This is a genomic window from Algoriphagus aquaeductus, from assembly GCF_003253485.1.
In the GTDB taxonomy this organism is placed as follows: Bacteria; Bacteroidota; Bacteroidia; order Cytophagales; family Cyclobacteriaceae; genus Algoriphagus; species Algoriphagus aquaeductus.
The window spans coordinates 57,114-111,585 of the sequence record NZ_QKTX01000016.1; the positions used below are offsets into that span (position 1 = coordinate 57,114).

Below are 54,472 nucleotides of genomic sequence, written 5' to 3' on the forward strand. Positions count from 1 at the left end.
ATACCATCGAAAACGGTATCCCTACCGAACGTGCAGGAAACTCCAACCTGGGCATCGGCCCTTATTTGGTCGTGCTAAATGGAGAAAGCGGCGTGCAGACTCCCGCCCATGCCGAAGTGGAAGTTCTCGATACTCGCACCCACACCTGGAGCAAATTGCCCAATCTCAATCAAGGCAGGCACGGCACAGGAGCAGCGTTTTTGGATGGGAAAATCTGGGTTCAGGCAGGTTCAGCTAACCGCGGCGGCGGACCTGAAATCAGTACCATGGAGGTGTTGGAGTGGAGAAAATAATACCGCAATCAGCTTAAATCCGCTTCTTGCGAGAGAGAATTCGTATATTTTCAAAAGATAAAAGCGATAGACATGGCAACCCTAACTGTCAATAACAAAATATTAGAAAAGTATTTAAGCGTTTTGGAAGGATTTGACAAGTCTTCAAAGAAAACGATTATTGAAAAACTAAGTAAATCTCTTGAAGATAAAGCTATTAAAACAGATTTGGAATCCTTATTTGGTGCTTGGGAAGACGAAAAAAGCTCAGACGAAATCATCAAAGAAATTAGAGATTCAAGAGTAGAAAAATCAGAAAAACTAAGTTTTGAATGAAATACCTTTTAGACACGAATATTTGTGTTCACTTTTTAAGAGGAAACTTTGAATTAATAAACAAATTCAGGCAAATCGGCATTGAAAATTGCGCTATTTCTGAGATAACATTTGCAGAATTAGTATTTGGAGCTGAAAACAGTTCAAACCCTGAAAAAAATCTTGAGCTGATTGAGGCATTTACAAACCAATTGATCATTCTACCGATTTTCAATGCAATTCACCTTTATGCAAAAGAAAAAGCGCGTTTAAGATCAAAAGGCCTAATGATCAGTGATTTTGATTTGCTAATTGGCTGCACGGCAATAGAAAAAGGCATGATCATGGTAACTGAAAACCAAAAAGAATTTGAAAGAATCACGAATATCAAAATCGAAAATTGGGTAGTAAGATAACCCTGAATTAACCAATTAGACTGCCAAAAAATTAATTTGGTCTTCTCAAATCAAAACCCTTAAAAATTCTTTTCCCTTAGTGACCAAACAGCCAAATTCCAATCCCTCTTCCGAAGAAAAACTCCCCCGAAACCTTGGCCTTTGGGGCATTTGGATGCTGGTAGTCAATGGCTTGATTGGCGCGGGGATTTTTGGTTTGCCAAGTGGGGCAGCAGCTTTAGCAGAAGAATACAGCGTGTTGGTTTACGCCTTCTGTGCCTTGCTGATTCTTCCTGTGATTTTATGTTTTGCGGAGTTGGGCAGCTACTTCCGGGGCACGGGCGGACCGATTCGGTATGGCACCTTGGCTTTTGGGCCATTTGTCGGATTTCAAGGAGGATGGTTGTATTACTTAGCCCGATTGATTTCCTTTTCTGCCAACACGGTTTTGCTCACGGATTCCATCGCCTATTTCATTGCGGGAGCGGGTGAAGGAACAGGCCGCTTGATCTCTTTGGCCCTGATCTGCATAGGCCTGAGTGTGATCAACGTCTTGGGTTCGGTCGAGTCCATCCGATCCATGACGCTTTTTACAGTCATCAAATTTGCCGTTTTGATTCTCCTGCCAGTTGGAGGATTTATTCTACTTGGTCCTTCGGTAATTCCGAGCTTTGACTCTCCCCTACCACCGGTTTCAGATTTGGGAGCGGCAGCATTGCTGTTGATTTATGCCTTTGTGGGATTTGAAGGCGCAGTGGTGCCGGCAGGCGAAGCCAAGCGACCGGAGCGGGATATGCCTTTGGGTCTGCTGCTTGGATTGGCGGTGGTAGCGGTGCTGTACATGCTGATTCAGGTCGTGTCTCAGGCTGCAGTACCAACGATCGCGGAGTCTAAAACCCCACTGTTGGACGTATCCTCCACACTTTTTGGAAGCCCCGGTGCGGTGATTTTGATGATTGGGGTGGCTGCTTCGGTGATTGCCAACTTGATCAGTTCCATGTTTTCCGCCACTCGGGTGACCTACGCCCTTTCCTTGGAAAAGTCATTACCGCGCTGGTTTGGGGAAGTTCATCCGAAGTTTCTCACTCCCGCCAATTCGGTCATTTTCTTTGGTTTGGCTGCATTTTTCCTTTCCGCTTTTGGATCGTTTACCGCCTTAGCGGCGATGACTGTCCTTTCCCGATTGTTCCTGTTTATCATGAGTTGCGCGGCGATCCCAAAGCTGAGACCACAGTTTCGTGGGGAAGGTAGATTTATTTTGAAAGGAGGCTACCTGATTCCCGTTTTGGGGATTATGGCCTGTCTTTGGCTAATGATGCAGGTAAGCGAGCGCTCGATTTGGATGACTGCGATTTTTGTGGGAATTGGAACGGGCTTGTATTGGGTGGGGAAAAAGCAGAATTGAGGTCGGATTTGGGATTTCGGATTTCGGATTTTCGTCAAAACCTACTTGGCTATTCAACTTTAGGTGTTCAGTGTTCATTCGAACTTCGCTATTCGACATTCGGTGTTCGACATTCATAATTAAAAAAACTGATTATACGCTATTCTGCCAGTTGACGAATATTCCACTGATTTTGGGCTGGAAGACCGATGACCGAAGACCGAAGATTCCCCAAAATATGGCGTTAACTTGGTCTTCTGACCTTTAGAAATGCTACTGGCAAGATTCCGTATATTCATTTTAAAAAATTCCCATCTTCTTTCATTTAATGAAATATCAATCGCTGAATGATGAAGATTCCTTTCCCTCACCATCTCGTAAATCGTCATTCGTAATTCGTACTTTCACGGCATGTCCGCTCCCAACCTCGCCATTCGAACCGTCATTTTTAGCATGCTTGGAAATGCGGCTTTAGCGGTAATCAAGTTTTTGGCTGGGATCTTTGGCAATTCCTATGCATTGATTGCAGACGGAATCGAGTCCACGGTGGACATTTTTTCTTCCTTGCTGGTCTTGATTGGTCTCCGCTATGCGGCGCGGCCTGCCGATGAAAACCATCCCTATGGACACGGAAAAGCCGAGCCTTTGATCACCTTTGCCGTGGTGGTTTTTCTGGTCCTCTCTGCTTTTACCATCGCCTGGCAGTCCATCCAAAACATCCAAACACCCCATGCCTTACCCGAATCCTGGACACTGTGGGTATTGGCGGGGATTATTCTTTGGAAAGAAATCAGCTTCCAAGTGGTCCTTCGACGAAGCAAGAAACTGGGGAGTTCCTCCCTTAAAGCTGAAGCTTGGCATCACCGTGCAGACGCCATCACTTCCGTAGCAGCATTTATCGGGATATCTATCGCACTTTTTGGTGGTAAAGGATTTGAGGTAGCGGATGATTATGCGGCTTTACTAGCCTGTGGGTTTATATTGTACAACTGTTATGGGATATTTAGACCGGCACTGAGTGAGGTGATGGACGAAAACAACCATGATACCTTGGTCGAGGAAATCCGAAAAGTCGCGCTTACGGTGCCCGGTGTGAGTGATACCGAAAAGTGCTTTATCCGAAAGGCCGGGATGAAATACCACGTGGACCTCCACGCCCATGTGGATGGCAAACTGACCGTGAAAGAAGGGCATGACATCGCCCACGAACTCAAGGACACCCTGCGTCGGGAAATTCCTCAGCTAGGTCATGTGCTGATTCATATTGAGCCGAATTAAGGTTACCGATCCTTTTTTCACCATTTAGAAATTGAGGGAATTAAGAAGGGGTGAATCCAACTTTACGCTTTTCTGGATTCCTTAATTAAACACAAAATTCAGTTGTTGCTGAAAATGCAACAATTACATTCAGCAAAACTACTCTCTCCATTCAGCTTCCAAAACTCCTATAAAATCACCTTCTAAACAGTCTCGGCAGTCCTTTTCGACTTACGGTAAAGGTAGGAATTAAGGATATTCCGGCGGGCAAAGCGATAAGCATTATCGGCACTGAGAAACTTGGTGTAGGTATTTTTGGAAACCCCAAAATACTCATAGGTATTCCCATCGAGAAAGGTAATTTCCATCACCTGATTTTTGTAATGGAAATCCGCAATTCCTGATTCGGTAGCGGTTTTAGTGTATTCTTCCAAATTGGCGGCGAGGGTCTCTGGAGCGATGCTGACCAAAAAGTGGTAACCATCGATGATTTTGGTACTTTTTTCTTCAGCCTCCTTGGCGAGTTCATCCCCTTCTCTAAACTTGTCCGGATGCCATTCCTTCACCAGATTTCGGTAAGTGGTTTTCAATTGCTTTAGGTCTATTGGCCCTTCGATGTTAAAAAGTTTCTTGTACTCATTAATCCGCTTCATTGCTTCTTCTTTTGAACTATCGCCAAATGTAGGGATATAAACTGATTCGAGTAGGTACGCGCCATTTTTCACTGGCCGACCGCGTTCAGGCACAGCCAAGCTGCTGTAAAATCCGAAACGCTCAGAACCTCAAATTGATCTGCTTTGGCTGGATCGATGGCATTCGCAGAAAGCTGGACGAGCGTCGGACCATGCAGCTGATTTCCCCGAGAAGAGTCCAGCACTGGGCCAAAAGCTATAAAGATCGTGCGGCGAAGTTGATCGAAGAAGGAAAGATGCATGCTTCAGGCTTGCGATCGATTGAGCACTCTAAGCAGGCCGGCTTGTGGGATTTTATGGCCGATGTGGATCGTTTGGAAGTTCCTCAGGATTTGCAGGACGGGCTGGACAAGGTGCCCGGAGCGAGTGATTTTTTTCATCGCATCAATGACTCGAGCAAGCGCTTTGTCCTCCGCTGGCTCAAACTCGCCAAAACCGAAAAGACTCGAACGGCCCGAATCCAGCAGCTTGCAGAGTTGTCTGGAAAGGGAGAAAAGTTGAAGGGGAGTTGAGGAAGAATTGATAGTTTTTACCATTTAGAATTAAGGAAATTAAGGTTGCTCACCCGCGTGAGTGCCTTCCTTTCGGCAGACAGGCATTAACCGGGGCGAAAACACAATAAACCTTAATTCCCTAAACTTCCTTAATGGTTTAAAAATGATTTATCCCAGAAGTTGCACCACAGGCTAGTACAAAACTCTCCATTGGGCTTGAATCAAAAGCACCCTATCTTTTACCCAGCCTGACATCATACTTATCCGGAGTACCCGTCATGCGGATATTCACAAACCGCACTTTCTTATCCCCCGCTCTGCTGATGATGGCATCTTCCTGATCGGGATCGACTTCGTTACGGTTTCTTCCACCAAACAAAGCCCGAAATCCCACTTGCGTCACCATCGACAGCGGCACACTGATCAGGTAATCCATCGTCATATCCAAACCCTGTTTGCCGGACAATTCGATAAATCCCAACGAAGAACTGATGTCCATTTTGGGAATAAAGAGCGATCCGTCCTTAAGTTCGAACGTATTGCTTAGCGTATCAAACCTTACCCGATTCAGGTTCTTGTCTGAAAAATACGCCGACATCGCCTGCATGGGAGCAAAGTTGATCAAACTGCCATCATACACCCTGAGGTCCAGCTTGGCCTCCGACTGATCCAAAATCGGCGTCAGATCCGGATAAACCTTGAATTTACTGCTGATGGTACCCGATATTCTCCCCTTCAGGTTCTCATTGATCAGGTAATCCTGACCAAAATTCTCCACTTTGAAAAGCAACTTATCGATATCCAGTTTTTCCGCCTTCAGGTCAGAATAAAAGTAGATGTTGTTGGGATCCGAACCGTTGAAATAGCCTTTCATCCCCAAACTCCCGTCCGCCACATGCATGGAAAGTGAATCCAGATACAGCATGTGTCCGGGGTCCGTGCGTGCATGCAAGGAGAGTTTTTCCAACCAATACGTATGATATTTCAATTTCCCGATCTCAGCCGCAAAGCTCATTTCCGAAAATGGAAGCTCAAAAATATTGAAGGACTCCTGATGATTGGTGTCTTGCTCAATACTCTTGAAGCCCAGCAAGGCATCCAAGTCCAAGGCCTTTGCCCGAAGGCGAAATTCATTTTTTCGCTCGCTACTATCCTTTTCCCTGCGATACAAAAGGTCCACTCTGAAGTCTGATTCCCCCATTTTCCCGCCAAAATCCCGCACACTCAGCCATCCGTTTTCCCAATTCACCCGGCCACTAAACGACTCCAGCTTCAGCGGATGTAGGCTCAATTTTCCCTTGAACTGCTCCAGATTGAGATCCATGGATTGGAAGCCATTCTGATAGTTCAGATCTATCTTGGCTTTCAGACTAAGATTTTTCAGGGTCTCCTCCCGGTAGGACTCCGGCAGGTAATTTACCCCATCATAGGTCAGCAGATCGTTGATCCGAAGCTGATTGGAGATCAGGTCGAGCGTAAAACTCGATTTCCCTGCCAATTCTTCCTGAAACCATTTTTGGTAGTTTTCCACCTTTCCGGTAAACAGAAAATCCGTCTGATCCACCTCTCCCTTGAAGTCTCGGATGCTCAGGTCATTTTCCTCGATGAGCACATCCGCATGGAAATCATGAAACACATGGGGGAATTTCTCCAGCTTCATATACAAGTCATCGATGAAAAAATTGCCTTTGGGTAGATAGTCAAACTTAAACAAATCCTTGGCGACGGCATCAAAGGAAAAATTAACGGAAAGATCCCGAACTACTTCCATAGCGGAACTATCCCCCATCACATCCCTGAGATCAAAAAGGGTAGAATTCACATTCAGCTTGGCCATTACTGGCTTATCCAACTGATGAAAAACTGCCGGAAAATCGGTCAAACTTCCCGACAAACTCAAATCCGAAGCCCCAATCCCCAAGTCAAATTGTTCGAGCTTTAAAGCCCCTTCCTGAAGGATGGCCCGTGCATTCATTTTTTTGATGGGCTGTGCCAAACCGGGCATGGAAAAGCTCAGATTGGAAAGAATCAACTCGCTCTGGATACTTTGCTTGAGCTGAATCAGATCGGCCTGCTCCATGGAGACATCCTGCAGCTCGTCAAAATCCATGGAAAGCTTAATCTCTCCCGAAATTCCCTCAAAGCCCTCCAAATCAAAAAACTCCCCCACAAAATCCAGGTCCAAATCTGCCAGCATGTTGATTTTGATGTAGGGATCTTCAAAGTTTTTGACGACCAAATTGGCCTGAAAATCCCCTTTTCCGGGCTTGGCCTTGAAATTTTGTAAATGAAACTCCGAGCTGCGGAGACTGCGCTCTGCTCCATTGGTGAAAAATCCCGTAAACTGAAGTTCATCCAGTTTTTGGGCATTGGAGGTCTTTTGGAAAAAGGCATCCTCACAGCCAAATTCCACGTTGATCGCAGGCATCTCGCCTTCCCCCACTTTTCCCAAGATTGAACCGCGAAAAAAAACATCCCCCTGATTTTGGTACTGCTTAAGCCCTTCGGCCACTTCCTTGGGCAAAAAAGCACCCAACAGATTGAAATCGGGTTTTCTCCCATCGATTTTCAAGTCCAAATCCATCCCACTATCCAGCAGCGCAACTTTTCCAACCAATTCAAAATCTGCCTCCTCGAGTTCCAAACTGGACTTGTTCACCAAAAGCTCTCGGATTTCACTGTCATAGGCCAGATCCAGCTTCAAGCCGGTTTTTTTCCGACTGAGAAAGGTCGGCTGCCCCTTGACAAGTACATCCAAATCCATTCGGGTATCCAAGCCGACCCGATAAACCGAATCCCTTAAACTGATCGAGGCCGTAAGATCTTGGACCTGCAGGTCGGTCTCCAAGCTGTCGGCAAGGTCTAGGTACGAGGCAAAAAAATTATCCAATTGAAAGGAAGCCAAATTAAAGTCCATGGCCTCAGTAGCAAGCGTATCTGACTCAGTTACGCTTTCCAAAGCTTTCATCACATTGAGGCTTTGGTCTAAATCTTTGACTACATGAAGATAGCCACCGGAGACTTTGATTTTTTTGACCGTGTAGTCACTTTGGAGGAGGTTCCACAGGTTGAAACCGAGGTAAAAATCATCCACCTGTGCGATCGGCGTACCCTCGGATTTGTCTTCATAGAGACGAACTCCACGCAAGTCGATAGAGAGGTAGGGGAAATTTTCAAACAACGCGGGCTCGGAGGAATCGATCTGGATTTCCCCATAAATTTTTTGGTTGAAGGCCTGCAAGGCGCGAGTCACCAAAACTCCCTGATTTTGATTGATGTAGAAAAAAAGGCCTGCAAACAGAAGCAATTGCAGCAATAGCAAACTGAGAAATAACCACGATTTCCTAAAACGCACGGGTGATATTTTTAGGGTTTTGAAAAGAGAACCTAAGTTGGATGAGTAAAGTTATAACGGGAAAACTTTGGAGTTTGGACTAAAGAAGGAAAAAAGAATACGAAGGTTTTGAAAAAATGGAATTAGATGGGGGGTATTTCGAACGATGGATTTGGTAGAAAACAATCTTCGCCCGCGCAATGCCTGCCTGTTGCAGACAGGTCCCCACTCATGTTGATCGACGACCAAAATTTGGGATTAAACCCAATCCATTCTGGTTAGTTGAAATACTAACCGGAGCGAATAGAGAGACGAAGTAGCTAAATCGGAATCAAAGGAAAAATTGACTCTAAACAATTTGATTTAGGTAGCTTTTTTGCTACTTTGGATTCATGAAGGTAAAAGAGTTGTTAAAGTTGCTTCATAAAGATGGCTGGGAACCCAAAACTCAGAAAGGAAGTCACTTGCAACTCATTCACCCAACCAAAAATGGCAAAATAACTGTTCCTGTCCATGGAGGGGATATCCCAATAGGAACCCTAAATGCAATCCTGAAACAGGCAGGCCTAAAGTAATTTACAAAAGTCAACTAATCATTCGATTCATGAAAACGATCAAAATCCCCCTGACCATTGAAAAAGGCGAAAGAGAAATACTATGGGGACGAGTAGAATACAACCAAAATCTGTTAACTGATTTTGCCGGTAATGTCTCCGAACTCGAGCAAAAAATAAAAAATCTCTTATGGGAATTTGAAGAAGTACACCCTGAATCCGTAGAATTTGAACATCAATTTGACATCTCTGCTTTGTTCCAAAGGTTTAACTTTTTGAAAATCTCCACGATTGCCGAGCACGCCGGAATGAACCCGGGGCTGCTAAGACAATACGTCTCTGGTGCCAAAAATCCTTCCCTTGAACAAGCAAAAAAAATCGAGATCACCCTTCATAGATTGGCCGCAGAACTTCAAAAAGTGGCAATTGTCGTGTAAAGATTTACGATCCCACTTAATCGCTAAGAACAAGCCATTCACCGATAGCCTTTCGAAAATTCGAACAGGATATAACTTCGCCCGCGTGAGTGCCTGCCTGTTGCAGACAGGTTCCCACTTACGTTGATCGACGACCAAAATTTGGGATTAAATCCAATCCATTCCGGTTAGGAGACACTAACCGGGTCGAATAGAAAATAGAAATCATCTCAAGCTTCATCCAAGTCCAAAACACTGCCTCGCAATCTCCAACTCTTCATTGGTAGGAATCACCAAAATCTGAACAGATGAATTCTCGGCTTGAATCGCACGAAGGCCGTTATTGGGCAATTTATTCTTGTCTGAATCGAGTCGGATCCCGAGAAAATCCATGTTTTCACACACAAGACTTCGGGTGAGTTGGTCATTTTCTCCCACTCCTCCGGTGAAGACGATCGCATCCAGTCCATTCATCGCCGCAGCGAAGGAACCAATGTACTTTTTGATCCGATAGGCATAGAGCTGGTAAGCCAAGATGGCTTCGGACTGACCCTGATGGTATAGCTTGCTGATATCCCGCATATCGCTGAATCCGGTCAGACCTAGCATTCCGCTTTTCTTATTCAGCAGGTTATTTACCTCATCGAGGGAATAGCCAAGCTCACGCACCAGATAAAATATCACCGACTGATCAATATCCCCGGCTCGGGTTCCCATGATCAGCCCGTTCATCGGGCCCAATCCCATGCTGGTATCCACGCATTTTCCTCCCTCTACTGCCGCCATGCTGCAGCCATTACCCAAGTGGATGGTAATGAGTTTGGCATCGGTTTTCTTCAAATACTCCCCGGCCCGCTCGCCCACATACTTGTGACTTGTGCCGTGGAATCCATAAGCCCGGATGCCCTTCTCAGTATACAATTCAATTGGAATCGCCATGCGATAGGCTTGGGCAGGCATAGTTTGATGGAAAGCAGTATCAAAAACAGCAATCTGCTGAGCTTGGGGAAAGATACTTTCTGCCACTTCTATTCCCAGGTAATTGGCGGGATTGTGCAGGGGCGCCAAAGGAAAAAGGGCCTTGATTTTAGCCTTGATCTCGGGAGTGATGACTTGAGTGGAAGCGAACTTTTCACCTCCATGTACCACCCGATGCCCGACCACTTCCACCTCGGATGGATCGGAAATCACTCCTACTTCCGCATCTGTAAGCAATTTGGCTACTTCCTTCAAACCTACCGAATGATGAGGAACCGGGATTTCGAGCACTTTTTTCACTTCCCCCTGAGGCAAAAAGGACTTATGCTCCACTTTGGAACCTTCCAGTCCAATCCGATCCACCAGGCCCGAACAAAGGACTTTTGCCTCTGGCATGGTGATGAGTTGGTACTTGATCGAGCTGCTGCCGGAGTTGATAACGAAGACGTTCATGGTGTGTAGTTAGGAGGTTAGGAAGTGGGGAGTTGGGAGATTTGGGCGACGGAAAATTTTGGAGAATTATCAATTTTCAAGCTCAATTACCAATTGAACTTCCCTTGAAAATTGGTAATTGAAAATTGCTTATTGCTCTTGCGCTTGTATAGCCGTAATCACCACGGTATTGAACACGTCCACGACGGTGCAGCCACGGCTAAGATCATTGACGGGCTTATTCAGGCCTTGGAGCATCGGGCCGATGGCAATGGCCCCGGTTTCCCGCTGCACGGCTTTGTAGGTATTGTTTCCGGTATTAAGGTCCGGGAAGATCAACACGCTCGCCTGTCCTGCGACTTCGGACTTAGGCATTTTCTTTTTCCCCACTTCCGGATCGACAGCGGCATCATATTGTATGGGACCTTCGACCTTGAGGTCGGGACGGCGCTGCTTGACGAGTTCGGTCGCTTTTCGCACTTTTTCCACATCTTCCCCTTCTCCCGAGCTTCCCGATGAATAGGATAACATGGCAATTTTGGGATCTATTCCCAGCATTTTCGCAGATTCGGCGGAAGAAATAGCGATATCCGCCAGCTGTTCCGAAGTTGGGTTTGGCACTACGGCACAGTCTCCAAAAACAGAAACCCGGTTAGGCAGACACATGAAAAATACCGAAGAGACCGTCGAGTTGCCCGGTTTGGTTTTCACAAACTGCAACGCCGGACGAATGGTATGTTGTGTAGTGTGCACCGCACCTGAAACCATCCCGTCTGCATGACCTTTGTACACCATCATGGTCCCAAAGTAAGACACATCATGCATCAGATCCCGGGCCATCTGTAGGGTAACCCCTTTGCTTTTTCGCAGTTCAAACAAGGTCAAGGCATAATCTTCCAATCTCGGTGAAGTGGCCGGATTTTCTACGAAAACTTTATCCAGGTCCAATGACAGATTGAGCCGCTTGACGTGGGTTTCCATCATTTCCTTGCTTCCCAAAAGCGTCAAATCCACCACATTTTGGCGGACCAGCATATCGGCTGCCATCAGGATGCGATCCTCTTCACCTTCAGGTAAAACAATGTGTTTTCTGGCTCCTTTGGCCCGTTTGACCAATTGGTATTGGAACATACGGGGTGTCAAGGTTTCCGTGTGGAAAGCAGTCAATCGGTCTGTCAGGGCTGTTTCATCAACCCAGGCTTCAAAAAGCCGAATGGCCAAAGCTATTTTTTCCTTATCGCCAGCTGCAATTCGTGCCCGAATCTGATTGACTTTAGTCACGACCATAAAGGTCCCCTCGTCCACCTGCAAAATCGGCACGATCGTCTCCAATCCCTCAATCAACTTGACAATCGGCGGCTCTGGATGCATCCCTCCGGAAACAATAATTCCCGCCACTTTTCCAAAATTCCGGGACACATTGGCCTGCAAGGCACCGATGATGATGTCGCCGCGATCTCCTGGAGTCACCACCAGGGTATTTTGCCCGAGTCGGGTGAGAAAATTATGCAGCTGCATGGCGCCTACGATGGAATGATCCACGCGATTGGTAAGGAGATTTTCGCCAAAAAGCAGATTGGCTCCCAAAGACTCCATGATTTCAGCCATGGTTGGATTGCTGAGCTCCTCGTGAACCGGCATCGCAGAAATCAGAATATCTTTCGGAAACAGCGCCCCCAACCGTCTGGACACGTCATCCATTTTGTCTTTGGCCACTTTATTCGCTACCAAGGTCAGGACCTGAACGCCCTCATTGGTAAATCCGTGCACCGAGGAGAGGGCCATATCCAAAATCTCCGATGGAGTGCGCTTTTCGCAATTGAGAATCAAGGCGACCGGAATGCCTAGGTTTTTGGCAATGGAAATATTCCCGTCAAATTCCACATTATTGACCTCCGTGAAATCCGTCCCCTCGACCACCACAAAATCAAAATTTTCCTGAAGCCGCTTAAACTGCTCGATAATGGTATCGATCAGGAAAGATTCATTGCCTTTGTTGATCTCCTTAAAGGCCTTTTTCCGGGTAAAGGCATACATTTCTTCATACCCTTGATTGAGATTGAAATGCTCTTTCAGAAGTTCAAGTCTTCGGTCTTTTTCCTTTTTGCTTCCGGAAATAATCGGCTTGAAATAGGCCAGTTTATCCGTTTTGGAAGCCAGAAGGTTCATTAATCCGAGGGCATAAATAGACTTTCCGGAAAAGGGCTCGGTGGTAGTGAGGTAGATCGCGTTATTCATAGTTTGGCTAAAAATCCGATGTTTGACGGTTCAAAATAGGGAAATAATCCAAGCAATTTTCCTGATAAAACTCAGGTAATTCCCTCAATTTGGTCAGGTGGAATGTGGACTATTCCATATCAACCTTTACCGGTTTTTTGATTGTCCAGCTTCTAGTGAAGAAGGAAATAACTGAAAAATAGCTACAGATGCACAGATGATTTTTTGGTATTTCTGAGAAGCCTTTTCATTTTTCTGGCAAAGACGCAAAGACGCCAAGGGAAAAGCACTTGGCGCCTTTCTGGCTTTGCGTGAAACCTTTTTAAAAAATTCTTTTCAATGCCTAGCTTTCTTTGAAAGGCATTGTCTGAGTCAGGCCCTTTTGGCTATTTTTAGCCTTCTATGTCCCACCATTCTCCTCACCTTTCCCGTCAACTCGGTCTTGTAGGATTGGCCGCCACAGGGATCTGCTCCATGATCGGTGCGTCCATCTACGTGGTGCCTTTTATGATTCAGCGAAATGTGCCCGGCATTGGCCCCTACGTGCTCCCAGCCTTTCTTTTTGCAGCAATCCCGGCAATTTTTGCAGCGTTTGCCTATACCATTTTGGCTTCGGCCATGCCCCGAGCGGGTGGTTCTTATCTTTATGCCAGTCGGGCAATTCACCCTTTTTGGGGATTTGTGGCCAGCTTTTCCCAATGGTTTGGGCTCTCGATCGTGATCGGGGTAATCGCCTATGTGGTGGTTCCGTTTTTTCGGGATGTGGCTTGGGCCTTGGGTTGGGTGACCGTATCAAACCTCCTGGAATATGCCCCCATCCGAGTTGGACTTTCTTTAGTCTTCCTTTGGGGCTTTGCTTTTGTGAATATTCTGGGGATCAAGTCCTATGAAAAAACCCTGATTCCACTCATGATCCTGATGTTTGTACTCGGAGGCGTGGTGATCGTCGCGGGTTTGATCAATGACCAAAATGACTTCGCACAGGCTTTACTTGCCAAGGAAAATCGAAGCATTTCCGATACTGTTGCTACTTGGAATTGGAAGACCTTTCTTTCGGCTGCAGCGCTATTGTTCTCCAGCTTCATTGGGTTTGATGCCATAGCGCAGGCGGGTGGAGAAGCCAAAAATCCCAAGAAAAACCTCCCCCGTGCGATTTTCTTGGCCATTTTCGGAGTGGGACTTTTCTATTTCAGTTTTACCTATGCGGTGTATCACACCGTTCCCTGGCAGTTTGTGGCTGAAGAAGCGCTACAAAAAGACCTTTCCGCTGCGGGAGTTTTGAGCTATGTCTTGCCTCCGTGGATTGGTGTATTGATTTTGTTTGGAGCAGCTATGGCCCTGCTCAACGACCTTCCGGCGATGATTCTTTCGGTTTCACGCCTGCTATTTTCTTGGAGTGAAGACGGAATTTTCCCCAAAAATCTATCCGCCATCCATCCCAAATTTCAAACGCCATATCTCGCAATCATCACCTCTACCGTTGTCTCGACAGTCGGGGTTTTAGGAAGTCATTTTGCCGGTGATTTCTTTTTGGGGATCGACATTATGGTGACTTCCATGCTGGTCAATTTCCTGCTGATGTGTGTAGCTTTGGTACTTTTCAAGGGGAAAAATCCAGACTTGCATGGACAGATTTCCATTTTCCATTCACCCGGCTTCCAGCAGTTGATTGGCTGGGGAGGAATTATCTTTCTGAGCCTTTTCCTGATTGTACACACGTCGAAAGATTTGCAGGCACAAGTCACCGCTTGGTACTTTCATTCTACCTTGATTTGGATTTTGGTGATGGGAGTGGCTTCGGCTTATTTTATTTTCCGATGGAAAAAACTCCAATCCCAAGACCCACAGCTTTCTCAAAAATTCAAAACCCTACCCGAAAACTAAGATGTCCCTCTCTAAATACCACGAACTCGCCCCCGGGCTGACTATTTGCCGTGCCTTGACCGGACTTTGGCAGATTGCTGATCTCGAGCGCGACGGAACCAAGGTCAATCCACAAGAAGCAGCCAAAGCCATGAAAGCGTATGTTGACGCAGGATTTACCACCTTCGACATGGCAGATCACTATGGCTCGGCAGAGGAAATCACGGGAGTTTACCGTCAGACTTTCGGTGGTGAAAACGCTCAATTTTTCACCAAGTGGGTCCCCTCTCCGGACAAAATCACCCAAGATCAAGTCCGAAAGGCCGTTGAAACAGCCCTCTCCCGCATGCAAAGCGAGCAAATTGACCTGATGCAGTTTCATGCTTGGCAGTATGCACATCCGAGTTGGGTGGATTGCCTGTTTTGGCTGCAAGAGCTAAAAGAAGAAGGCCTGATCAAGCACTTGGGGCTGACCAATTTTGACACAGCGCATTTGAGTATCGTAGTCAATTCGGGCATCGAAGTGGTGAGTAATCAGGTTTGCTATTCGCTTCTTGATCAGCGGGCTGCAGGTCAGATGACCGAACTTTGCCTGAAGCATGGGGTAAAATTGCTGGCTTTTGGTACGGTGGCGGGAGGATTCCTTTCAGAAAAATGGCTGGGCAAACCCGAGCCTATTCTTAACGAATCCCTGACCTGGTCGCAGATGAAATACAAGCGATTCATTGATTCGGCCGGTGGTTGGACTTCCTTTCAAAATTTACTTCAGACCTTGGATGTGATTGCCAAAAAGCACCAAGTTGGTATCGCCAATATCGCCAGCCACTACATCATGACCCGACCAGCAGTGGGAGGAGTGATCATCGGAGCCCGATTGGGAAAAAGCGAGCACATCACCGATAACGAGCAACTTTTCTCCCTTCAGCTGGATTCAACTGATGAACAGCTCATCAAAGAAGCCCTCCAAAAACTCCAAACTATTCCCGGAGACTGTGGAGATGAATATCGAAAACCGCCATTCCTGACTGCCTCAGGGGACCTAAGTCATCACGTGGAATCCTTTCCGGCCCCCTATCCGACGGTTCAGGGTTCCGATGGCCGTACCAAAGCACTGAGCGGAACCATCTGGGAGGATATTGCGGGATTTAGCCGAGCGGTACGAAAGGGAAACCGGATTTTGGTGTCGGGAACCACGGCTACCCATGGCTCTAAAGCGATGGGGGGAAGCGATCCCGGGGCGCAGGCGCATTTTATTCTCGACAAGATCGAGGGCGCCATTCAATCCCTCGGCGGTCGATTGGAAGATGTGGTCCGGACCCGGATTTTCATCCGAAATGTAGACCAATGGGAACCGATTTCCCGGGCACACGGAAAGCGGTTTGCAGGAATACAGCCGGCCAATACGATGGTGCGCGCAGATCTGATCGGAGATGAGTATTTGGTAGAAATCGAGGCAGAAGCTGTCGTAGAAAAATAAGGCAGCGAAACAGAGACCGATATTTTCGGGTAAATTCCGATTTCCTCCTCAATCCTATCCCTAATGGAAAAAATTCTGATTCAGTCTTATAAAAGTCCCGTGGGCGAGTTGATCTTGGGAGTATTTCAAAATCAACTCTGCCTCTGCGACTGGAAGTACCGGAAGATGAGGGAAGCCATCGATCAGAGGATCAAAAAGGGACTTCAGGCTGAAATGGAAGAAGGGAATCATCCGATTTTGGATCAGGCCAAAAAGCAGTTGGAGGAATATTTTGACGGGAAACGCCGGGATTTTGATCTTCCTATATTGCCCGTCGGAACGGAATTTCAGCAGCGGGTTTGGAAGGCTTTGCAGGGAATTCCCTTTGGAAAAACGAATAGCTATCTGGAGCTTTCTCAGCAGCTTGGTGATCCCAATGCCATCCGGGCGGTGGCTTCCGCCAACGGGGCCAATGCGATCTCGATTATTATCCCTTGTCACCGGATTATCGGATTGGACGGAGCCTTGGTGGGTTATGCGGGAGGAATCGAGGCCAAGAAAAAACTACTCCAACTTGAAGGAGTCAAGCTTTTCCAAAATCAGGGTCAGACAAGCCTTTTTTGATTTTTTTGCTTACCTTTTTTGAAGCTAAACCCTAAAATCCATGAAAGCATCACTCTTTACTTTATTCCTACTTTTAGCATTCCTGTTCTCCAGCCAAGCCCAATCCAAAATTGATGTGAGTGGCACCTGGATCGTGGATGTTCAGACTGATATGGGAAGTGGCACGCCTACGTTTGTCCTCAAGCAGGACGGTGAAAAAATCACGGGCACCTACTCGGGAACCTTAGGGGAAGCACCCGTCACCGGCATCTTGAAAGGAAATGTGCTTCACTTGGAGTTTTCTATTGAGGGAAACCGAATTACCTACGACGGTACTGCAAGTGCATCAGAAATCAGTGGCAAAGTCAACCTCGCCGATATGGCCATGGGAACCTTCAAAGGAACACGAAAGTAGACTTAATGAAAAGCCATATCAGCCAAAAGCCACTAAAAAAGGGGGAGGAAATTTTGGCGGCTGAAATCCGAGCTGGCATCTACATGCTGATAAAGGAATATCATCCCGACCTCAATCCAGAGCATCATATCAGTCTGGACGAACTCAATCTCTACCGCCGACTCTATCTGACCCGACTGGTCGAGCAGGAAAAAGGTGAGCTTGCCAAAATCGATGAGGATGTGATGATAGCCATTCGGGACAATTCAATTTTGTCTGAAAAAATCCAAGACGAAACCGAGCCGGAACTCACTTTTGGAGAAAAAATGGCTGATCACATCGCAACATTCGGTGGCAGTTGGACTTTTATTTTAGCATTCTTTGTTTTTTTAGTCTGTTGGATTTTGGTAAATATTTATGTGCTCTCGACAAAACCCTTTGATCCTTACCCCTTTATTTTACTCAACCTGATCCTCTCTTGCCTGGCTGCGATCCAAGCTCCGATCATCATGATGAGCCAAAACCGTCAAGAGGCAAAAGACCGGCTTCGCTCAGAGCACGATTACAAAATCGACCTCAAAGCCGAGCTCGAAATCAAAATTCTCAGCGAGAAAATAGACCATCTCCTCGTCCATCAAAATCGAAAACTCCTTGAAATCCAAGAGGTACAGATCGATTATCTCGAAGACCTCCTCAAGCAAATCAAGAATTCCACCTCCAAGTCCAGCTAGCCCATGCACCCCATTTTGAAAAACACCATCGCTGTCATCGCAGGTCTCCTGATTGGAGGTACTGTCAATTCTTTATTAATCATGAACAGTGCGAAAATCATTCCTCCACCGGAGGGCGCTGACCTCACAACTACAGAAGGACTTACTGCCGCCATGGCCCTGATGGAACCCAAGCATTTCTTGATCCCTTTTCTGGCCCATGCATTGGGCACCTTGGTCGGAGCGTTGATTACCGCCAAGATAGCAGTTTCCTATGCCAAAGAACTGGCGCTGTTTATAGGAATGATGTTTTTCATAGGTGGCACCTTTATGGTGATGTCACTCCCTTCCCCGCTTTGGTTCAACGTCACCGATTTATTACTTGCCTATTTTCCTATGGCTTGGTTAGGCTGGAAAATTTCAGGTAAAAAAGAAAGGTTAACTAAGCAGTTTTAATAGCCTTTTCTGAAAAAATAAACTTACGAACTCATGAACACTCGGTTTTTTATCCACTTGGCCACTTTATCAGCACTACTGGGGTATGCAACCTCCTGTGCGGTCAATCCCGTCACCGGCAAAAAGCAGTTGGTCTTGATGTCTGAGGCCCAGGAAATTGCCATGGGGAAGCAGTCCGACCCTGAGATTGTCGCCTACTTTGGGCTATATGAGGATCTGGAACTGCAAAAGTTCATTACGCTAAAAGGCACTGAAATGGCCGCGATCTCCCATCGACCCAAACTCGCCTATGAGTTTAAAATTGTTGATTCCCCAGTCATCAATGCCTTTGCTGTCCCGGGTGGATACGTCTATTTCACACGGGGAATAATGGCTCACTTCAACAATGAAGCGGAATTTGCAGGAGTCTTGGGCCATGAAATCGGTCACATCACTGCCCGGCATTCGGTCATTCAGCAGCGGAATCAGATCCTTGGCCAAGTGGGGCTGATCGCCGGAGTGATTTTGGTACCCGAGATCTCCCAGTTTGTCGAGCCTCTTTCCCAAGGCATGCAATTGGCACTTTTGAGTTTTGGTCGGGATGCAGAGCGCCAATCGGATGAATTGGGCGTGGAGTATTCTTCCAAAATAGGCTATGACGCCACCGAAATGGCAGGCTTCTTTAAAACCTTGGAAAGGCAAGGAGCAAAATCCGGAGCCGGCGAAATCCCGGAATTTTTGTCCACTCACCCTTCTCCGGCAGAGCGAAATGTGACAGTGGCACGCTTGGCTGAGGAATGGAAACAAAAGTTAGCGCTGACAGATCCGGAAATAAACCGGAACAGCTACCTGAAAAAAATTGACGGTATCGTCTTGGGCGAAGATCCACGGCAGGGTTTTTTGGAGAACAGCATCTTTTACCATCCCGTCCTCAAATTTCAATTCCCCACACCTCAAAGCTGGAGCTTCCAAAATACTCCCCAACAGGTTCAAATGGCTCCGAAAACAGGCGATGCCTTGATGTCTTTGACCTTGGCAAAAGGAAATACGCCGGAAGAAGCCGCTCAGGCTTTTGTGCAGCAATACAAACTGGAGTTGGTTGAATCAAAAAAAGAAACCATCAACGGATTGCCGGCATTTCTTGTCATTGCAGACCAAAAAAGTGAGAAAGGTACCATCCGGGTTTTGTCCACCATGATTCAGTTCAATGGAAACCTTTACCACATCATGGGCATCTCGGAGCTTTCCAAATTCCCGACATATCAGCCGACTTTTATGGCCACAGTTAGAAACTTCCAGGAACTGAAAGATGCCGAAAAGCTCAATCGAAAACCAGAACTTCTCAGATTGAGGACACTAAACCAAACCATGACCCTCCAGGCAGCCCTGCAAAGCTTCAATATGCCCAAAGAGCGATTTGAAGAATTGGCTATTCTCAACGGAATGCAACTAAACGATCAAATCAATGCAGGTACCATCATCAAAGTGATCGGTAACTAATGTCCTCAGCCGCTTTAACCCACCACTCGACCTTCTTAAAATAATTCAAATGAGGATATACCTGATTTTCTTGGGACTTGTATTTCTCTTTTCCTGTCAAGGAGAACCTTCTTCCCCTGAGCTATCCAAAAGTGAGAAATATGACGATCTCGTCACCTTATTCCAAGATTGGAGGAGTTTTGAAAATCCCCCGATAACGGATGGTGCTCCTGACTATACCGCAGCATCTTTTCTAAAAAGACAGGAAGAATTTTTAGCACTCAGACAACGGCTCAATGCCATCGAATACAAAAACTGGCCAATCGAGCAACAGGTAGATTGGCACATTGTCTGGGCGGAAATGAACGGGTATGAGTTTAATGTCCAGGTGCTAAAACCATGGGAAAGGGATCCCGCCTATTACAAATCCATCTGGATGGATCGAAGTGACGTGCCCGCGCACGAAGGTCCTACCCATCATCGCACGACAGAAGTATGGACCTATTCTTTTCCGCTTACGGCAGAAGCCAAAGCGGAATTTCTGGCTGATCTACGGATCATTCCACCCCTCCATGAGCAAGCCAAGAAAAACCTAACAGGCAATGCCAAAGACCTCTGGATAGCAGGAATACGGGATATTGAATTTCAATTGCAGGACTTGGATGCGATTTTGGAATTTCCGGGAGTAAAAGAAGATGCGGATTTGACTGTTGCCATAGAAAAAGCAAAAACCGCTACTGCTGAGTTAGCCCAATGGCTCAAAGATCAGGCTCCGCTCAAAACCGGCCCCTCAGGAATCGGAAAAGAAAACTACACCTGGTACCTGCAAAATGTCCATTTGGTTCCTTTGACCTGGGAGGATGAGGTAATGTTGTTGGAAAGAGAATTGGCTCGTGCTTGGTCCAATCTGAAATTAGAAGAGCATCGAAACAGAAAGCTGCCTCCACTCCAAGCAGCTGATTCTCCGGAGGCTTACTTGGCACAGGCTGAGGCAGGAGCAAAGAGTCTGATGAAATTCCTCGAGGAAGAAGAAATCGTCAGCGTGAAGGATTATTTTGACCCGGCTCTTCGGGAGCATTTGGGGGGATTTGTACCAGAGGATCGGCGGAATTTCTTTTGGATCACCGCTCATTTAGATCCTAGACCCCTGTATTCCCATTTCTACCATTGGTTTGAACTGGCCATCATGGACAATGATCCCCATCCTTCAATCATTCGCAGAGGTCCCCTATTGTACAATATTTTCGATTCCAGAAATGAAGGTACTGCGACCGCCGTGGAAGAAATGTGGATGCATGCGGGACTCTACGATGACAGTCCACGCAGCCGGGAGATCGTCTATATCATGATTGCACAGCGTGCAGCACGAGGGCTGGGCTCGCTCTATGCCCATGCCAATGAGATGAGCATGGAAGAGGCCGGAGGCATTCATTCGGAATACACTCCGAGAGGCTGGATGAAGACGGAAAAAGAATTGCTTCTATTCGAGCAGCATCTTTATTTAAGACAACCGGGCTATGGCACCAGTTATATCACCGGAAAATTCCTTTTGGAAAATGCGATGGCCGAATATGCGCGAATTCAGGAAGGACAAGGGAAAGAATTCAAAATCAAAGCGTTTTTCGATCAACTCAATGCGATCGGAGGCATTCCTATTTCCTTGGGCACCTGGCAAATGACCGGAGTCGATCAGCCAGTGCAAACTATGGTCAAGAAGTATTCAGATTCACCCAAACCCTTTTAAACTAAAAGAGAATCAAAACCAAACCCCATTCCTATGAAATTACTACTTACGCTCTTCTTCGTCCTAAGAATCAGTGTTGCCTTTGCACAAGCTGAAAAAGAGGTGGAAAAAGCAATCCTTGACCTTCGTACCGCAATGCTTGCAGAGGATGCCAATGCCCTCCGTGGTCTCACCTCCAAACACCTGTCTTATGGACACTCCAGTGGGGTTATCGAAAATCAGGAGGAGTTTTTAGAAGTGTTTGCCTCTAAAAAATCAGATTATCAACAGTGGGATATCCGCGATCAGGAAATCAGCTTTCCGAATAAAAATCTCGCCATCGTCAGGCATAAGGTAAATGCAGAAATCTCAGGTGCGAATGGCCAAATCAACAAACTGGATATTGGACTGCTCATGGTCTGGACCAAAGAAAAAGGAGCATGGAAGCTCCTGGCCCGCCAGGCTTTTCGAATGCCTCAACCCTAAACTGCTGATTTTCCGAGACAAAAAAAAAGACCGGATCACTCCGGTCTTTTTGCTTGGATATAGGTTAATTCCAGCCCCCGCCAAGTGCACGATAGAGCTGCACATTGGCTTGTAGTCTGGATGCTTTTAAGTCTGCCAATTCAATGGCTGACTCCAGTGCCCGGCTTTGGGCATTGATTACTTCGAGGTAATTGGCATAACCGACCGAAAATAGGGTATTCGAATTTTCTACCGATCGCTGCTGTACAGAAACCTCGTATTGTTTGAGTTTAAGTTGATTTTCCAGAGTCTGAATCTGATTGACCAAATCCAAGACTTCCAGATACGCATTTAGCGTCCGTTTTTCATACTCTAGCAGTGCAATTCGTTGATCAGCTTTGGCCACCTCAAACTCTGCCTGAATTTGTCTCCGATTGAAAATCGGTGCAGTCAAACCTGCTCCGATTTGATAGGCAGTAGAGGCTGGATTGAAAAACAGTTTACTGAAATCGAATGCATTAAAACCCGCCATTCCAAAGAGATTGATGGAGGGATAAAATGCCGCCTTGGCAGCGTTGACATCAAATCTAGAGGCCTGCAGTTGGTATTCAGCCTCCTTGACATCCGGACGATACTGCAACATCTGAGCAGGAATTCCGATCTCCCGGATTCTGGGCCTTTCTACTGCACTATCCAGTTCTATTCGATTGGTGGGAATTTCCAGGTTTCCCACCAATCTTGACAGTCCATATTCGGTAGAGCGTTGCTCCCGGATTTTGGCTTCCAGCTGCGCTTTGGAGTTGAGCACCAAAGCCTCAAATTGATCCACCGCAAGTTGATTTGCTCTTCCCCCTTCCTTCAGTTCGGAGATGAGACGGAGTCCGATTTCCTGAAGTCGGATGTTTTCATGCAATACATTGATCTCGGCGTCAATGGCAAGGAGTTCGTAATAATTAGAGGCAACTTCAGATACCAACCAGGTCCGAACAGCCTTTGCCATTTCCTCAGAAGCCATGAATCGCGACACAGCGGCTCTCTTCCGATTGGTCAATTTACCCCACACGTCCAATTCCCATTCGAAACTGGCCCCGATGATAAAGTCTTTATAGGGATCCGGAATTCTTTTGTCTTCCGGGACAGTAGAGGAAAGATTTGAGTCAAAATTTCCGACTCCATCCATCGTATACTCACCGAATTTTCGCTGGGAGGCTCCCGCCATACCCGAGACTGCCGGAAGCAACCCTGCTTTGGCAGCCTTCATGATGGCTCGGGAGGCTTTGATACGCTCCAGCGTCATGAGATTATCCTGGTTGTTAGCTAAAGAAGAACCAATCAGCGTCTTGAGGCGGGGATCCTGGAAATAATTTTCCCAGTTGATCTGTGCAATGCTGAGCGTGGTATCTTTGTCTACTCCTTGATATTCTTCAGGCAACACGATGCGGGATTCCGCTGTAGTGGCCTCTTTTATTTTGCATCCTGAGGTCAGCATCAACCCCAAAATTCCCACAATAGCAATCTTTTTCATGCGTGTACTTCCTGGGTTTGGGTGGTGACTTGTAATCTTTTGGCTTTCTTTTCTTTCATTCGGGTATCGATGGTTTCAAAAACCACATACAAACCCGGGATCAAAAACACCCCGATCACGGTACCGATCAGCATCCCTCCTGCCGCGGCAGTACCGATGGTTCGGTTACCGATTGCACCCGCTCCGGAGGCAATGGTCAATGGAATCAAACCGGAGATAAAGGCAAAGGAGGTCATCAGGATCGGACGCAATCGTTCCACCCCACCATTGATCGCACTCTGGAGTATAGAGATACCTTTCGCTCGGTTTTGGATCGCGATCTCAATGATCAGGATGGCGTTTTTACCCAACAACCCAATCAACATGACCAAAGATACCTGGGCGTAGATGTCGTTTTGAAGCCCCACCAGATTGAGGAAGAAGTACGAACCAAAGATCCCCGCAGGAAGTGAAAGAATCACCGGAAGCGGAAGCATGTAGCTTTCGTATTGTGCTGCCAAAAGCAGGTACACAAACACCAAACAGATCAGGAAAATATACACGGCCTGATTTCCTGAGGCAATCTGCTCACGGGTAATCCCCGACCAGTCGATATCATAACCACGGGGAAGCGTCTCTGCCGCCACTTCTTCCACTGCCTTGATGGCATCACCGGAAGAGTAGCCCGGGGCAGCATCACCGGAGATCAAGGCTGAGGTAAACATATTGTATCGGGTCAATTGCTCCGGCCCATACACTCGCTCGATGCTCACGAAATTGGAATAAGGCACCATTTCTCCATCCTTGTTTTTGGCATACATTTCCAAAAGTGATTCCGGGGAAGTCCGATATTCCGGAGAAGCCTGGATCATTACTTTGTACATCATCCCATACCGGATAAAGTTGGAAGCATAGTAGGAACCGATGTAGCTCTGCAAAGTCTCCATCGACTCACTGACAGATATCCCGAGTTTGGCGGCTTTGTCATGATCTACACTCAGAAGAAATTGCGGAAAGCTGGGATCAAAGTTGGTAAAGGCCCCCTCGATCTCCGGTCTTTCATTGAGTGCCTGTATAAATTCCTCATTTACCCGGGCCATATTGCCGAGATCGGTACCCGAACGGTCCTGAAGACGAAGTTCGAAACCGGAGGCATTACCAAATCCCGGAACCGGAGGCGGTGCCAAAAACTGAATATCGGCGCCTTTGATATGCGCTGTCCTCTCGGAATACTCAGCTATCAATTGGTTGACATCCTTATCTCTTGAGTCCCAAGATGCTAAATTGACCATCCCCATCCCATAGGACGCTCCTGCAGTCTCGGTCAATAGCGAATATCCCGCTAGCGTGGAAACCGTTTCCACTTCTTCCAAAGGAAGCAAAGCCGCCTGAACCTGATCCATGATTTCGGAAGTACGGTCTACGGTTGCTCCCGGAGGAGTAGTCACGTTGACATAGATCATCCCCTGATCTTCATTAGGAATAAAGCCTGTAGGAACAATCGTGATCATGCCATAGGTCAGCACGAAAAACAGAACCAATGCACCGTAGGTGATGGTCTTGCGGTCGGCGATCTTTTTGACCACACTCAAGTACTTGCCTGCCAATGCGTCGTATTTGGCATTGAACGCATTGAAAAACTTCTGAAGCGCACTTTCATGTCCCTCACCTGCGTGATGCATGGGCTTAAGCATCATCGCGCACAGCGCAGGCGACAGCGTCAAAGCATTGATCCCCGAGATCACAATGGCAATAGCCAAGGTCAATGAAAACTGTCGGTAGAAAATCCCCACCGGACCGGATAGAAAACTCACCGGAATAAATACCGCAGACATCACCAAGGTGATCGCCACGATCGCCCCGCCGATCTCTTTCATGGCCGCAATGGTGGCATCCAAGGCATTAAGTTTGAGTTCGTGCATTTTGACGTGCACGGCCTCTACCACCACGATGGCATTATCCACCACAATACCGATGGCTAGAACCAGCGCAAAGAGGGTGAGAAGGTTGATGGAGAAGCCAAAAAGCTGCATGAAAAACAGGGTTCCCACCAGCGAAACCGGTACCGCAATGGCCGGAATCAAGGTGGATCTGAAATCCTGCAAGAACAAAAACACCACGATAAATACCAGCAAGAAAGCTTCGATCAGGGTCTTGACCACCTCATAGATTGACGCATCCAAGAATCGGCTGACATCATAGGATACGTTGAAGGTCATTCCGGGAGGAAAGGAGGATTCTTGAATTTCCTCCATTTTGGCTTTGATATTGGAGATTACCTCACGGGCATTCGAGCCCGGACGCTGCTTGATCATGATGGATGCAGAAGGCTTTCCGTCGGTCATCGACACCATGGAGTATTCCAAGGCGTCAAATTGAATATCCGCCACGTCTTTTAGCTTCAGCAACGACCCGTCGGCCAAGGCCTTCAAAGTGATGTTTCGGTATTCTTCTTCCTGATTGAATTTACCGGTGTACTTCAATACATACTGAAGCGCCTGAGGATCACGATCCGAAGATATTCCGGATTTACCCGGTGCGGCTTCCACGTTTTGAGCACGGATCGCTTCTGTGACATCTTGAGGAGAAAGGTCATAGGCAGCCAGTCGGTCAGGTTTGAGCCATACCCGCATCGCATAGTCTTTCATCCCCATGATTTCAGCACGACCCACACCATCGATCCGCTTCAATTCTGGCAAAATATTGATGTCAGCAAAGTTGTACACAAACTTCTCATCCTGGGTAGAATCAGAGGTGGTCAGGTTGAGATAAAGAAGCATGGAGTTTACTTCTTTTTCGGTCTGAACACCCGCCCGGATTACTTCCTCGGGGAGTTCATCAAGTACGGTAGCGACCCGGTTTTGGACGTTGACCGCTGCTTGGTCCGGATCTGTACCCACTTTGAAAACGATGTTGATCAGGGAAATACCATCGTTGGTATTGACCGAAGTCATGTATTCCATCCCAGGCACCCCGTTGATAGCGCGCTCAAGTGGAGTAGCTACAGCTTTGGCCAATACTTCTGCATTGGCACCGGTATATCGGGCCGTCACCGTCACGGCAGGGGGTACGATATCCGGAAACTGAGTAATCGGCAACGAGGTCAGCGCCAAGATACCCAGCAGGGTAATGAACACAGAGATGACCGTCGAGAGGATCGGCCTCCTGATAAATAATTCAAGCATGTAAAGGGAAATTAGCCGTGATGATTATCTAACGCTCAGAAGGTCATGGTACACGTCAGCTGCTGCCACAGACTGAGGCACCACCTTGGTTCCGTCTTTTACCTGCTGGATGCCTTCGAATACAATCTTGTCTCCCGGCTCAAAGCCATCGGCGATGTAATAGATGTCGTAGCGCTGAATGGGCTTAAAGCTTCGCACCTTCACGGTATTCTCCTTATCCACGACATACACATAGGTAAAGTCTTGGATCTCAAAAGTAGACTTCTGAGGAATGAGATACACCTGATCCAACTTTGACATCATCTGGATTTTACCAGAGGCACCGTGCTTGATCAAGTTGTCCGGATTGGGAAAACGAACCCGAAAGCCGATAGAACCCGTTCCTGACTCGATGTCACCCTCGGTGGTTTCCAGCTTTCCTTTAAGACCGTACTTTTCACCGTCAGAAAGGATCAAAGTCAACTGCTCGGAGAAGGTTTCTGCTCCGCTCTCAATCTTACTTCGCATGAAATTGAGGTATTCGTTTTCGTTGACTTTGTAATAAGCAAATACCGAAGAAATGTCGGTGATGGAGGTCAGGAGGTCGTTTTCGGTAACCAAACTTCCGATCTTGTGAGGAATTCGGTCCACCAATCCGTCAAAAGGTGCTTTGACAGTGGTGTACGAAAGTCCGGTTTGGGCAGACTTCAACATGGATTCTGCCTCGGCAATCTGAGAATCTGCCACTGCTTTCTTTGACTTGGCCAATTCCAACTCGGAAGGAGAAATGATTTTTTTATTGACCAAAATTTGGAGACGCTCCATCTCCACTTTGGCAGCCGACTGTTCGGCTTTGGCACGGGCCAAACCTGCACGGGCTGAATTCACCATCTCGTTGTATTCTGCAGAAGAAAGTTGGAAAAGGGTTTGACCTTTTTTCACGAACTCACCTTCATCCACAAAAATCCGATCGACAAAACCGGACACTTTGGAGCGTACTTCTACAAATTGGACAGCTTGAATATCTGCGATATAGGTCTGAGGAACCTCCACAGACTGAGGCTGCAATTCCAATACAGGAATATCTACAGCAGTATTTTCATCTTTACTTTTGGAATTTCCTTCGGTGCACGAAGTCATTATTCCTCCCACAAGCAGCATGGCAGCCATGGAAATAACCATTGGGGTCACAAATGTCTTCACTCCGGAAAACACATTAAGTTTTTCAGTTTTCATAAGAATAGAAATAAATGATAAAGAGCGACAACAGGGTCATTGTCAGTCGGTACAAAAAGCGAGGCAAAAAATCAGCTTAGGGAGCGTTGACCTGGATGGTATGCTGAATGAGGAGTTTGAGGTATTTATCAATATGGATTTCCGAGTAGGATTTGGCAATCCTGCAGGTAAGGAATATCAAGCCCGGAAAATCGAGCGCATCGAAATTCCGGTCATTTTTCAGACGCTGAGAAGATGAGGAAGAAGTTCTTACCCTAGCCTCGGCTGGGATCAAATCAGAAAAATCAAACTGAAAAACGTCCAACGTTTCAGCTTGAAAGTCTTGAGTCGTAGTGTCCTTTTCCGGAAGAGTTGGATTAGTTGGCCCAACTGGAAAGGCACCCAGACTGATAAAGAAGAGAGCAATCCCTAAGAACCATCTCATATTTTCGGTCGCAATAATAAGGTGTATTCGGTTGTTGGGTTTAGTGTCGGACATGGATCCTAAGCTTCTGTCCTGTAACTGACTGCAAAGTAAAATAGTTTCCAGCTGATAATTGTCATTTTTTTAGAAAACCTTAAGATTTCTTGATGAATGGCAGACAGAACCGCTTAAAAGTTAGAATTTCGATGGTATTCATGAGATTTTCTACTCGATGAATCAAACTAACATCATGAAATGCCCATGAGTAAATGCTTCTCACACAGGGGAATGATTATCCGGGGCATTCCATCTGGCCATTAAAAATCAAATTATAAACAGATGAAAATCAGTTCAAAATATTCTCCTTCAAAACTTATTCAAGATGGATTTTGACCCATGTCTTACTTGATTGCCTGTCACTGACACCGTTCATCAATTCCGATGGAGAAGGTCAATTAGACCTTGATCAAGTCTTTTTTTTGCGTATGCTGCTCAAATCTTTTCTCAAATCCAGGATCTTCTGTCTTCATCCACACATCCCAAAACGTGAAATATAACCCATAATTACAGCGGAATTTATGGTGGTGCATGTCATGGTGGGTGGCCCCTACGACCCATCTAAAAACCGGTGATCTCAACGCTGCTTCGGAATATACTTCCACTCCGGCATGGTTGATCACTGCGGTAATTGACATGGTGATCAAGAGTGCGATCAGGACAAAAAAATGAATGGGTAACACGAGAACCAATACCGGCAAAAAAATTGCCTGCAGTCCTGCCTCGATCGGATGAAAAGAAAAAGATGTAAAGGAGCTGGTGTAAAGGCTGTTGTGATGAATGTGATGAAAATGACGGATTACCTGAGGCCGATGCATCCAACGATGAAGCCAATAATAGTAAGTCTCATGTAAAAACAAAGCCACTCCGAAACTTCCGGGAAGCCAAATCGCATCCCACCAGGTGAGCTGAGTGTACAATTGAGAAATTCCCTTTTGCCAAAAAATCAATATTGCCACCCCTGCAAAAGCAAAGATGAGCGCACCAAGAAAGGAGTATCGGATTTCCTTTTTGACCTGAGGCAATCGCACCTGCTCATGGAGTCTTCGGTAAGGCATGGCGTCGCCCAATTTTTTATAAACCCACTCATGGTAAATCCACGCCAACACCAAATACCGCAAAAATATGCCGGACAGAAGGATAAAAAAGATCAATAGAAAATACTGGGGTTCGGTGTAATCGGAAGAAAGCAACCACTCGAGATTAAAATCCATGTTAATTGAGTTCCATGACTCGTTGGTAACAAATTTGAAAAAGTAAGGTTCAGGACCTTCCGGCTGAAATTGCGCATTTTCGCAATTCTTCAAACCTAGCGGGCAAGCCACACAGGCAAAGAACGGGGTGTTATCATAAGAATTCCCACTTCGAACCGTAATCCCAAACCGCTTTTACCCCCTTAAAATCTTCTCCATTTTCTTTCCCTTGGCCAACTCATCGATCAGCTTATCCAATTGCCGGATTTTTTTCATCAGCGGATCTTCGATTTCTTCTACCCGATAGCCACAGATTACCCCGGTAATCAGTTCCGAATTGGGATGATAGAAAGGTGATTCAGCAAAAAATTCCTCAAAATTTTTCTTGGAGTCGATTTGATTTTGCAGACCCGACAAATCATAGCCAGTCAGCCAACAGATGATCTCATCCACTTCGGCTTTAGTCCGCCCTTTCCGCTCGGCCTTGGTCACATAGTGCGGATATACACTGGCGAAGGTCATTTTGAAAACTCTTGAATTGTCCATGCCTAATTTATCCTTGATTGAAATGAAAATTCTCCTCCCGGATACCGGGTGTAGATATGCTGATACACATGAATGGTCTTCTCAGAAACCTCCATATCGGAATAGACATCCTGCGGAAGCCACTGCAGGGTATCAAAAATTATGGTTTTGACCTGCGCGGTGATCTGCCTGCTTTCTCTCCATCGTTCGATCTTCAGCTTTTCGGCTTTCAGTTTCCCAAGGGTTTCTGCTGCAACTTTTTTCACCGCCTTGGATTCTTTGGGATCTAGGGTCTTTCCGCTTCTCAGCAAATCAAAAATAGCCAAGGTCTCTTCATCCAAATTCTCCCGAATGGCCCTAGCCTCTTCCACCATCAAATCACCCAAGAATTGCCCCAAATTGTCAAAGGCTCTTTGGGTGTCCTCCAAACTCTTTCCTTTGTTGTACTCGGCGATTATCTCCAAATACCGCTCATAGAAGGTGTAGCGAAGTGGATTCTCTTTCATCATCTGCTCCAGTTTCTTCTCCACAGCCCGCTGCAAGTCAAAAACCAAGGTGTTTTTTCGGGGTGTTTTGGCAAAAGCAGCCTTCAATTTTTCAAAATCCAAACTGGACAAATCCACATAGACCTCTTTGGGTTCCTTCACTTCCTTGGCATCGATCACCACACTCTCATCCACAATCCGCTGCAATTGCAGAATGATTGAAGTCACATCCGCGGATTTGGTTTGCTGATTTAGCTGCTGGTAAATCGCCTCGATGGCATTGTAGGAGCGAATAAAAGGCTTGACATGCTCTTCGGGGTAAAGGGCCTTGTACTTTCGAAACACCTCCCGGGCCATCACTTCAAATTTGGTTCGAGTCGTTTCATTCAGGCACACACAGTCCACAGCGGACTTGATATTACCGATTTTCTCCATGGCTTTGGCTTCGGCATTGCTCAATCGGCCCAAGTCAAAACCCAATTCTTTCAAATATCCTTTGACCTGACGAATCGACTCTTTGAGCTCTTCGGCCATACTTTCCAGCAATTCAAAGGGCTTTTCTTTCCCTACCGAAGTCCCGGATTGCCTTTTTCCTCCACCTTCTCCATAGACAGAATAGGCCTTTTCCAGCTGCTTGTACACGTTGCCATAATCCACGATCAGGCCGTTTTCCTTTTCATCGTCATAGACCCGATTGGCCCGGGCGATGGTCTGCATCAGCGTATGGCCTTTGATTGGCTTGTCCAAGTAAACCGTAGAAACGCAAGGCGCATCAAATCCCGTAATCCACATGGCACAGACAATGGCCAAACGAAAGGGATTGTCCTCGTCCTTAAACTCCTTTTCCAAATCCCGCTCCACCATCTTCTTGCGATGGGGAGTGATCTCCAAACCCATTTTTCGGAATTTGTCCACTTCGTTTTGCTCGGAACTGACGATGACACACACTTCTGTTTCTTCTACTTTGGCTAGCTTCCTCCTCAGCACCTGCGCCTCTTCGATATCTTCAGCCAGCTCAATTCGCTTTTTCAACTCGGTGATATAAATGGGCCAATAGTGCTGAATCAAGCCATACATCCGCACGGCGGTCGGCTTGTCCAAGGTCACCAGCATGGCTTTACCCTGGTAGCCCCGCTCATTGAAATGCCACACCAAATCCTTGGCAATCGCATCCAGGCGTGACTCCGCTGTAAGAATCACATAATCCTTCTGAAAGAGGTAAGCCAGCTTTCGCTTTTTATCCTCATCGAGATTTTCATCTTCGAGGATCTCGGCCATTTCCTCATCCAAGGCGGGATTTTCCAACCCCAGCTTCTCTCCTTTGTTCAGGTAGCGCAGGGGCAAGGTAGCCCCGTCCTCGATTGCCCGCTTGAAGTCATACACGGAGACATATTCCCCAAAAATATTCTTGGTCAGCTCCTCTTCGTCCTTGATAATGGGCGTACCGGTAAAGCCCAAATAGGAGGCATGGGGAATGCCATGAAAGCGCATATTCCGGGCAAAAGTCCCCGACTGCGTGCGGTGCGCTTCATCGGAAATCACAATGATGTTCTTGCGATCCGTGATCAGCGGATACTCACTCTCGATCCTTGGATCGATGGAAAACTTATGAATCAAAGAAAACACGTACCGATGGTTTTCCTTGAGCAGTTCCCGAAGGTGCTCCCGATTTTTGGCGACGACCTGCTTGTTGGTCACTGCCCCTACCGACGTGAAGGTATCGTAGAGCTGACGCTCCAACTCGCTCCGGTCCACCACGATCAAAAAAGTGTAAGAACCTCCAAACTTCCGGTGAATCTTTTGGGCCAAAAAGACCATGGAGTAAGACTTTCCGCTACCCTGCGTATGCCAAAATACGCCAAGTTTCCCCTTCAGTTCCTCGATGTTGGCGGCCTGATTCATGACCTTGTTCACGCCGATAAACTGATGGTTTTTGGCCATGACCTTGACCACATCTCCTCCACTGTCGTCGAAGAGCAGGAAGTTCTCAAACAAGTCCATCAGGTTCTGCTTGGAGCAAGTACCCCGCAGTAGCGTATCCAAACTCACCACACCTTCTTCCTCTTCAGTAATCCGCTTCCAGTCCAAAAAGAATTTGAAAGGACTCGTCACCGTGCCCACTTTGGCATCGGTGCCGTTGGTCAGGATCACGAAGGCATTGCAATGAAAGAGGTGGGGAATGCTGTCTTTGTAATCAGTCAAATTGTCGGTGTAGGCATTTCTCAGGTCGGTATGATGCGCCTTGAGCTCAAAAAAGACCAAAGGAATCCCATTGACAAAGCCGACCACATCGGGCCGACGATTGTAGAGTTCTCCGACTACTTCGAGCTGGCGAACTGCCAAAAAGTGGTTGGACTCGTACTCCTCAAAATCAAATACCCGAAGTTTTTTCTTGACCAATTCTCCTTTTTCATTGGTAAAGGAAACGGACACGCCTTCCTTGAGCAAGTCGTATTTTTCTTTATTCAGACGGGCGAGGGTCTTGTCCGCGCTTTTCTGCTCGATCTGCTCCACGGCTTGCAAGTAGGCGACTTCAGGCAGATTTGGATTGAGCCGCTGCAAAGCAGGAATCAGGTACTTTCTCAGAATGACCTCTGACTTGTTTTCACGACCAAGCAGGCTGTCGGGACCAAAGCTTTCCTTTTTCCAAGCGGTAAGCACCTCCCATCCGAGCTCTTCCAAGACCTCTTGGGTAGCTGCTTCAATCAAGCCGTCTTCTGAGTATTCGTAGCTCATATCAGGATAATTATGTCAGGATCAAGATTCACAGGATTGAAGGATTGGCTGGATTAATATTAAATGGAATTAGGGATTGATGGAATTGAATTTTGGATTGAAGACTTTTTTGAATTGTAAGCTCCTAGCTCCGAAATTGATCAGCAAACCGATGGGTTTGTCATAGGCAACTACATAATTTTTAGCCTGAGCCAAATGCACGTCTTCAAGGGTAATGACAGCTTTAAGCTCGACAATGACCAGATTTTCCACTACAAAATCCACCCTTCGGGTACCTACTTTAATTCCATCATAGTAAATCTCATGTTCCTCTTCCCTTTGAAAAATCAACCCCGCACGTTCCAATTCAATGGCAAGACAGCGTTGATAGATTACTTCCTGAAAACCATTCCCCAGCGTATTGTGCACCTTCATCGCACAACCGTTGATTTGGTAGGTTAGGTTTTCAATGTTTTTCATTCCTTCTCTTTATTCTTAATTATTTAATCAATTAGCAGCGATCTTGTCTTAATTCCAAAAGACTGATTACCAAAATAAAGAATAACTCATCCTCTTATCCATACCCTCATCCAATCAATTCTTGTCGTCCTCAAATCAGGTAAATCATAGTATCCTGTTCATCCTAGAATCCTGAAAATCCTGATTCAGACAATGTTATCTCCCCACTCATCAAGCGTGGCAATAAAGTATCCCTGGATTCTTTGAGGAGGCGGTTTTGACTTTTTAAAAGATATATCTGGTCAAAAATCTCTTTAGAAAACTTACTAAACTCTTTATCAATTTCTTCGGAAGGATTAATTATTTCAGCCTCTTCAAAAACCGAGGAAGTAACTGCTGGATAAGCTGTACCACCCGCTCTATTTGATAGATACCCTACAAAAGATTCCGTGGTTATTGAAAAATATAAATATTCACTCGATACTTTCCTTGGTGAAATTACAGCAAAACCTGTTGATCCGACTAAATTCTTTATAGGGTTCCATACTAATGAATAAGACTTTCTGTTAGGTCTTACGCACGACCAAATGATGTCACCATGATTTAACAATCTTCTTGCCCTTCCAGGTGCCGAATCAAAATCAAACTCAGTCCAAAAATCAATATTACCAGTTGAAACCGAAGAAATATCTACATATCGAATTGTTCCTTTAAATCCCTTTTTGATTGATTCCCTATTAATATTTGCAATCTCCCCCAACTTCTTTCTCTCCCACCCCTCCGGAAGCCAGTCCGAATTAATATTGGATGCTTCGAAGCCCGGGAAGCGGAACCAGACAAACCACTCCTCGTAAGTTCGTTGGGCCAGTTCTTCCAGCAGCTTGATCCGCCGCAGGTTATTTTCGATTAGATCGTCGTAGGCGGAGAGAATATGCCCTATCTTTTTTTCAACTTCCTTTTTCTCAGGAACAAATACTTTTATTTTCTCAAACAATGATTTGGGAATTATTGGAGTAACAATTCCAGCATTATATGATAAAATCCTATCCTTTGAATACCTCAAGAGATAGTAAACAAAATCATAATCATGATTTTCATTCACTATTATTGAGTTGATCTGTTGGTTAGTCAAGCATACACTACTAGTAATTCCAATTTTTCCAAACCCATAACTCAGAGATGTAAACATCACCGAATTCTTCGGCAGGACTTGATTTTTAAATTTTAAAATAGATTTTTCAGTGATCTTGGTTTGAGTTTCTGTTATAAACCTTGAATCAAAATCTAAATCCTTTGGTGAAACAAAGTTGAATTCACCTCCAAAATAACTGGAATCTGCTGTTGGTGGTGTCTTGCCAGTTACTACACGTCCTAAATCAGCTATTTTAATTTCCTTCCACCCCTTCATCTTACCTCATTTAATTGATTTAACACAAAGCTTGCATGACTGTCCATCCGGGAGAAGGCAAACCACTTCTTCCCCAGATCCTTGAGCGAGGCACCTAGATGGTACAATTCGCTTTGGTCGATCAGCAAAAAGCGGTCATGGCTTTGGGAGAAGGTCTTCAGGGTGATTGGAGGATATTGGACGTTGTGTTTTTCCAGATCGAGTTGAAGGGATTTGGAAATGCTTTTGGTGTAAAGCGTCGCCTGCACTCCGTTCCTTCGCTTGGTCAGCAGAGACAGCACACTTTCATCGAGGTAATTATCTATCAAAATGAGTTCTTTTTGGGCTTTCTTAATCAAATCGGACACAAAGACATAGGCATCAAATACCTGTCCGTCGAAGAAAATGCCCTTGTCGGGTTCGGGCCGACCCGCCTCTAAGGCTTTGAAAACCCGGTCAAACTTCTCATCGTTTTGCAGAAGCCTGAGCTCCACCTGATCCAAACGCTGAAAAACAGAGGCATTTTGGAGGAGGAACTTACGCATGGAAACAAAGGCACGCATGATCTCTACATGAACCTTTACAGCCAATTCACTTTTCAAAACTCCGGACAAGCTGGCCACACCTTGTTCGGTAAACACAAAAGGTAAATACTTCCTGTGTTTCCCGCGATTCTTTTTTAAGATCGCATTTTGCGATCTTAAAGACGGACTGATGGATGATGCAGTCGATATGGACAAATGCTCCCACTCCTGTTGAGTCAGCTGAAACATAAAATCGGAAGGAAAACGATTTCTGTTTCTTTTCACTTGTTCATTGAGTCGGCCTGTGGACACCTGATACAGCTCTGCCAAATCAGAGTCAAGCATCACCTGCTTATCCCTGATCGTATAAATCCTGTTTTCAATATGTTGTTGATTGATCAATTCCATGCTGCGGGGATCAAAGAATCACTGATGGAATTATTAAAATACATTTCTATCAGACTATAATTGAAAATCAGATCCGCAAAATTTCTCTTTGCGGTCGCAAATTGCGACTTCAAATCAGGTAGATTCTTCAAGGTCACAAATTGTGACCTTAAAACATTCGGTCGAGGTATCGCAAAATGCGATAGGGGTTCATTCCCGATGGCTCCGCTAGGGATTTGATAGAGGTAAAAAAATGAACCCACGCCATTTTTCCGTCCCGTAATGGAATTGATCGATGACACGGCCTCTGCAAAAATCATCTGCACATGAATTTGTGTGTGGGTGTTAGACATGGCTGATCAATTTTCTCAGGTTATCCGAAATCGTCGCGCCCAGCTCGATCGCTTCTGCATTCAACACATTCAGTTCACTTTGAATCTCCAGCAAGCGAGCCTGATAGTCAAAATCCTCATCCCATTCTAACTCTACGCCCACATAGCGGCCCGGGGTCAGACTCCAGTCATTTTCCCGAACTTCATCGATCGTGACCACTTTACATAGCCCATCGATGTCTTGGTAGATTCCTTGCGGAAATCGCGCCTTGAACCACTCATTTTCTTTACTCACCTCAGGTGCCTCGCCTCGGTACATCTTCACAATGGCCGTGAGCCCTTGCATCTGTTGCTCGTCAAAGTCATTGATGGTGGTGGTAACTTTTCTGTAGACATTTCGGGCATCGATCATCAGGATTTTATCCTTGTTTTCGGCACGCTTTCCCTTGTCGTAAAACCACAGGTGGCAAGGCAGCGAACGCGTGTAGAAGAAATTGTTGCCTACACTGACGATGCAATCCACCGCTCCGGTTTCGATTAATTGCTGCCGGATCAGCTTTTCACTGTGACCGGCATCCGTCGCCGAACTCGCCATCACAAAGCCTGCCCGACCCGTTTCATTCAGGTAGCTGTAGAAATACTGCATCCACATGTAGTTGGCATTGTCCGCCTTGGGCAGACCAAAGGGCAAGCGGGGATCGGTTTTCACAAAGTCCCTTCCCTTGTCCACTTTGTTGACATTGAAAGGAGGATTGGCCATCACAAAATCACACTTCCCGACCAAGTTATGCGGATCACTGTAGAAGCTGTTGGCTTCCAAAATCTTACCCTCTATGCCGTGAATGGCTAAATTGATTTTGGCAAGTTTGGTGTTATTGGTTTTTTGCTCGGTTCCGTAGCAGGTGATCGCTTCGTTTACTTCTCGGTTGGTATGGCTCTTGACAAAATAGCCGGTCTGCACAAACATGCCTCCCGAACCGCAAGCCGGATCGTGAATGATGCCGTGATCAGGTTCGATAAAATTCACAATCAACTGCACCAAGCTCGGCGGCGTGAAGAACTCTCCGCCTTCCTGTGCACCTGCGCCCTGCATAGAGAATTTCATGAGGAAGTACTCGTAAATCCTTCCAAAGACATCGCCCGTGGCTTTTTTGACGGCGTCCTTATTGAACACCCTGATCAAATCCCTCAAGAGATCGCTTTCAAATTCCTGGTAGTTTTTGGGAAGGTTGCCTTGCAAGTCGGGGTATTCCGCCTCGATTTGCTTCATGGCATGGTTGATGGCTTCCGCGATATCCTTATGCTCGGGTAGGTCTGCGAGATATTCATATTTGGCTTCATCCGGCAGTAGGATGGCACCGGCCGCGAGGTAATCCTCCTTGGTGGCGACCCGCTTACCTCTTGGACCCTCCGGAATTTTTGCCTCCACGATTGGCTTGGCCTCCTCGTATTTGTTTTGTGCAAATCGGAGCAGCACCAAACCCAGCACGGGGTCTTTGTATTCAGCGGCGGTGAGTTTGCTATTTGCACGAAGGGCATCGGCAGCATCCCAAAGTTCTTTTTCGAGTTGCTTGATCTGGTCTTGGGTCATAAAATCGATAAATCAGAAAAGTCGTTGATTCAACTAGAGTTTATGCAAAATAGAGAGTTTTGTTAATATGGATAACAATGCCACAATTAAACACTAAAATAAGCCCAGGTAATACTGATTTTAAACTTCCAAGAAATTCCAATCGATGAAAAATCTTGCCGAAGCTCACTCCCCTAAATACTCCTTCAACTCCTCCCTCTTTTAATCGATAAAAGTATTTGACTTCTTTTTGAATCCAGCATGCCACCAAATGATCAGTGGGGTGTAGAGCAAATAGGTCACTCCCCCAAAAAACGAGGCCCAGATAAAGGAAAACTGATTCACGAACAGCGTCACCAAAATAGACAGTAATGGCACCGTAAACATGATCAAGGTCCGCTGTAACTGAGCCTGCGTATAAAATCGCTCAAATTCATTCAAGTAAAGGGCTGTCTTCAGGGAATAGGCACGACGGTAAAAAAGGTACAGGACCAAATAGAGGGCGAAAGCGACAAAACCGTAATAAACCATCAAATAAGGCACCTGATCACCGCCAATGCTGACTTGGATATCGGTATGGAATACAAGGTTGGTCAAAAACAGAGTCAAAAAGCGGAGCGGATAAACGTAAAAAATCACCAAAGCAATAAACACCTTATTGAGGATGGTGAGCCTGGCATCATTCAGCGTATAGACCTCCGAAAACTCCAAATGCTCCTTCCAAATCAAGACAAGAAAGGAAATACTGATCAAAAATGCTGGTAGCGTCTTGGTAAAAGTCAAAAGATCGGAAAAGGAATTGGGATTGGACAGGTTGAAAATCAACAAGGTAATCGCGATACCAAAAACCGCATCGGTCAGGTTGTCCATTCTGGAGGCACTTCCACCCCGATAGTTGATCCGGGGGTCATGTTGCCTGTTTTTAAAAATCTCTTGTCTCATGATCAAAGGGATTGATTCGGTCGGAATTCCCAAAAGCAGTCGGCCCTAGCCTCCTGAATATGACCCAATAAACCATAAAATCCAAAGCAGGATTGAAATTAGACAAGTGAGCTAGACAAGAAAATGATCCTCCAATGAATTCGAACTTAGCCAAGGCCTTGAATCAATCGCTCGATTTGGTCAATCAACTCCGAGTCGGGCGATACAATTTGAGTCCATTCGCCCGAGGTTCCGTCCGGCATGGCGATTTCTAGGTTCCACCCAAAATTGTCCAAGGCACGGTACTTTGCCCCTTCCATGAGATCGGTCACCCTGATTTTTATGGGCGTTTTTTCATGAAACAATGCATAACAACCCTGAACATCCCAAATTGCTTTCAAGGCTAAAAAAATCGGCTTTTTCCAATTCCAAATTGGCGACTAAACTCCTCAGCGTGGGATGGACCATCCGATCCCCTGAGTTGATTTGAATGGAAAGGGAATTGGGATCTCGGGGAAGTCTGAAATTGATCACCGTCACCTGATTGGCACCCAAAGCAGCTGCATGCAACAGCACATCTATCGGGCAATCTTCAATCTCAAGGCTGAAATAGTTCTTGAAAATAGTCGAACGGGTATAAGCGATCATTGGATTAAATCATGGATGGAAGCCCCTTGCACAAGGTGAATCCAATCCAAAGGACAACTTTTGAACTTGGAAACGAACTCCTCACAGTCTTCGAAACTAGCATTTATTTTTCCGGAAAAAATTCCCTTTTCTGAATATACGCTTCTTTACCAGTAAGTAAAAATGGCCTCGACTTCGCTCGGCCACCGAGTTTATATATTGTTTAGGAGTGGGGGAAAATGCGTCGAAGCCGCATTTTCCCCCACTCCTAAAAAAACAAACCGAACGGACACCGAGCGAAGTCGAGGTGGAGTCAAAGAATATTTTGCTACTGGCAGAATTCCGTATATCCATATTCCCTTTTCCATTATCGGAAAAGTCAGGTCAATATTTCCATTTCAATCCCATTAAAAAAGAATGGCAAGTATCCAAACGATGTAAAACCAAACCACTCCGATCCAACTAATCGGATGAATTTTCCCCAAGGTTTTCCAGTCATAGACAAACAAAGACACAAAAAGCACATTCCAAATCAAGGCCTCAAACACATCAAACTGCCAATCCATTAAGCCCATGTGGCCTCCAATCCTTCCCAAGACCGGCTCCAACATATACAAGGTCGCCAGATACAGGAATCGTTTATGCCTAACCGGGTTCTTTCGGGACCCATATCCCAACCCCACCAAGATTGCAAAACTGAGCATCAAATAGCGGTTGGCCTTGATCCAAAAAGGCATCGCTTCCCAACCTTGGTAAATCACAATGAAAATATATACCGTGCTGACAAACACCCCGACTGCAGTCAACATCCCTGCTATTCCCCAATTGCGATGTGATCGAACTTCCCCTTTTCGGATAAAATTTGCCTGCACTACAAAAATGATAAACCAGGCAAAGCACAACAGCCCATGGATCAAAAACTTCGGATCGCTATTGCTTTCCTGACCAATATCCCAAATCAGATTGTCCGAAAAGGCAATGACCGAGAGCAGCAGCAAGGTCAGACTGACCACAAAGAAATAGTCTTTTTTCATAGGCTGGGGTTATTTATGAAAGGACTCCATTTCTTGAGAAAGCTTTGACCAAAAAACCATTGCTTCCCCACCTTCACCTTGCTAGCCCCATGGAGCAATCCTCTCCTTTCTAAGTTCGGAAAAAGAATCGAAGTCGGTTACTTTTCTTAAAAAATCAGCGCTGCGAAATCGAGCCAGATTCATTGATCATTCATCGAATTAATTCCCTGATCCTTCAGTAAGGCAAGATGATCCTTCATGGACTGTACTTGATCGGCAGGATGTCCTTGCCACCTTTTTAACTCATCGAAACCGAGTTCTATAACCCAAGAACAGTAATATTCCTCAAAATCTTCATACCTCCTTTTTAGATCTATCCATCTGCTCTTTTACTTCTTCATTTCTTTCACCGCAGGCGCAGCTTTGGCATCCGGATAGTCCAGTCCCAGTAGCTGAAAGATGGTCCGGGCGAGCATAGCACTTTGCCATTGGCCTTGGATCTTCATTTCTCCCAAAGCAGGAGTATCCGGCCCGATGGCCATCATCCAGATTTGCCCGGCCTGAGGGATTTCGCTTCCATGACTTTTCCAGCTGGTTTTGGTGATCCCACGACCATGATCTGTGGTGATGATCATCGTGGTCTTGCCTTTGTATTGGGGATCGGATTGGAGCGTTTCCCAGATTTCGCGGATATAGGCATCAGTCTGCTTAGCCGACCAAAGGTACTGATCGTATTTGCCATCATGCGCCCAATCGTCCGTCTCCCCATAGGCGATGTACAGGATTTTTGGCTTGTGTTTTATGATCGCTTCCAAGGCATAGTGATGGGTAAAAGGATCCAACCTCACCCCTCCCCATGGTCCACGGATTTCCTGCTGCAAGCGATTTACTGTTTTTTCCACTTCAGTCAGATCACTTCCAGTAGCCAAATCAAAACCGGCATTGACCGCAATCCCACTACGCTCTCTGTTGATGATATAGGGAAAAACATCCCAACTTCCAAAAGCCATCACTTTCCCCTTGTATGGAGGCAATTTATGGAGGTATTCGAGAAAAGTTACATTTGGATTATTGACCTTGGAGTTGGAGTTGATGCGGGTATCATCGGCAAATCCACTCAAAACCTCATTGTAGCCCGGATAGGAAAACCACATTTTATTTTGGTTGTCCACGTGGTTGCCATAAGCACGATTACCATATAGCTGCCCTTGGGAAGCCATGGTGCTCCAGAAAAAGGGAAATAACCTTTTCCGCCTTTCCAACGGGTCAGGATGCCAAAAATCCTTCAAAAGTGAACCCGGTTGCTCGATCAAACCGGTGTCATCCACCATCAGAGAGTCTGCCCCCTTAAATAGCTCCTGCCACCTCAATCCATCAAAGGTGATCAGGACAATGTTTTCGGTTTGGGTGGTTTTGGTTTGGGCATGAAGTACATGCAGTCCAAAAACCAAAAAGATCATCAGGCCAAGGGTTCTGAGCAACATAGAAAATCTGGTAAAAGGTGAAGAATTGGTTGGGCTGTAAAGGCTACAAGATAAGCGTTAGCATCTATTTCAGTGTCCTTGAGTCCGGTTAAATAGCTAGCTCCCGAATGAAAAAACCCCAAGAAAGCAATCATCTTGGGGTTTGTTTTTTTTCTGTTCCATTATTTATTCCACCACCCGCACCATTCGGGTTCCGGTGTGGGTTTTTCCATATCGGTCTGTAGCTTCGATCGTGATTTGATGCTCACCAACGGGCAGATTGACCGGCATGGGCGCCCTCCAGAGGTGACGGCTAGGCTGGGCATTCGATGGGCGCTTTCCGGGGATCAGTTCCTCGGTAGTATCCCACTCCAGCAAATCCACCAGATAAGCCGGATCCACTTCCTGAATCTGGTTCATATTGCGCCATTCCCCTGAACCGATTTTGTATTTTACCGCGTCCCCTTGCGAACCCATAAAGAAGTTGACGTAGATTCCTGCCGTGGTTCTCAAGTCTTTTTTGATCACTTTGGGAGCAAAAATCTCCATCTGATAATCCGCAGGCTTGCCTGCTACCTGATACCGAATCTGATATTCATTCCCCTTGAAATCTACCAAGGCATAGCCTTTGGGAGTCCCATCCCGCATGGTGGATACCGGAACGCCATTGGCATCCAACACGCCTTTGTACCAATCGCCTGAGGTGGTGCCCACATTGTAGTGGTGATGCGGCTTTTCTTGCTTCCAGCCATCTTCTTTTCCAAAGTAATCCTGCTTTTGCAAATGGGTATGAGCCGACATGGAGAAGGTATGAGGATAATCGGCCAGCAAGTCAAACAGGCGCTGACGGTCTTCATCCCGGAAAGAATCACCTTCCTCAGCTAGTGGAATATGCATGGAAATGACGATCAGGTGATCTTTTGGAACCAGCTTGAGGTCATTCTCCACAAAGTCCAGCTGGTCAGGACGCATGCCTCCCCAGTATCCCTGTCCATCCCGTGGATCGGGCCAAAGGATATCATCAAGGACGATAAAGTGGACTTTACCCACATTGAACGCGTAAGTGCTCGGTCCAAAATGAGCTTCAAAGGTTTCGTCCGCGAGTTCGTCCCGATCCACATCGTAATTTTCGTCATGGTTGCCCATGACATTGTACCAGGGTAGACCTACTTTGGCAACCGCCTTGGCATAGGGAGTGAAAAGATCCAAATCATCGCCCACCAAATCTCCCAGCGAAAGTCCAAAAGCCACATCCTGAATCCCTTCTACTTCCCGGACAATCCCCCGGTCAAAAAAGTCCACCTCTTCCAAGTTGTAGGGCTGAGGATCTCCAAAAATCAATGCGGTAAACTCCTCAGATTCGGCTTTTGGAGTCAAGCCAAAGTTGATCTCTTTGGGCAAAGGCCCGGTCGGAGCACTTCCTGCATATTTCAACTGAGGCGAACCTTCCGGCTTGTGAATGTAAAAAAACTGAGGCCTGTTGAGCTCATCCAAGCTGACTTGATAGCCACTGGGCTTGATCACAAACACCAGCTGCCCATCGGAAACCGGGATTTCGTAGTAGCCTTTGGCATCGGTACTGACCACCTGCTGCCCGTTGGAAACCCCCACTCCGGAGATTCCCGCCTCCCGGCGATCTCTTTTGCCGTTTTGGTTTAGGTCCGCATACACATAGCCTTTGGCCAGTTGCTGCGCACTGACTCCCGCTGAGACTATGCTCAGGGCAAGTATGCAAATCAATTGTTTTGTTTTCATGTGTTTATAATTTGATTTTCATTTGCCACATGGAATGCCCTGTATAATCACCCTCCTGTGTGAGAAGCATTTTCTCATGGGCATTTCATTTTTCCCACCAAACTTTTGTATTGATATCATCTCCTCCCATTCGGGCGACTGCTTCTTTGTAATTGACCGGATTGTTGACCTGTGTGGTCACCGGATAGCGGAATCGTACCGGCACACGCTGATCATTGATCATTCCGGAAGCTTTGGGCAACACCGGAAATCCGGTACGACGGTATTCAAACCACTGCTGATAATCATTGAAATACAACCCAATATACTTCTGAAGCATGATCCGCTCCAAGCTTCCATTATAGGCCGCATTGGGATTTTGAAAATAATTGGAGGGTGTGACCACTCCCCACTGCTCCATAGCCGCCTTCACGGCATTCTCATAAAAAACCTTGGCATCTCCGGCTATTACCCCCTTCTGTGCCAGCTCTGCTTTGATAAATTCCAACTCCGCGTAAGTCATGATCAGCGAAATCATCGGTGCCTGGACCAAAGCAATGTTGTGGTTGGAAGGAATAAACTGAAACTGGGATTCAGTCCCTCCATATCCTGAAGGAATTCCCTTGTATCCGATCTGTGTGGTTCCATTAAGTGCTCGAGCAGTCGTCATGAATTTTTGACGTCTGGGATCCTCCAGCTCATTCAATCGATCTACAAAAAACTCTGAAACAGCCCGGAAAGTCGTAAAGTCAATTGCTCTTCCCCATGGAGAAATGTTGGGTACCACCCCGGTAATTTTCAGGATAGCAGATTCGGCAGTATTGACAAAAACAGGATATTGAATCGGATTACCCAAGATCGAAGCCATCTTTTGCAAAGCTGCTGGCTGCTTACCTGACACGCGAAGGAGAAGTCTGAGGTGAAGAGAATTGGTGAATTTTCTCCATCGTGCTACCTGGTTTCCAAACAAAATATCTTCACCAAAGACCATCGCCCTTGCAGGATTGTAAAGGCTATTGGCTTTTTCCAAATTCTCCAAAATGGCAGCATAGATCTGCTCCTGCGTGTCAAATTTTGCCTGAAAAACCCCTTGCTCGCCTTTACTTGCCTCCGTGAAGGGAGCGTCTCCAAAAGAATCCGTCAACTGACTCGCTACCCAAGCTTCCAAGGTCAACGCAATCGCTTCATAATTGGGATCTTGGGCTTTGATGGCCGCATCCTTCATTTCCCGGATATTGACCAGCCAGCGGTAATAGGTGTTCCAGGTAGAATTGCCTGCTGATTCGGACACATCGTAGCGATGGAGGCCACCATTGGCACTTGGAAATGGCAAAGCCACTTGCATAATCTGAAAAGTAAAGGCGTCAGCACGTTCGGTATTGAAGCTGCTTACTCCATAAAGAATAGGATTGAGTAAGGTCCCCGGACTGATTTGGTCTATCCGGTTGGGATCGGTATTGATTTCTTCGAAATTTCCCGTACAGGCAAATGCAAGGGAAAAGGTCAGAAGAGCAGTGAGTGTTCTGATTATCTTCATGGCTGATGGATATTAAAATTTGAGGGTAAGATTGGCTCCAAAAGTGCGCGGGGTGGGCAATTGGCCCATTTCTACACCGGGAAGGAGCGTGGAACCATTGAGTGCGGCTGTCTCCGGGTCGAAAATCGGGAACTTGGTCCACATCGCGAGATCCCTCCCATAGAAGGCAATGGAAGCGGAACGGATTGAGGTTTTGCTCAAGACCCGCGCCGGTAAAGCGTACTCCACCCGCATTTCCCGAAGTTTTACAAACGAGGCGTCAAAGGAGTTGGACTCCACATTGGCACGACGGTAAAAGTCACCGTAATACGTGGCCAAATTGACCTGAGTCGTATTTGGAGAATAGGTACCGTCCGCATTTTGAACTACCCCATCCCCCACAATAAATCCATCTTCCCTTCCCACTAAAGTACTCTTGAGCTTGCCTTGCTCGGCCATTTTGTGGTGGGTTTGCGAATACACAATTCCTCCATATTGCCCGTCAAAAAGCACCGACATTCGGATGTTTTTATAGACGAATTCATTTCTCAATCCACCCTTCCAATCTGCGTAAGCATTGCCGATGTACTGAATCTCCTGAGGACGGAGCGGAAGACCATTGGAACCATAGACAATTTCCCCTTCCGGAGAACGAACAAATCCAAATCCATAAATATCACCTGTAGTTCCGCCTAGTTTGGCAATAATCGTGGCATTGCCGCCCACACCGATCACCTGGCTGCCTTCCACTTCGTCAGGAAGGGAAAGGACCTTGTTTCGGTTTCTGGCCCAGGTGAAGGTAGAATTCCATTCAAAAGCGCCCCTTCTCACTGGGGTGCCGTTGAGAATCACCTCCCAGCCTTTATTCTGCACTGTTCCGGCATTCAAAATTGCACTGGAAAATCCGGTCACAATATCCACCGGCACCTGAATGATCTGGTTTTTGGTCTCAGACACATAATAGTTGAGATCCAAGGCTAAGCGACGATCGAGAAAAATCAACTCCAAACCTGTTTCAAAGGAAGTGGTGATTTCCGGCTTGAAGTCCACATTATAAAGTGTAGTAGGAACTGAAGCGGAACCGGGGAACTCGCTTTGGCCGTAATACTTCGAGGTTCGATAGGGTTCGGTATCATTTCCCACTTGAGCTCCGGCCACTCTCAGCTTGGCAAAGGAAACCGGCTTTGGCAACGAAAACATATCCGAAAGCACAAAACTGGTGCTTACTGATGGGTAGAAAAAGCTGTTGTTTTGAACCGGGAGGGTACTCGACCAGTCATTTCGACCGGTGATATCCACAAAGATTTTCTCGTCCCAATCCAAGGTAGCCAGACCATACACCGAATTGATCACCCGGTTATTGTCACTCGTGGAGACCGTTGGGTTATTGATCCCATTGGCTAATTTGTAGACACCGGGGATCACCAAACCAATCACCTCTGCACTGATCAGCCTGTAATTCCGCTTCATTTGGTTGGCACCCACGCTGGAGCTTAGGTTGATTTTATCGGAGATTTTTCCCCGGTAGGTAAAAAGAAAATCGGAATTGATCTCATAGTTGGTGATATCCTGCTCCTTGTAAAACCCGCGCTGGTAATTGGCAGAAGAATACGGTCTTCGTTGAGCTCTTTCCTCCTGACTCATGGTGATTCCCGAGCGGAGCATGAGGTCAAAGTGTTCGTTGAATGTATAGGCAGCAGAGATATTGCCCAAGAAAGCATTATTGTTGACCGCATTGGTCATCTCATAGGCAATCAGATACGGATTGTCGATGAATGAACTGAATGGATGCACTTGCGCAACATTGGTCTGACCTGATTTCCAAATGGGTCGATACCAATCCAAATCCACATTGGGATTCTGGAAAATCATAAAATAAGCGATCGACTGATTGTTGTATCCTGTGGCAGGAAGGTTGTCACTCCGCTTATTGGTGTAGTTGGCTTTGGCGTTGAGCTTGAGCTTATCAGAAATATTCTGAGTGACTGAAAGGGCTGCCACAAATCGCTCAAAGCCGGTATTGGGCATGATCCACTCGTTTTTGGTATGGGTAAATGAAGCTCTTGCCGAACCACCAGCATGATTTCCTTCAATAGCCACATTGTTTACCACGTTGAATCCTGTCCTCCAAAAACCTTTGATGTTATCCCGATAAGGTCTCCAAAGCTGGCGCTCGGCAGATTGGCCTTCGAGGGTAGGATCGTATTGAAAATAAGATTGTCCGTCAAATTTTGGCCCGAAAGCCGAACTGGTTCCACCGGTACTTGCCCCATCGGCCGAGGCCCCATAAGAATAGTACAACTCACCGTCTGCATTGAATGCACGACCTGTTCCCTGTCCATATTCATATTGATAATCCGGCCAACGCAGGACGTCATTGAAGCTGACATTGGTATTCACTGTCACGCCAATTCCTTTGGTACGCTTGGCGCCTCCTTTGGTCGTGATGATCAAGGCTCCGTTTGCAGCACGGCTACCGTAGAGCGCGGTAGCGCTGGCGCCTTTGAGCACGGTGATATTTTCGATATCATCCGGATTGAGATCCGCGATTCCATTTCCGAAATCCACCGGGACATCACTTCCGGAGCCTGCACCATAGGCATTTCCCACTCCTGAAGAAGTCAATCCAGAATTCATTGGAACTCCATCAACCACGATCAGGGCAAAATTTCCGTTGGGGTTAAGGGAATTATTTCCCCGAAGACTGATTTGAGCAGAATTCATCGGCCCTGATCCTGCACTGAGTACATTCAGTCCGGCCACTTTTCCACGCAAGGCATCCGACCAGTTGTTGGATCTGGCCTCGAGCAGGTCTTCTGAACCGATTTTCTGGGTAGCATACCCAAGCGCTTTTTCCTCTCTCTGAATTCCAAGCGCGGTAACCACCACTTCACTGAGGGCCAATCCTTCACTCAGACTTACAGAAACTGTAGTAGAGTTGCCGATGGTTCGCTCGACCGACTCAAAACCTACAAATGAAAAAACCAGTACTTCACCGGAAGCGGCCTGAATGGCATACTTCCCTTCTACATCGGTGATCGTACCTCGATTGGTGCCTTTGACTACTACAGTTGCGCCTGGGAGAGGCTCATTCTGGGTATCGGTGACGACACCCGTAATTCGGATTTGCTGGGCTTGAATGACCTGGACCGCCAAAAGCAGCGCAGTCAACAGCATTCCCAGCCATTTCAACTTGGAAGAAAACATGGAGTAAAATTTTGAAATACGTGTGGGTTGGTTAGAAAATATGCCGCAAACGTACCCCGTGCCTGTTCCCTAAGTGTAAAGGAGAGTTTATTAAAAAATGAATTAAGCCTGTGTTAAGCCGGCTTTTCCACCCAAAAAACAAGGTTTCTCATCAAAAATCAGGCTTTACCTTTTGGTAACATAGGCCATTAAAATGAAGATTTCGGCCGAAATATTACCGAAAAATCAAATCTGTTTTGCCTGTCCAATTCTTCCATAAGTGGTGCTCAAGGCTATTTCTCCAGCATATATACCCGCAGCATCGCTCTGGACACAAATCCTAAGTTGGAATATAATTTAAAGGCAGGGGAATTTTCCGGATAGAGGTGAAGAAACGGAGTACTTCCTCGCTGCTGAATTCGCTGAAGAACAAAAGGAATGACTTTTCTGGAAATCCCTTGACCCGCAAAATCGGGATGGGTACAGACCGCGCTGACTTCGGTGTAAGGACTTGGACTCAACCTGGAACCCGCCATGGACACCAATTTCCCTTCGGAGAAAAAACCGAAATAATCCCCGAATTCAATGGTCTTGGACAAAAACGGACCCGGCTTGGTGAGTTGAGTCAGGGCCAACATCTCAGGGATGTGACTTTCATTTAGATGATGGATTTGAGAGTTTGGTTCGATCTGGGAAAAATCCCGCTCGCAGACCATCTGAAGAAGTTCATGATCGTTGTGAACAGCCCATTTTTCATCCAAAACCAAATGCCCCGGAGGGAAAAGAATTACCCGTTGGCCTGGCTCGAGGAAGTCGTATAGCTCATCCAGATTTTCAGACTCATACGCAGGCATCCCGGCAAAAAATCCCATGTCCCGATCGATCAATCGAACTCGGTCCGTGCCAAAAGAAAGAATTTGGCTTCCCGTATTTAGGGCATTCCAGATGGGATTATCGAGGGGATGAGGCATGTTTTCGGGGAAATTCAGAATTAGGAGAGGCAAGCAACTAGAAGAAATATACAAGAAGAGAAAATGAACAAAATTAAATTCATTTCCCAATCCTTTCGCTAGCTTGAGTGACAACACTCAATTCTTCAAAAATACCATCATTCCTTACAGCAGGTACACCAAAAACACTTTCAACCCACTTCAAAAAAATATATGACGAGCATTCTAGCTATTTGATCTCCAATATTGATCGGATTATGCTCCATTCGCCCATCAAACAGCATGGAGTCACCCTCGTGAAGTTCGATCTCTTGATCTTGGAAAACGTATCGCACCGAACCCGAGATCATGTATTTGTACTCGAATGCTTCCGTTTTTACAAAATCTCGTTGCGCACCGGACTGAATCTCCAGCAAAACGATGTCAATGGTGCAGGCATTTACTTTTTTGGTGAAAATCCGGAAATACTCATAGCCTGAGGCAGGTTCTTTTTCGAAGCGTTGGTATTGCTCTTTTCTCTGAATCAAGAGTTTCCCTTCTTTTCCGTAAAAATTCAGATCATTGAAAAACTCATCCAAGCCCACTTCCAAGGCCTTCACAATTTGAATTAAGACCAGCAAGGAAGGAATGGTCCGGCTATTTTCGATCTGCGAAATCAGCCCTTTGGTCACGCCCGCCCGATCTGCCACTTCCTGTAGCGTAAGATTCCGGTCTTTGCGAATACTCTTGAGCTTGTTGCTGATCTGAACAATTACTTCCTGTTCCATGAAATAAAGTAAGGGGATTTAGGAAAGTAAACTAAGGAAAAATTGGTGAATTGAATTTCTAAAATATTCTTCCTGAAATACGCTTTGATAAAAACGCTTTGCGAAACATGTATTTAGAAATACGCTTCGCGAAATAAACCTCCCTGCAGTCGATGAAATAGGACGATAGAATAATCTATCACCTAGTTTTTTTAAAAACTTCCACCATTCAACTCTTATTTCACACGACGAAGTCGTGATTATTTCAACTGTGTTTCAAGAGTATTTCAGCTTAAGCCAAGAGATTTTCCATCCTCATTCTCCCATTTCAGCCACTACTTCCTCACCCAATCCAAAAGACAGGGTCATGCCATTTCCTCCCATGCCATTGACAATGGTGACGACCTCGTCGATTTGCTGAATCCATTCGATAGCCCCATTGGTCATTTTGGGGTAAATCCCATGCCAAGCCGATCCAATGCTCCAATCCTTAAACTGCGCAAAGCCTTTCAAAAATTCCAAAATCATCCGGTTCACATCCTCCCGATCAAAAGGGGAAAGGTCGAGCCCATATTCATGACTGTCTCCGATGGTGAGTTCGCCGAGGCCATTTTGTGAGACCATCACGTGAATGCCCCAAGAAATCAAATCAGGGTATTGGTGGTGATAGACCTCTTTGAGCTTTTCCAGAGAGGTTGCCACCTGGAATCCTTTGTAGTGGATAAAACTCAAGCCCGCACACAGCGGTGGTCCGATTCTCCAATTATCTGGCTGCTTCACCAATCGCATCATCTGTAGCTTACACTTCGTGATCGGACTAGCCTCAAAAATCTCAGGATACAGCGTCTCAAAATCCGCCCCGCTACACACAAAGATCCGATCAGCTGACCAGCTTTTTTGCCCCGAATAGACCGTATTGCCTTCGATTCTGCTTACTGCCCGCTTCCAGACAAACTCCACATTAGGTAGACTTTCCAGATACTTACCAGTTTTGAAAATTGCCTCACGTGGATCCACGATTACTTCCTCCTCCGTCCAAAGTGCCCCTTTCAATCCTTTGGGATTTGCCGCGGGGCTTTTCTTTACTGTTTGTTCGGGATTCAGAAGTTCGGCTGATTTGATCCCGCTCATGGCAGCGACATATTCTTCCACCACTTGCATTTCCAGATCAGTGTAGGCTAAGTGCAAGGAACCGGTCTTTTCTGCGAAAAATCCTGCTTTCTCGCTCATCTCCAGCCAAATCTCCCTAGATCGCACAGCTCGGTCAAAAGCTGGTCCCTGTGGCTGACCCACCGGCCATACCATTCCAAAATTGCGGACCGAAGCACCTTGAGCTTTGGGATGGCGCTCGATTACGGTCACTTTCCAGCCTTTGGCGTGAAGGGCTCGGGTCATAGACATGCCTACAATCCCTGCACCGATGACGATGGCAGTTTTCTGCTTCATAGCGAATTAAGTAAGGTTAAAGGGGGAGAATGAGGTTTGGTTTTTCGTTTGATCTTGATTTGGAAGTAGAAAAAAGAGCCCGCAATCAGAACCATGGAAATGCTCAGGAAAAGGATCACTGCCTGAGAGTAAAAGTGCAGCCAGGAAATGTCTCCGAAGCCTCCAAGCTGACTCGCTACCAAAATCAGACTGGAACCCAAGTAGCCAAAGCTGTCTACCAGGTACATCAGAAAGCCCACATTACCACCCGATTGAAGGGTGGCGATAAGACGATCAAAGAGGAGACTGTTGAAGGGAATATAGGCCATGTATACGCCCGTACCAACACCGACCATCCAGTGGAATGGAGAAATCCAGCCTGCATTCAGGCCGAGTGTGCATAGGATTGACAAAGCGAATCCAGAGAAAATGATCCAGTGGTTGAGGAAAAATGCCTGTCTGTTGTTTTTGACCAGCACCAGTGAACTCATCAAAACCAAAAGTGCGATTGTAATCGGGATTTCAGTTTGGGTGAGGAGCTCGGGCGCCACTTTCATATCCAGTCCGGCCCAGATTTCTACCACGAAATTGTCCCTCAGGTCGCGAAGTCCGGTGAGCATCATGTACACCAAAATCAACAGGACAATCCCTGGCCAAAACTCACGGAAAAACTTCCTACGCTCTGTCACATCCATGGCAGGCCGAGGACTTCTCTGCCGCCTGTCTTCCTCACTAGGCTCGGGGATATGATTGAGTAAGTAAACTCCCCCGAAAAGCAAAGGGAAGAAGATTGCTCCCGTCCAGAAGGGCATCCAATATTCGGACACACCATGGTTTTGGATCAGAAATGAGCCCACAGACTTGACCATACCTGAGGAAAAAATAAAACTCGCCGCCAGCATGCTTCCCATCATTTCGGTAAATCGACGGCCCTCCATGTAGTGAAAAACTATCCCCCAAATCAACCCCAAGGGAAATCCATTGACCAAAAAGCACAAAATATTGACTGGTGCAGGTAGGATCGCAAAACCCAACAAACCCAACCAGGAAACCCCGATCAAACCCACAATCAACCAAGCGCGGCCCTTTTCTTTCAGTTCGGAGATCATCTTGATTCCATAAAACTTACTGGCCATGTAGCCCAGTGTCTGCGCCAGGATCAGCCACACTTTCAGATCCAAACCCAAAAAAGTCTCGCCCTCAAAAGTGCCTACAGCAAAAGGTTTACGAAAAGCATACATGCTGCTGTACACCAAAAAGCCCATCACCGCCGCAAAGACACTCATCTGAAAAGATCCGGCACGCTGTAGGCGGATCACCCAATCCGAATTGCGGCGCATGTCAACCCTTGGTTTGGAGTTCGTAGGCTTCCACGATCTGCAATACTTCCCTGAGGTTTTTGGCAAGATGGGTTGGTCGATGAGGAATCAACTCTTCCTCAGAAAATACGCCCGAAGTAATCCCAATGCTCATCAGGCAACCTGCATTGTGTCCCTCGTTGACGTCGACTTCTGTATCTCCGATTTTGATCACTGATTTAGGATCCGTGATCCCGAGTTCGGCCATGATTTTTTGGATCATGTGGGGAAAAGGTCGCCCCATCGGCACCTCATCGCTTGCTGCAGAGGCATTGACCAATCTACCATCTGCCCAACCCACACGCTTGAGAATGATATCGGTGATGTCTCGGCTAAAGCCGGTGTCCAAAGCCACCTTGATCCCCATGTTTTGTAGGGCTTCAAAGACTTCTTCGGCATCGGCTACTGCACGGATCGAGGGATCATTTGCATAATAATCAAGCATGCCCTGCACAAAGGCCGAATGAATTTCCTCAATCAAAGAATCAGTGATTTTGTCCGAATCCTGCTCATGAATAAGTAGTAGGTCACGGATCGCTTGTGGCTTTGAATACCCCATTTTTTCATTGGCTTCCTGAAGGGTCACTTTGGGGTAGCCATGAAGGTTGAGGGCCCGCTGAAAAGCTTTGGCTACGCTGTTTTCATCGTGGATCGTGGTGCCGGCCATGTCAAAAACAGCTAATTGAATCTGAGGCATTGGAGTAAATAAAGAAGTGTGAAAAAGGGAAAGACACGCAAGGCATGCTTCCCCTTGATCGTGCAAAACCAACTTATTTAATGTTTAGCAAATCTAAACACTGATAAAAAATCACTTAGGAAAGCCAGGTTATCCTTTCGTTATAAAATTAGGTTTTGGATTGATTTTGAGATAATATTTGACTGATAAAAGTGGCTTTTATCGTTTCCAAACTCAACATAGGAATTCACAAATACTTAACTCTGGAGGATTGTTTATTCTTTTTTACTTCCTGAAATTTAGTATTCTTAAACAGCCTCCACATGGATTTCCAACTACTCACCAAAGAAGAAAAACTAGACTTGATCTTTGAACTTTATGAAAAACACGGACAGGAAGATTACATCGGAGAGCCTGTCTCCCAGATCGAACACATGTGTCAATCTGCCCAGTTGGCCGAGGCTCAAGGCTATGACGAAGAAGTGATCTTGGCGGCATTTTTTCATGACATCGGGCACTTGTTCGCTCACCTCGGCGTGGATGATCAAATGGGCGGATTTGGTGTGAAACGACATGAGCAAATCGGCGCTGACTACCTCAGGCAGCTGGGGTTTTCTGAAAAAATCGCCCGATTGGTCGAAAATCACGTCCAAGCCAAACGCTACTTGACTTACCGCTTTGCGGAGTACTTCGAAAAGCTCTCCGAAGCCAGCCGCCAGACACTTAACTACCAAGGCGGACCCATGAATGAGGAAGAAGCCAGACTGTTCGAGTCAGACCCTTTGTTTGAAGCCTCACTGAAAATGCGCACTTGGGATGAGGAAGCCAAAGAGGAATTTGTACCCGTTCCGGATTTGAAAAAGTATCGGGAAATGGCTTTTAAACTGCTTTAAAATTAAGGTAAGACCTGACAGGTGGGGTGTCAAATTTGTGCCATTTTTGGTTTTTTATTTGCATCCCACTTTAAGGTTTTTAATCTCTTGGAAAGAGTGGTTTGCCCGATGTTTTTTTCAGACCAATTTTTCACATTTTCTACTCGTGTTGACTG

Annotated in this window: 47 protein-coding genes (1 of these 47 running past the window's edge); 18 read left to right on the forward strand and 29 right to left on the reverse strand. The window is 46.3% G+C overall.

Features of this window, described 5'->3' with window-relative positions; genetic code table 11:
• The 5 genes from CLV31_RS18010 to CLV31_RS18030 all read left to right on the forward strand — a co-directional run.
• On the forward strand, positions 1 to 293 hold the final stretch of the coding sequence (locus CLV31_RS18010) for a Kelch repeat-containing protein (protein WP_111394466.1). It extends 676 nt beyond the left edge of the window; the window shows 293 of its 969 coding nt (coding positions 677-969); its start codon lies off the left edge, out of view; its stop codon occupies positions 291 to 293.
• 72 nt (positions 294 to 365) lie between these two features.
• Positions 366 to 608 carry a hypothetical protein gene (locus CLV31_RS18015; protein ID WP_111394467.1) on the forward strand — a complete coding sequence of 81 codons (243 nt, stop codon included), beginning with the start codon at positions 366 to 368 and terminating at the stop codon, positions 606 to 608.
• Positions 605 to 1,003 carry a type II toxin-antitoxin system VapC family toxin gene (locus CLV31_RS18020; protein WP_111394468.1) on the forward strand — a complete coding sequence of 133 codons (399 nt, stop codon included), beginning with the start codon at positions 605 to 607 and terminating at the stop codon, positions 1,001 to 1,003. The genes CLV31_RS18015 and CLV31_RS18020 overlap by 4 nt, the downstream gene beginning before the upstream one ends.
• Positions 1,004 to 1,082: 79 nt before the next feature.
• A complete protein-coding gene (locus CLV31_RS18025) occupies positions 1,083 to 2,387 on the forward strand; it encodes an APC family permease (RefSeq protein WP_245943440.1) in 1,305 nt (434 codons plus the stop codon).
• Between the two features lie 390 nt (positions 2,388 to 2,777).
• Entirely contained in the window at positions 2,778 to 3,644 is an 867-nt protein-coding gene (locus CLV31_RS18030; protein ID WP_111394469.1) for a cation diffusion facilitator family transporter, read from the forward strand.
• A 182-nt stretch (positions 3,645 to 3,826) separates the two neighbouring features.
• Here CLV31_RS18030 and CLV31_RS18035 read toward each other — a convergent pair whose 3' ends face one another.
• Positions 3,827 to 4,276, reverse strand: coding sequence for a KTSC domain-containing protein (locus tag CLV31_RS18035; protein WP_111394470.1), 450 nt, complete (start codon positions 4,274 to 4,276; stop codon positions 3,827 to 3,829).
• A 134-nt stretch (positions 4,277 to 4,410) separates the two neighbouring features.
• Here CLV31_RS18035 and CLV31_RS18040 point away from each other — a divergent pair, with 134 nt between their 5' ends.
• Positions 4,411 to 4,827 (forward strand): YdeI/OmpD-associated family protein, encoded by a 417-nt coding sequence (locus CLV31_RS18040; protein WP_245943441.1) that lies wholly within the window; start codon positions 4,411 to 4,413, stop codon positions 4,825 to 4,827.
• 214 nt (positions 4,828 to 5,041) lie between these two features.
• On the opposite strand, the gene CLV31_RS18045 is transcribed toward CLV31_RS18040, so the two are convergent.
• Positions 5,042 to 8,164: an AsmA-like C-terminal region-containing protein gene (locus tag CLV31_RS18045; RefSeq protein ID WP_111394472.1), complete on the reverse strand. Its 3,123-nt coding sequence runs from the start codon at positions 8,162 to 8,164 to the stop codon at positions 5,042 to 5,044.
• A 371-nt stretch (positions 8,165 to 8,535) separates the two neighbouring features.
• On the opposite strand from CLV31_RS18045, the gene CLV31_RS18050 reads away from it, so the two are divergent.
• Together CLV31_RS18050 and CLV31_RS18055 are read left to right on the forward strand one after the other, a co-directional pair.
• A complete protein-coding gene (locus CLV31_RS18050) occupies positions 8,536 to 8,718 on the forward strand; it encodes a type II toxin-antitoxin system HicA family toxin (RefSeq protein ID WP_111394473.1) in 183 nt (60 codons plus the stop codon).
• A gap of 29 nt (positions 8,719 to 8,747) precedes the next feature.
• A complete protein-coding gene (locus CLV31_RS18055) occupies positions 8,748 to 9,134 on the forward strand; it encodes a hypothetical protein (protein ID WP_111394474.1) in 387 nt (128 codons plus the stop codon).
• 216 nt (positions 9,135 to 9,350) lie between these two features.
• Here the strand turns inward: CLV31_RS18055 and CLV31_RS18060 are convergent, their stop codons facing one another.
• Together CLV31_RS18060 and pta are read right to left on the reverse strand one after the other, a co-directional pair.
• The gene (locus CLV31_RS18060; RefSeq protein ID WP_111394475.1) at positions 9,351 to 10,544 is read right to left on the reverse strand and encodes an acetate/propionate family kinase; all 1,194 of its coding nucleotides are present in this window, start codon (positions 10,542 to 10,544) and stop codon (positions 9,351 to 9,353) included.
• 129 nt (positions 10,545 to 10,673) lie between these two features.
• Complete coding sequence (gene pta, locus CLV31_RS18065; protein ID WP_111394476.1) at positions 10,674 to 12,761, reverse strand: phosphate acetyltransferase; 2,088 nt, start codon at positions 12,759 to 12,761, stop codon at positions 10,674 to 10,676.
• Positions 12,762 to 13,142: 381 nt separating this feature from the next.
• Between pta and CLV31_RS18070 the strand changes: the two genes are divergently transcribed.
• The 9 genes from CLV31_RS18070 (at position 13,143) to CLV31_RS18110 (ending at position 21,889) form a co-directional block, all read left to right on the forward strand.
• Positions 13,143 to 14,624, forward strand: a complete 1,482-nt coding sequence (locus tag CLV31_RS18070) for an APC family permease (RefSeq protein ID WP_111394477.1) — start codon at positions 13,143 to 13,145, stop codon at positions 14,622 to 14,624.
• Between the two features lies 1 nt (position 14,625).
• Positions 14,626 to 16,080, forward strand: coding sequence for an aldo/keto reductase (locus CLV31_RS18075; RefSeq protein ID WP_111394478.1), 1,455 nt, complete (start codon positions 14,626 to 14,628; stop codon positions 16,078 to 16,080).
• 63 nt (positions 16,081 to 16,143) lie between these two features.
• Complete coding sequence (locus tag CLV31_RS18080; RefSeq protein ID WP_111394479.1) at positions 16,144 to 16,683, forward strand: methylated-DNA--[protein]-cysteine S-methyltransferase; 540 nt, start codon at positions 16,144 to 16,146, stop codon at positions 16,681 to 16,683.
• 40 nt (positions 16,684 to 16,723) lie between these two features.
• Positions 16,724 to 17,077 carry a hypothetical protein gene (locus CLV31_RS18085; RefSeq protein WP_111394480.1) on the forward strand — a complete coding sequence of 118 codons (354 nt, stop codon included), beginning with the start codon at positions 16,724 to 16,726 and terminating at the stop codon, positions 17,075 to 17,077.
• A gap of 5 nt (positions 17,078 to 17,082) precedes the next feature.
• Positions 17,083 to 17,787, forward strand: coding sequence for a DUF1003 domain-containing protein (locus CLV31_RS18090; protein ID WP_111394481.1), 705 nt, complete (start codon positions 17,083 to 17,085; stop codon positions 17,785 to 17,787).
• A 3-nt stretch (positions 17,788 to 17,790) separates the two neighbouring features.
• Positions 17,791 to 18,222 (forward strand): hypothetical protein, encoded by a 432-nt coding sequence (locus tag CLV31_RS18095; protein ID WP_111394482.1) that lies wholly within the window; start codon positions 17,791 to 17,793, stop codon positions 18,220 to 18,222.
• Between the two features lie 33 nt (positions 18,223 to 18,255).
• Positions 18,256 to 19,701: a M48 family metalloprotease gene (locus tag CLV31_RS18100; RefSeq protein WP_111394483.1), complete on the forward strand. Its 1,446-nt coding sequence runs from the start codon at positions 18,256 to 18,258 to the stop codon at positions 19,699 to 19,701.
• Positions 19,702 to 19,750: 49 nt separating this feature from the next.
• A complete protein-coding gene (locus CLV31_RS18105) occupies positions 19,751 to 21,424 on the forward strand; it encodes a DUF885 domain-containing protein (protein ID WP_111394484.1) in 1,674 nt (557 codons plus the stop codon).
• 33 nt (positions 21,425 to 21,457) lie between these two features.
• Positions 21,458 to 21,889 carry a nuclear transport factor 2 family protein gene (locus tag CLV31_RS18110; RefSeq protein ID WP_111394485.1) on the forward strand — a complete coding sequence of 144 codons (432 nt, stop codon included), beginning with the start codon at positions 21,458 to 21,460 and terminating at the stop codon, positions 21,887 to 21,889.
• 64 nt (positions 21,890 to 21,953) lie between these two features.
• On the opposite strand, the gene CLV31_RS18115 is transcribed toward CLV31_RS18110, so the two are convergent.
• From CLV31_RS18115 to CLV31_RS18245, 25 genes are all read right to left on the reverse strand, one after another.
• Entirely contained in the window at positions 21,954 to 23,393 is a 1,440-nt protein-coding gene (locus tag CLV31_RS18115; protein ID WP_111394486.1) for a TolC family protein, read from the reverse strand.
• Positions 23,390 to 26,557: an efflux RND transporter permease subunit gene (locus CLV31_RS18120; RefSeq protein ID WP_111394487.1), complete on the reverse strand. Its 3,168-nt coding sequence runs from the start codon at positions 26,555 to 26,557 to the stop codon at positions 23,390 to 23,392. The genes CLV31_RS18115 and CLV31_RS18120 overlap by 4 nt, the downstream gene beginning before the upstream one ends.
• A gap of 24 nt (positions 26,558 to 26,581) precedes the next feature.
• Positions 26,582 to 27,772 (reverse strand): efflux RND transporter periplasmic adaptor subunit, encoded by a 1,191-nt coding sequence (locus CLV31_RS18125; protein ID WP_317048788.1) that lies wholly within the window; start codon positions 27,770 to 27,772, stop codon positions 26,582 to 26,584.
• Between the two features lie 76 nt (positions 27,773 to 27,848).
• On the reverse strand, positions 27,849 to 28,250 hold the full coding sequence (locus CLV31_RS18130; protein WP_111394488.1) for a hypothetical protein: 402 nt from the start codon (positions 28,248 to 28,250) through the stop codon (positions 27,849 to 27,851).
• 380 nt (positions 28,251 to 28,630) lie between these two features.
• Positions 28,631 to 29,446 carry a sterol desaturase family protein gene (locus CLV31_RS18135; protein ID WP_146250924.1) on the reverse strand — a complete coding sequence of 272 codons (816 nt, stop codon included), beginning with the start codon at positions 29,444 to 29,446 and terminating at the stop codon, positions 28,631 to 28,633.
• A gap of 174 nt (positions 29,447 to 29,620) precedes the next feature.
• A complete protein-coding gene (locus tag CLV31_RS18140; protein ID WP_220084351.1) occupies positions 29,621 to 29,947 on the reverse strand; it encodes a DUF2200 domain-containing protein in 327 nt (108 codons plus the stop codon).
• Between the two features lie 26 nt (positions 29,948 to 29,973).
• Entirely contained in the window at positions 29,974 to 33,171 is a 3,198-nt protein-coding gene (locus CLV31_RS18145) for a type I restriction endonuclease subunit R (RefSeq protein WP_111394491.1), read from the reverse strand.
• Between the two features lie 69 nt (positions 33,172 to 33,240).
• Positions 33,241 to 33,630 (reverse strand): GxxExxY protein, encoded by a 390-nt coding sequence (locus CLV31_RS18150; RefSeq protein ID WP_111394492.1) that lies wholly within the window; start codon positions 33,628 to 33,630, stop codon positions 33,241 to 33,243.
• Between the two features lie 163 nt (positions 33,631 to 33,793).
• The gene (locus CLV31_RS18155; protein ID WP_111394493.1) at positions 33,794 to 35,017 is read right to left on the reverse strand and encodes a restriction endonuclease subunit S; all 1,224 of its coding nucleotides are present in this window, start codon (positions 35,015 to 35,017) and stop codon (positions 33,794 to 33,796) included.
• Entirely contained in the window at positions 35,014 to 35,928 is a 915-nt protein-coding gene (locus CLV31_RS18160; RefSeq protein WP_111394494.1) for an ORF6N domain-containing protein, read from the reverse strand. The genes CLV31_RS18155 and CLV31_RS18160 overlap by 4 nt, the downstream gene beginning before the upstream one ends.
• Positions 35,919 to 36,260 (reverse strand): hypothetical protein, encoded by a 342-nt coding sequence (locus tag CLV31_RS18165; RefSeq protein WP_111394495.1) that lies wholly within the window; start codon positions 36,258 to 36,260, stop codon positions 35,919 to 35,921. The genes CLV31_RS18160 and CLV31_RS18165 overlap by 10 nt, the downstream gene beginning before the upstream one ends.
• Positions 36,253 to 37,830, reverse strand: a complete 1,578-nt coding sequence (locus CLV31_RS18170; RefSeq protein WP_111394496.1) for a type I restriction-modification system subunit M — start codon at positions 37,828 to 37,830, stop codon at positions 36,253 to 36,255. Before CLV31_RS18170 ends, CLV31_RS18165 begins: the two co-directional genes overlap by 8 nt.
• Before the next feature lie 201 nt (positions 37,831 to 38,031).
• Positions 38,032 to 38,751 (reverse strand): TMEM175 family protein, encoded by a 720-nt coding sequence (locus tag CLV31_RS18175; protein ID WP_111394519.1) that lies wholly within the window; start codon positions 38,749 to 38,751, stop codon positions 38,032 to 38,034.
• 146 nt (positions 38,752 to 38,897) lie between these two features.
• Entirely contained in the window at positions 38,898 to 39,062 is a 165-nt protein-coding gene (locus CLV31_RS21880; protein ID WP_181452666.1) for a hypothetical protein, read from the reverse strand.
• Positions 39,063 to 39,084: 22 nt separating this feature from the next.
• Positions 39,085 to 39,378, reverse strand: a complete 294-nt coding sequence (locus CLV31_RS18185; protein WP_111394498.1) for a hypothetical protein — start codon at positions 39,376 to 39,378, stop codon at positions 39,085 to 39,087.
• A 386-nt stretch (positions 39,379 to 39,764) separates the two neighbouring features.
• Positions 39,765 to 40,391: a hypothetical protein gene (locus CLV31_RS18195; protein ID WP_111394500.1), complete on the reverse strand. Its 627-nt coding sequence runs from the start codon at positions 40,389 to 40,391 to the stop codon at positions 39,765 to 39,767.
• 368 nt (positions 40,392 to 40,759) lie between these two features.
• The gene (locus CLV31_RS18205) at positions 40,760 to 41,854 is read right to left on the reverse strand and encodes an alkaline phosphatase family protein (RefSeq protein WP_111394501.1); all 1,095 of its coding nucleotides are present in this window, start codon (positions 41,852 to 41,854) and stop codon (positions 40,760 to 40,762) included.
• Positions 41,855 to 42,019: 165 nt separating this feature from the next.
• On the reverse strand, positions 42,020 to 43,588 hold the full coding sequence (locus CLV31_RS18210; RefSeq protein WP_111394502.1) for a calcineurin-like phosphoesterase C-terminal domain-containing protein: 1,569 nt from the start codon (positions 43,586 to 43,588) through the stop codon (positions 42,020 to 42,022).
• An 85-nt stretch (positions 43,589 to 43,673) separates the two neighbouring features.
• The gene (locus CLV31_RS18215; protein WP_111394503.1) at positions 43,674 to 45,104 is read right to left on the reverse strand and encodes a SusD/RagB family nutrient-binding outer membrane lipoprotein; all 1,431 of its coding nucleotides are present in this window, start codon (positions 45,102 to 45,104) and stop codon (positions 43,674 to 43,676) included.
• 12 nt (positions 45,105 to 45,116) lie between these two features.
• A complete protein-coding gene (locus CLV31_RS18220) occupies positions 45,117 to 48,290 on the reverse strand; it encodes a SusC/RagA family TonB-linked outer membrane protein (protein ID WP_111394504.1) in 3,174 nt (1,057 codons plus the stop codon).
• A 272-nt stretch (positions 48,291 to 48,562) separates the two neighbouring features.
• Entirely contained in the window at positions 48,563 to 49,240 is a 678-nt protein-coding gene (locus CLV31_RS18225; RefSeq protein ID WP_146250925.1) for a GNAT family N-acetyltransferase, read from the reverse strand.
• 170 nt (positions 49,241 to 49,410) lie between these two features.
• Positions 49,411 to 49,986 (reverse strand): helix-turn-helix domain-containing protein, encoded by a 576-nt coding sequence (locus CLV31_RS18230; RefSeq protein WP_111394506.1) that lies wholly within the window; start codon positions 49,984 to 49,986, stop codon positions 49,411 to 49,413.
• A gap of 294 nt (positions 49,987 to 50,280) precedes the next feature.
• Positions 50,281 to 51,411, reverse strand: coding sequence for a TIGR03364 family FAD-dependent oxidoreductase (locus tag CLV31_RS18235; protein ID WP_111394507.1), 1,131 nt, complete (start codon positions 51,409 to 51,411; stop codon positions 50,281 to 50,283).
• The gene (locus tag CLV31_RS18240; RefSeq protein ID WP_111394508.1) at positions 51,408 to 52,730 is read right to left on the reverse strand and encodes a DUF5690 family protein; all 1,323 of its coding nucleotides are present in this window, start codon (positions 52,728 to 52,730) and stop codon (positions 51,408 to 51,410) included. The genes CLV31_RS18235 and CLV31_RS18240 overlap by 4 nt, the downstream gene beginning before the upstream one ends.
• 1 nt (position 52,731) lies before the next feature.
• Positions 52,732 to 53,445, reverse strand: a complete 714-nt coding sequence (locus CLV31_RS18245; RefSeq protein WP_111394509.1) for an HAD hydrolase-like protein — start codon at positions 53,443 to 53,445, stop codon at positions 52,732 to 52,734.
• Between the two features lie 302 nt (positions 53,446 to 53,747).
• Here CLV31_RS18245 and CLV31_RS18250 point away from each other — a divergent pair, with 302 nt between their 5' ends.
• The gene (locus tag CLV31_RS18250; protein ID WP_111394510.1) at positions 53,748 to 54,317 is read left to right on the forward strand and encodes a phosphonate degradation HD-domain oxygenase; all 570 of its coding nucleotides are present in this window, start codon (positions 53,748 to 53,750) and stop codon (positions 54,315 to 54,317) included.
• Positions 54,318 to 54,472: the final 155 nt, after the last annotated feature.

Bases quoted from the DNA above. Each gene is read 5' to 3' on its own strand.
- CLV31_RS18075 (WP_111394478.1), top strand. From the start codon at position 14,626: ATGTCCCTCTCTAAATACCACGAACTCGCCCCCGGGCTGACTATTTGC.
- CLV31_RS18150 (WP_111394492.1), bottom strand. From the start codon at position 33,630: ATGAAAAACATTGAAAACCTAACCTACCAAATCAACGGTTGTGCGATG.
- CLV31_RS18085 (WP_111394480.1), top strand. From the start codon at position 16,724: ATGAAAGCATCACTCTTTACTTTATTCCTACTTTTAGCATTCCTGTTC.
- CLV31_RS18185 (WP_111394498.1), bottom strand. From the start codon at position 39,378: ATGATCGCTTATACCCGTTCGACTATTTTCAAGAACTATTTCAGCCTT.
- CLV31_RS18080 (WP_111394479.1), top strand. From the start codon at position 16,144: ATGGAAAAAATTCTGATTCAGTCTTATAAAAGTCCCGTGGGCGAGTTG.
- CLV31_RS18210 (WP_111394502.1), bottom strand. From the start codon at position 43,588: ATGAAAACAAAACAATTGATTTGCATACTTGCCCTGAGCATAGTCTCA.
- CLV31_RS18175 (WP_111394519.1), bottom strand. From the start codon at position 38,751: ATGAGACAAGAGATTTTTAAAAACAGGCAACATGACCCCCGGATCAAC.
- CLV31_RS18020 (WP_111394468.1), top strand. From the start codon at position 605: ATGAAATACCTTTTAGACACGAATATTTGTGTTCACTTTTTAAGAGGA.
- CLV31_RS18090 (WP_111394481.1), top strand. From the start codon at position 17,083: ATGAAAAGCCATATCAGCCAAAAGCCACTAAAAAAGGGGGAGGAAATT.
- CLV31_RS18030 (WP_111394469.1), top strand. From the start codon at position 2,778: ATGTCCGCTCCCAACCTCGCCATTCGAACCGTCATTTTTAGCATGCTT.
- CLV31_RS18160 (WP_111394494.1), bottom strand. From the start codon at position 35,928: ATGGAATTGATCAATCAACAACATATTGAAAACAGGATTTATACGATC.
- CLV31_RS18110 (WP_111394485.1), top strand. From the start codon at position 21,458: ATGAAATTACTACTTACGCTCTTCTTCGTCCTAAGAATCAGTGTTGCC.
- CLV31_RS18155 (WP_111394493.1), bottom strand. From the start codon at position 35,017: ATGAAGGGGTGGAAGGAAATTAAAATAGCTGATTTAGGACGTGTAGTA.
- pta (WP_111394476.1), bottom strand. From the start codon at position 12,761: ATGAATAACGCGATCTACCTCACTACCACCGAGCCCTTTTCCGGAAAG.
- CLV31_RS18100 (WP_111394483.1), top strand. From the start codon at position 18,256: ATGAACACTCGGTTTTTTATCCACTTGGCCACTTTATCAGCACTACTG.
- CLV31_RS18250 (WP_111394510.1), top strand. From the start codon at position 53,748: ATGGATTTCCAACTACTCACCAAAGAAGAAAAACTAGACTTGATCTTT.
- CLV31_RS18245 (WP_111394509.1), bottom strand. From the start codon at position 53,445: ATGCCTCAGATTCAATTAGCTGTTTTTGACATGGCCGGCACCACGATC.
- CLV31_RS18130 (WP_111394488.1), bottom strand. From the start codon at position 28,250: ATGTCCGACACTAAACCCAACAACCGAATACACCTTATTATTGCGACC.
- CLV31_RS18230 (WP_111394506.1), bottom strand. From the start codon at position 49,986: ATGGAACAGGAAGTAATTGTTCAGATCAGCAACAAGCTCAAGAGTATT.
- CLV31_RS18070 (WP_111394477.1), top strand. From the start codon at position 13,143: ATGTCCCACCATTCTCCTCACCTTTCCCGTCAACTCGGTCTTGTAGGA.
- CLV31_RS18120 (WP_111394487.1), bottom strand. From the start codon at position 26,557: ATGCTTGAATTATTTATCAGGAGGCCGATCCTCTCGACGGTCATCTCT.
- CLV31_RS18035 (WP_111394470.1), bottom strand. From the start codon at position 4,276: ATGAAGCGGATTAATGAGTACAAGAAACTTTTTAACATCGAAGGGCCA.
- CLV31_RS18105 (WP_111394484.1), top strand. From the start codon at position 19,751: ATGAGGATATACCTGATTTTCTTGGGACTTGTATTTCTCTTTTCCTGT.
- CLV31_RS18240 (WP_111394508.1), bottom strand. From the start codon at position 52,730: ATGCGCCGCAATTCGGATTGGGTGATCCGCCTACAGCGTGCCGGATCT.
- CLV31_RS18145 (WP_111394491.1), bottom strand. From the start codon at position 33,171: ATGAGCTACGAATACTCAGAAGACGGCTTGATTGAAGCAGCTACCCAA.
- CLV31_RS18235 (WP_111394507.1), bottom strand. From the start codon at position 51,411: ATGAAGCAGAAAACTGCCATCGTCATCGGTGCAGGGATTGTAGGCATG.
- CLV31_RS18215 (WP_111394503.1), bottom strand. From the start codon at position 45,104: ATGAAGATAATCAGAACACTCACTGCTCTTCTGACCTTTTCCCTTGCA.
- CLV31_RS18060 (WP_111394475.1), bottom strand. From the start codon at position 10,544: ATGAACGTCTTCGTTATCAACTCCGGCAGCAGCTCGATCAAGTACCAA.
- CLV31_RS18170 (WP_111394496.1), bottom strand. From the start codon at position 37,830: ATGACCCAAGACCAGATCAAGCAACTCGAAAAAGAACTTTGGGATGCT.
- CLV31_RS18220 (WP_111394504.1), bottom strand. From the start codon at position 48,290: ATGTTTTCTTCCAAGTTGAAATGGCTGGGAATGCTGTTGACTGCGCTG.
- CLV31_RS18225 (WP_146250925.1), bottom strand. From the start codon at position 49,240: ATGCCTCATCCCCTCGATAATCCCATCTGGAATGCCCTAAATACGGGA.
- CLV31_RS18095 (WP_111394482.1), top strand. From the start codon at position 17,791: ATGCACCCCATTTTGAAAAACACCATCGCTGTCATCGCAGGTCTCCTG.
- CLV31_RS18015 (WP_111394467.1), top strand. From the start codon at position 366: ATGGCAACCCTAACTGTCAATAACAAAATATTAGAAAAGTATTTAAGC.
- CLV31_RS18140 (WP_220084351.1), bottom strand. From the start codon at position 29,947: ATGACCTTCGCCAGTGTATATCCGCACTATGTGACCAAGGCCGAGCGG.
- CLV31_RS18050 (WP_111394473.1), top strand. From the start codon at position 8,536: ATGAAGGTAAAAGAGTTGTTAAAGTTGCTTCATAAAGATGGCTGGGAA.
- CLV31_RS18055 (WP_111394474.1), top strand. From the start codon at position 8,748: ATGAAAACGATCAAAATCCCCCTGACCATTGAAAAAGGCGAAAGAGAA.
- CLV31_RS18205 (WP_111394501.1), bottom strand. From the start codon at position 41,854: ATGTTGCTCAGAACCCTTGGCCTGATGATCTTTTTGGTTTTTGGACTG.
- CLV31_RS18115 (WP_111394486.1), bottom strand. From the start codon at position 23,393: ATGAAAAAGATTGCTATTGTGGGAATTTTGGGGTTGATGCTGACCTCA.
- CLV31_RS18195 (WP_111394500.1), bottom strand. From the start codon at position 40,391: ATGAAAAAAGACTATTTCTTTGTGGTCAGTCTGACCTTGCTGCTGCTC.
- CLV31_RS18165 (WP_111394495.1), bottom strand. From the start codon at position 36,260: ATGTCTAACACCCACACACAAATTCATGTGCAGATGATTTTTGCAGAG.
- CLV31_RS18125 (WP_317048788.1), bottom strand. From the start codon at position 27,772: ATGAAAACTGAAAAACTTAATGTGTTTTCCGGAGTGAAGACATTTGTG.
- CLV31_RS18135 (WP_146250924.1), bottom strand. From the start codon at position 29,446: ATGGATTTTAATCTCGAGTGGTTGCTTTCTTCCGATTACACCGAACCC.